The sequence below is a fragment of the Faecalibacillus sp. TM498 genome (assembly GCF_020589955.1).
GTDB classification, from domain to species: domain Bacteria; phylum Bacillota_I; class Bacilli_A; order Erysipelotrichales; family Coprobacillaceae; genus Faecalibacillus; species Faecalibacillus intestinalis.
In genome coordinates this window covers 1-50,119 of sequence record NZ_JAJDKB010000019.1, presented here as the reverse complement: position 1 = coordinate 50,119, position 50,119 = coordinate 1, and the positions used below count along the sequence as shown (strand labels likewise).

Sequence of the window (50,119 nt, the reverse complement as noted above, 5' to 3'; positions counted from 1 at the left end):
TCAAGCCTTATCATTAAGTTAATTATTTTTTGTCCAACAAAGTCGGTTCACTTCAGCTTTTCCTGTTTTTTATATAGAATTATTTTTTCTAATTTTGTAAGAGCTTTCAATGATGTGCAATAGTGTGTTAAAATAGCAATAAAGGTGGGATTGAAATGGATGATTTTTTAAGAGAAATACAAACATCTGTATTTAGAGAATGGATCAATAATCAAAAAAGAGATTATTATCATCTTCATCAAAGTGAAACAGATCCAGATGCAATTATTATAGAAAATGAATATTGTTATAGCTATGTAACCTTTAATCCACAATGTATTATTGAATTATGTGTAATGAATAAAAGAACAGATGAAATGGCTTTTTATCTCCATTTTCAATTCAAAACGCTTAAACATGCCATTTCTTTGTTTGAAGAAATGGATCAATGTATTAAAAAAATGATAGATCAACCGATCTGTCGACTTTTACTATGTTGTAGTGGTGGAATGACAACAGCCTTTTTTGCAGATAAAATAAAAAATGGTATTAAAGTATTAAATTTAAATATGGAAGTAGCCGCTACTTCTTATCAAAAAATATATAATGTTGCTCAAAATTATGATGTGATTTTACTTGCACCACAGGTATCTTATGTTAAATTACAAGTTGAAAAAGTCTTTAAAAACAAACTTGTTTTAAAGATACCAACACAAATTTTTGCTTCTTATAATGTGGGTGCATTGATTACTTTTATAGAAGAGTCTTTAAAACATAAAGAAAATAAATATAATGGTTATATTGAACCATTAGCTTCAATGATGGAAATAAAGACAAATAAAAATGTTTTAGCGGTATCTATTAACGCTAATGGTGAAAATAGTCATATTTCTTATCGTTTATATAATTCACATCAAGATATTGTCTTAGATAGTAATATTATTAAAAGTAATATTAAACTTCAAGATGTATTGGATGCTTTGGATACAGTTGTTTTACAAAATGAAATGATTGATGTGATTTCTATAGCTTTACCGGGTGTTATGGTTGAAGGAAATGTTTATTCAGGGATTATAGAAGGTGGTAATCATCAATTAAAAGAACGCTTAGAAAAAAGATATGAAAAAGAAATTTATTTAATTAATGATGTTAATGCCGCGGTTGTTGGTTATTATGCTTCACAAAATGGATATAAATCACTTGCTTTTTTATTTCAACCAATTGGACGTATGGCTGGAAGTGGGATTGTTGTAAATGGACAACTGGTAAGAGGAATGGATCATTTAGCAGGTGAAGTAGCATTATTACCTTTAAATCTTTCGGATGCTTATTTAACGCTAGCTAATACTCCAGAAGGTACTTTGGAGTTGGTGACTAAAAATATCATGAGTATTATTGCGATTGTGGCACCTGAAGCGATTGTTGTTTATAGTGATTTGATTTTAGATAGTCAAGATGTTAGTGATGAAATCAAAAAAGCATTAAATCAATATCCTTTAAAAGTGTATCCACAAATCATTAAAGTAGAAAATATCTTAGAATATATATTATTAGGAGCAATGATTTTAAGTGCAAAGGAGTAAGAAAATGAATATTATTTGGCATGGACATTCATGTTTTGAAATAACAGGAAAAGATGGAACAATTGTTTTTGATCCTTATCAAGCAAATTCAGTTCCAGGATTAAATTCTTTAAAATTGAAGGCAAATCTTGTGTTGTGTTCTCATGAACATGATGATCATAATGCAAGAAATTGTGTAGAAGTAGCACCAAAAGATTTTAAAGTGACATGTATTGAAACCTATCATGACCATCATCAAGGAAGTCATCGAGGTAAAAATACGATTCATATCGTTGATTTTGAAGATCTGAAAGTTGTTCATATGGGAGATATAGGTTGTATGATGGATGATATTTCAAAACTTAAAAACTGTGATGTCTTGATGATTCCGATCGGTGGCTATTATACAATTGATACCAAAGAAGCTTTAAAATATATTGAGCGTATTCAACCACGTATTGTCATACCAATGCATTATTGTAGTCATGAATTTGGTTATGATGTATTATCAACTAATGAAGGATTTATTCAAAAATCATCAAATATTGTTTATGTTGATGATTATTTAGAAGTTCATAAAGAAACAAAAGGACAAACGATTGTATTTAAAAAACCAAGGAATTAATTTTCCTTGGTTTTTGTTTTGACACCCCATGTCTAAAGACAGGGGATTCTTGTTGCCTGCCAGTATTGATGGCTGACCAGTTCATTTCTAATAGGATGGGTATTTACGATTTCATGACTTAGCTTATGATCTATATCTTTCATGATACGTTGTTCTTTGTTGTTGATTTTAACAACTGCCTTAGGCTTCTTAGCTTTTTGAAATCTTTTTCTAAGATTATTGTAGTGCCTTTTTATATATTTATTTTTTTATCGTTTCCATAAAACTTGATACTTCCTTCTGATTCTATTTTATAAAGAATTTTATATAATGTCTAATACTTATAATTTATGTTTTTAATGCTTTTTAGGCATTAAAATAAATATGATTATATTTCTTTAATTTTTTAGATAAACGTATTAAAATAGTTAGCAGTAGGGGGATAAAGAGATGAGATTAGAAAAAGTACTTAAAGAAATGCAAAAAAGACAATTAACACATTTAATTATTAATGATCCATCATCAATTGATTATTTAATCAATTATAAAAATAATCCAGGTGAAAGAATGTATTTACTTCTTTTATCAAGTGATGGACATCATAAATTATTTATGAACAATTTATTTTATTTAGATCATGAACTTGATATTGAACAAGTATGGTATAGTGATACAGATAATTATCTTCAACTACTTGCAGATGAATTTGATGGAGCATGTTCTATTGGAATCGATAAAAACTTTCCAGCAAGATTCTTAATTCCTTTAATGAATTTAGTAGATGAATGTCATTTTGAATTAGGATCTGAATGTGTTGATCGTGTGAGGATGATCAAAGATGAAAAAGAACAACAACTCATGATAGAAGCTTCAAAAATCAATGATTTAGTTGTCGATGAAGTCATTAATATTTGTGCTAAAGGTAATTTAACAGAAGAAGAAGTTTCTAAACAACTTGAAGAAATTTATCAAAAACATGGTTGTGTAGGAAATTCCTTTGAACCAATTGTTGCCTATGGTAAAAATGGTGCTGACAACCATCATAGTGGAGATGACAGCCGTTTAAAAGTGGGAGATAGTATTGTTATTGATATTGGGGGTTTATATAAAGGGTATTGTAGTGATATGACAAGAACTGTTTTCTATAAAGAAGTATCACCAAAACAAAAAACAGTTTATGAACTTGTTTTAAAAGCGCAAAAAGCAGCAGAAGCAATGATTAAACCAGGTGTTAGACTTTGTGATATTGATAAATGTGCTAGAGATATCATTGCTGAAGGTGGTTATACGGTTGAATTTAACCACCGTTTAGGACATTTCATTGGACGTGACGTTCATGAATGGTGTGATGTTTCACAAAACTTTGATTTAGAAGTTCAAGAAGGAATGACTTTCTCTATTGAACCAGGTGTTTATTTACAAGGTGAATTTGGAGTTCGAATCGAAGATCTTGTACTCGTTACAAAAGATGGATGTAAGGTTTTAAATAGTTATCCAAAAGATTTAAGAGTTATTGGTAATGACTAATTAAAAGCATAGGTTAGAAAATCTAATCTATGTTTTTTTAATACTCTAAAAATAAAGCAAGTGTTTTAGAGTGGTTTTGATGATACAAAGCACTACTTGCTCCTAAAAGACCAAGATTTAATTTATTAGATCATTTAAAACAACTTCATGTAGAATTTACTTTAGAAAATAAAGTTATCAAAATTAATTAAGATGGTATTGTTTATGAAAAACATAATCAATTAGAAATACTTTCTCATTTTGATACGATTGTTTTAGCTTTTGGTTCTAAAGCAAATCAAGATCTTTATCAAGAAATAAAAGGGGAACATGTTCATTTAATTGGCGATGCAAGTAAAGCGGGCGATGCTAAGAAGGCTATCTTTGAATCTACTCAACTTGCTTTAAAACTTTAGAAAGGGAAAACCCTTTCTTTTCTTTTTCAAATTATGAAAATAGCATCATCTTAAAAAAAATATGTTAGAATGTATTTTACGATTAGGGAGGAAGAAATATGTCACTAAAAGCAAAATATAATTTTTTACATTTATTTTATTGGTTTACTGGATGTTGTATTAATGGTTTCATTGCCGTTTTCTTACAATCAAAAGGTTTATCAAATACGGAAATTGGAATCGTAACAGGTGGTTCTTGTGTTGCTACAATTTTCCTATCACCATTTATGTCATCTTTAATTTCTAAAATTAAAGGCATGACAATCAAAAAATTAATGACATTTTTAATGTTAACAACAGTTTTGTTATATATTGCGATGGCTTTTTTACCAATACCAGCCTTTTTAGTTATGATTTTCTATGTCATCATGTATGCCTTAAATATGTCAACAGTACCTATGCTTACGATGATAGCAATGAATTATATCAATGAAGGAACATATGTTAACTTTGGACTTGCGCGTGGAATTGGTTCAGCTTCGTGGGCGACAAGTGCTTTGGTTTTTGGACAAGTCGTTTCATTTTTAGGAGCTAATATTTTATCAATTGCCTACTGTGTCTTTGCCTTAGTGACATTATTTATTTTATATCATTTACCTGAATCAAAGATTACAAAGACAAAAACAGAAGAAGTTCAAGAAGAAGGCTCTGTTGTTACTGTTATTAAAAAATATAAAATCTTCTTTTTCTTACTATTAGGTTTTTGCTTTATGTTTTCTGGAGCAACAGCGATCGGTACTTATTTAATTAATATTGTTAAAAGCTTAGGTGGAAATACGTCACTTTATGGGGTAGCTATGTTTGCTATGGCCTTTAGTGAATTACCAGTCATGATGACTGTACCAAAACTTATGAAGAAATTTAATAGTGTGACCCTTATTTTAGTGGCTTCTATTTTCTATATTTGTCGTAACTATACCATTGGTTTAGCACCAAATCTTATCGTTTTAATTATTGGAATGATGTTCCAAGGACTTTCTTATGGATTATTTACAGGGGTTATTACTTACTATGTGACTTATAATCTAGATACCCAAGATCAAATGTCAGGACAAACAATGATTGGTATTATGACATCAGGAATAGGGTCAACTTTAGGAAATGTTTTAGGTGGTATTTTACAAGATACTATAGGTTTAAATGCGTTATTCACTTTTGTTTATTTAATGACAGCTCTTGGTGCCGTTATTATCTTTATTTGTAAATTTGTAAGTGTAAAAGTCAAAAAATAACTTGCTTTTACTTAAAGACTTTGATACTATCAAGATGTTGAATGAGGGAGTAGTACACGTCTTAGGACGCGGTTTGTCAACATCATGGCGTAAGCCTGGCAAATCTTAAAGAACGAGACTCATGCATAAGTTTTTTTATGCATGGGCCTCTTTTATTTTAGGAAGAAAGGAATTTGGTATGAGTTTGTTTATTGAAATCTTTTTGATTGGGGTAGGTCTTTCAATGGATGCTTTTGCAGTATCTATTTGTAAAGGTTTATCAATGAAAAAGATAAAAAAGAGAGATGTTTTTATTATTGCACTATTTTTTGGAGGCTTTCAGGCTTTAATGCCTTTTATTGGATGGTTTTTAGGAAAAGGTTTTGAAAGTTATATTACGAGTATTGATCATTGGATTGCTTTTATTTTATTAGGTATTATTGGTGGTAAGATGCTTATTGATGGAATTAAAGCAGAAGATGATGAAGAAACAGGAGAATTTAAATTAGATTTAAAGGAATTATTTTTACTTGCGATTGCAACATCGATTGATGCTTTAGCTGTAGGGATTACGTTTGCTTTTTTAAATTATCCAATTGTGGAATGTATGAGTATTATTGGTTGTACAACTTTTATTATTTCTTTTATTGGTGTTTATATTGGTAAGATTTTTGGGTCAAAATATGAACATAAAGCAGAAATTGCTGGTGGGATTATTTTAATTGTAATTGGTTTAAAGATTTTATTAGAACATCTAGGAATATTTTAAAGGAGAGAAAGTTATGACAAATGTATTTGTATCATTATTAGTTCTTATTGTTGGTTTTATTTTATTAATGAAAGGAGCGGATTTCTTTGTAGAAGGAAGCTCTTCTATTGCCACAAGATTTCATATTCCTTCATTAATCATCGGTTTAACAATTGTGGCTATGGGAACAAGTTTACCTGAATGTGCTGTCAGTATTACAGCATCAATGGATGGAAATAATGCTTTAGCGGTGGCAAATGCCGTAGGTTCTAATATTTTTAATTTAATGGTTGTTTGTGGTATATCTGCTTTATTTGTACCGATTGCAGTGCAAGTAAATACGCTTAAAAGAGAATTTCCATTTTCTGTTTTATGTGCTATTTTATTAATGATCTTAGGTTATTTTGGGATGATCTTAGGACATATTGATGGAATTGTTCTTTTGATTTTATTTGTAGGATATATTGTTTACATGATTGTTTCGGCTAAAAAAGCCATGAATACATATCAAGAGGAAGAAGAAATTAAAGTTATTTCAATGGGATTAAGCTTGGTTTATATTGTTGGTGGAGCAATCGCTATTAAATTTGGTGGAGATTTTGTAGTAGATAGTGCTTCCAATATTGCTTTATCTTTAGGAATGTCACAAAACTTAGTCGGTCTTACCATTGTTGCTCTTGGAACTTCTTTACCAGAACTTGTTACTTCAATAGTAGCTGCTAAAAAAGGTGAAGTAGATATGGCTCTTGGAAATGTTATTGGTTCAAATGTTTTTAATATTTTATTTGTTTTAGGTATTGCAGCAACAATTAGTCCAATTACTTTTATCTTTGAAAATATTATTGATATTCTTATTTTAACAATTTTTTCTTTAATAGTTTTATATTTTGGATTTACGAAACATAAAATTGATCGTAAAGAAGGAATTATTATGCTTCTTCTTTATGTCGCTTACTTAGCCTATATCATTATACGTTAGAGAGCATTGCTCTCTTTTTTTTGTTGCTAAAAGAAAGAAAAACAATTAAAATAGAGTCATTGAAAAAGGGGTAGAAGCATGAAAAAAATAGTATTTTTAGATATAGATGGAACATTAGTTACACCAAATTATCCTTTATCAGCTCTTGTAAAAAAAGGAATTAAAAAAGCAAGAGAGAATGGACATTTGATTTTTTTATGTACCGGTAGAAATCGCGTAGGTATAGAAAATATAATGTCTGATGATTTTGATGGCTGTATTTGTTCAGCGGGTGGTTATCTTGAAATTAAAGGGGAAATGATTGAAACAACTTATTTAGATAAAGAAGAAGTTGAACAAGCAAGAAAAGTTTTTGAGCAAAATCATATACTTTATAATTTAGAATCAACTTATATGACTTTTGCTAGTGATGAATTACGTCATTATTTTGCTCATGCCTTGTTAGGTGATGAGGGTACTAATTCAGAGTTTAAAAGATTAAAAGAACAACAAAGGAAAGAATATCATATGATTGATATAAGCAAATATCAAGATCAAGGAATTCATAAACTTTGTTTTATTGCTTTTAATAGAGAAGATATTGAAAAAACAAAAATACTCTTACCAAATTACCATTTTATTGTTCATGAAATGTTTAGCCAACATTCTATCAATGGTGAAATCATCAAAAAAGGAATGGATAAGGGTCTTGCTATTAAAAAGATCGTTGAAACACTTCATATGAAAATGGAAGATACGATTGCTTTTGGTGACAGTATGAATGATTATGAAATGTTACAAGTTTGCAATTATGGTGTAGCAATGAAAAATGCATGCCAAGAGTTAAAAGCAAGTGCTGATAACATTTGTGAAAGTGTTGAAAATGATGGTGTGTATTATGAAATGGAAAGGTTAGGATTGTTTGAATGTTTGGATTAGGAACAATTGTTAATACTATAGCTGTTGTTGTAGGTGGTATTATTGGTTTGTTGTTAAAAAATGGTTTAAAAAATAGGTATCAAGAAACGATTATGCAAGGAATTGGTTTAGCAGTTTTGTTTGTCGGTATTTCAGGGGCGATGACAGGGATGTTAAAGATTTCTAAATCAATAATAGAGTCAACGGGTTCTTTAATTCTTGTTTTATCTTTATGTTTTGGAGCTTTAATAGGAGAATTTATTAATATTGAAAAAAGAATTGAACAGTTTGGTTTTTATTTAAAAAGTAAAGTAAAAAGCAATGATTCTAAATTTATTGAAGGTTTCGTTTCAACTTCACTTGTTATATGTGTAGGAGCCATGGCTATTGTTGGTTCTTTTCAAGATGGTTTACTACATGATCCAAGTATCTTGATTTCAAAAGCGGTCATGGACTTTGTTATTGTTATGGTCTTTGCTTCAACATTAGGTGTGGGAACTATTTTTTCCGCAATTCCTATCTTTGTTTATCAAGGATTACTGACGGTTTGTGCTTCTTTTCTAGCACCTTATTTTACGACGACGATGATTTCTAATATTTCTTTTGTGGGTTCGGTTTTAATATTTGCGGTAGGGACAAATTTATGTTTTCATACAAAAATTAAAGTAGGCAATCTTTTACCAGCAGTATTTATGCCCTTGTTATTAGCACTTTTTATGTAAGTGCTTTTTTGTTTGCTTGTCAATTGTCTAAAAATAATGTACGATAATAACGTTTGAAGAAGGGGGAAATTTATGTTAGACAAGTTTTTTAAGTTAAGTGAAAAAGGCACTACAGTAAAAACTGAAATTTTAGCAGGTGTGACAACATTCTTAGCAATGGCTTATATTTTAGCAGTCAATCCAGCAATGCTTGGTGAAACGGGAATGTCTGTTCAAGGGGTATTCCTTGCAACTGCTATTGCTTCTGCTGTAGCTACTATTATTATGGGACTTGTTGCAAACTATCCAGTGGCTTTATCTGCTGGTATGGGTGTGAATGCTTTATTTACTTATACAATTTGTTTTGGTATGGGCTTATCTTATAAAGGAGCCTTAGCCTGTGTTTTTGTCTCAGGTATTATTTTCTTAGTTATTTCTATTACAGGAATTAGAACAATGATTATTAATGCTATTCCTGCACAACTTAAATTAGCAATTGGGGCAGGTATTGGTTTCTTTATTGCCTTTATTGGTCTAAAAAATGCAGGTATTATTGTCGCAAATGAATCAACATTTGTCGGTCTTGGTAACTTACAAGAACCAACAGTTATTTTAGCAGTAGTTGGTATTTTAATTACTTTATTACTTTTAACTAAAAATGTTTCTGGAGCTGTTTTCTATGGTTTAGTTGTTACAGCTGTTGTGGGAATTTTTGCTGGAGTTTGTGGTGTTGAAGGAATGCCAGAAATTCCTACTGGAGTTATTTCATTTGACTTTGATTTTTCATTAGTAGGAGCATTTGCTTCAGGACTTGGAGAATTAACTTCACATCCACAATGTTATGTAGCCATCTTTTCATTATTATTTGTTGATTTCTTTGATACTGCAGGGACTTTAGTTGCTGTATGTAACAGAGCAAACTTAGTTGATGAAACTGGAAATCTAGAAAACGTAGATCGTGCTTTATTAGCTGATTCAATCGGTACAGTTATTGGTTCTATTGCTGGAACTTCAACTGTTACATCATTCGTTGAATCAACTTCAGGTGTTGAAGTAGGGGGAAGAACTGGTTTAACTGCGGTTACTACTGGGGTATGCTTCTTATTATCTGTTTTCTTTTCACCATTACTTTCATGTGTTACAAGTGCAGTGACAGCGCCTGCATTAATTATTGTTGGTATTTTAATGGCACAACAATTAAAAGGTATTGAATGGGATAATCTTGTTTATGCAGCAAGTGGATTCATGACAGTTATTTTTATGATCTTGGCTTATTCTATTTCAAATGGTATTGCTATTGGATTTATTACATATACCGTTTCTATGATTGGTGTTGGTAAAATTAAAGAAATTAAGCCAATCGTATGGATCTTAGATATCTGTTTTGTAATCTTCTTAGTGTTCTTACCTAAATAGTGAAGAAGTGAGTTTTACGCTTAGGCGTAAGACTTTTTTTTTATTTAAATGAAAAGGATGTTTGATACATCCTTTTCAATATGATAGGGTTAGAGTGTAAGCTTACATGCCTCCGGGACTGCGGAAAGTCATATGTGCTTGTGCTCTTGAAATTTCATAGTTGTCACTATGAACATCTCTGGATAAATCATGAAGTTCTTTTGTTTTTAAGTAAGTTTCTTTGTTTTCTTTACCTTTATTTTTTCTATCTTGGATGAATAAATAAAGATAAATTCCAATAATGATGATAATAATAAAAACTACTAAATAAATAAGCTTCATATAGATCACCTCTTATCTTTATTATATTATAACATTATTATGTGTAAATATTATGTACTTACAATTGAAAACACAAGATTTACACAAGTAAGTATTATAATTTATAAAAAAGGAGGGATTATGTATGTTTGATGTTCATCTTACGACAATTAAAGTGATTGATATTGAAAACAATAAAGTGGTGATTGATAGTACTTTTGGAGAAAAAGAATATGTTTTAGATAAGATTAAAAATGGAGTTAAATTTGAACTTCCTAAATACAAAAGTGCCTTACAATATCAAGAAAAAAACGATATATGTTATGTATTCACAAACAACCAAGGTAAAAAGCTATTTACTGCTTTAGATTCAAAATTAACCCAAGAATTATTAAAAATAATATCGTAATTTTAAGTAATAAAAAAGGAGCCAAACTTGGCTCCATTATTATTATGCTTTACATTCAGCGCTTCCTAATTCATTACCTTCATTGAAGTTACGTGCATTTTCCATTGTAACAACAGCGATTGCTTGTAAAGCTTCACGAGTAAAGAATGCTTGGTGACTTGTTAAAACAAGTTGAGGGAACATTTGTAAACGAGCTGTGATATCGTTTGTGATAGCAACATCACTTTTATCTGTATAAACGTTATTATCTTCACCTTCATATACGTCTAAAGCAACAGCATGGAATTTACCTTGTTTTAATGCTCTGATTAATGCTTCAGGATCAATGATAGGTCCTCTACTTGTATTAACTAACATAACTGTATCTTTCATTAAAGCGATTGTTTCATCATTAATTAAATGATAAGTTCCATTATCTCCCATAATTAATGGACAGTGTAAAGAAATTAAATCAGCTCTCTTTAATAATTCTTCTTTACTTACATAAGTTAATAAACCTTCATCAACTAATGCTTGGTTAGGATAAGCATCCCATCCTAAAACTGTCATACCATAACCTTTACAAATTCTAGCCATACATTGACCGATTTTTCCAGTACCCATGATACCAGCAACTTTATTATGTAGGTCTAAACCTAATAAACCACTTAAAGCAAAGTTGTTATCTTTAACTTTTGTATAAGCTTTGTGTAAACGACGGTTTGCTTCTTGTAGAATTGCCATTGCATGTTCAGCAACTGCATATGGTGAATAAGCAGGAACACGTAAAACTGTAATTCCACATTCTTTTGCAGCTTGTAAATCAACATTGTTGAATCCAGCACAACGTAATAAGATTAATTTAACACCACATTCATGTAATTTTTCAACAACTGGTCTTGAAGCGTTATCGTTAACGAAGATACATACAGCATCATAACCTTGAGCTAAACCAGCAGTTTCAGGTCCTAATTGAGAATCAAAATATTTGATATCTGAATTGTAAGTTCCTTGACCTTTATCTTTTACTAATTCACTAAAGAAAGTTCTATCATAATCTTTAGTTCCAAAGAATGCGATTTTTAAAACATCTACAGGTTTCTTTTCTTCAAAAGCACCATGTAATAATTCTTCAATTGCTTTTGCTGCAACTTCTTCGTCATCACCATCGATATCAAGTCTTAAAGTATCACCTTTTTTAGCACCTAATGCTAAGATTTGAAGAACGTTATCTCCATCAGCAACTTTTTCGTCTAAGTAAATTCTTACTTGGCTTTTGAAATTCACGCAACATTGAGCAAGCAATGCAGCAGGTCTTGCATGAATACCTAATGTGTTATTAACTACATAACTAATTTCTTTCATTTTAAATCTCCTCCATTTTGCAAGACCATTTTAGCACAAAAAATATGAGAATAAAGAAGAAATTGAGAAAAATTACAAAAGTAATGGAAATTTTATAAAATATCACTATAATAAGCTTGTCAAGAGGGGGAAAAATAATGCTAATTATTAATTTTATCTTAGGTTTATTACCTATTATCTGGTTAGTAATCGCTTTATGTGGTTTAAAATGGCCAGGATATAAGGCTGCTTTAGGTGCCTTAATTATTGCTGCTGTTGAAGCATTAACATATTTTGGATTCTCTATGTCAGATACATTAACTTCTATTTTAGAAGGTTTTGCATTTGCAATGTGGCCAATCGTTATTGTAATTATTGCAGCAGTCTTTACGTATAACTTATCTTTACGTACAGGATCAATCGATATGATTAAAAAATTACTTACAAGTGTATCCGCTGATAAACGTGTTTTAGTTTTATTAATTGGATGGTCATTTGGTGGTTTCATGGAAGCTATGGCTGGATTTGGTACAGCTGTTGCAATTCCAGCAAGTATGTTATGGGTTTTAGATTTTAATCCAATTCTAGCATGTCTTGTTTGTTTAGTTGCCAATGCAACACCAACACCATATGGGTCAATTGCTATTCCTACAGTAACACTTGCCACAAACTTAGGTTTAGAAAATAACTTAATCGCTTTTGCAACTTCTTGTGCTTTAAGTGTATTAATTATTTTAACACCATTTGTAATGGTTTATATTTTAGGAAAAAGTACAAAAGGAAAATCTTCTGCCTTTAAAGGCATTGTACCAGTTGTTTTAGTTTCAGGATTATCTTTCTTAATTCCAGAAATGGTTGTTTCATATTTTGTCGGTGCTGAACTTGCGGGGGTTGCAGCTTCAGTTATCTCATTAGTATGTACAATTTTAGCTAGTATGAAATTTACAAATCCAGACGCTATTCCTGATGAATATCGTTTAGAAGTAAAAAAAGGAAGTCCTTTAAAAGTAGGAAAAACTTTACAAGCATTATCACCGTTTGTTTTAATCTTTGTTGTTTTATTACTTACAAGTAATTTAGTACCACCAATTCATGATGCGTTATCATCATTTGCGACAAGTGTAAAAATTTCTACATACAAAAACGCAAGTATGACAACATTTACATGGATCAATACACCAGGTGTCTTAATTATTTTATGTGCAATTGTTGGTGGATTTATCCAAAAAGCAAAAGTATCAGAAATGGTTGCTGTCTTTATTGCAACATTAAAACAAATGATGTTTACAATTTTAACAATGTTATTTATTTTAGCAACAGCTCGTGTTATGCAATATTCAGGAATGATTGCTGCCGTTGCCGCTTTATTTTCAGTATTTGGACCTGTTTATCCATTCTTTGCCCCAATGTTAGGAGCATTAGGTACATTCGTTACAGGATCAGGTACAAGTTCAAGTGCTTTATTTGGATCAGTTCAAATGTCAACTGCTGCAAGTATTGGTGCTAATAAATATTGGCTTGTTGCCGCAAACAGCTTAGGTGTTGCTACTGGTAAAATGATGGCACCACAAAGTATTGCTATTGGATTAGTCGCTGTTGATGAAGCGGGTAGAGATGGAGAATTACTTAAAAAAGTATTACCATACGCTGCTTTATTCATTATTATTAGTGCACTCGTATGTTTCTTTGGACAATACGTATGGGCAATCTTTGGAATTGCTTAAATTAAAAATAAAAGATTTAGGAAGTGTCTGTAAAAAGATACTTCTTTTTCTTTAGGTAGATTTTAAATTATTATATGAAAAGAGAAATCACAGTAAATGATTTCTTTTTTAATTCATTGTAAAAAGTAAATATGTATTAATTTCATAGAAAATTCTCGATAAAAAGGAGATTTTATGAGATAATAGGTGCCAAGAAGGTGGAAAATATGAAAAAGGGAATTATGAGTAGTTTTATTATTTTAGGGGTTTTATTATCAGGATGTGGGAGTCAAAAAGAAGAACTTTATTCTTCATCAAATCCTGTTGATATTACAGTATGGACCTATTATAACGGAGATCAATTAAGTTCGTTTAATACGTTAGTTAAGAAATTTAATCGTACACAAGGGAAAGAAAATGGGATATATGTTGAAAGTGTTTCTTGTGGAACGGTAAATGATTTGGAAAAAAATCTTAAAGATTCTATTGAAAAGAAAGTAGGAGCAAGTGAGATTCCAGATATGTTTTCAGCCTATAATGACATTGCTTATACAATTGATCAAATGCATGGTATTGTTGATTTAAATAAATATTTTAGTGATGATGAACTTGATGAATATATTGAGGGATATGTTCAAGATGGGGATATTTTAAATAATGGAAAATTGAAAGTTTTTCCTGTTGCAAAATCAACAGAAATTTTAACAATCAATAAAACAGATTTTGATGTTTTTGCAAAAGCAACCAATGTAAGTTCTAAAGATTTATCAACAATTGAAGGACTTGTAGAAGTTTCACAAAAATATTATGAATGGACGGATAGTTTAACACCAAAACCAAATGATGGAAAAGCATTCTTTGGTCGTGATGCGATGGCAAACTATATTTTGGCGGGTTCTATGCAATTAGGACATGAAATCTTTAAAGTTAAAGATGGAAAAATGAAACTTGATTATAATGAAAAAGTGGCACGTAAATTATGGGATAATTATTATATTCCTTATATTAAAGGTTATTTTACTGCTTCTGGTGTCTTTAGAACAGATGACATTAAAACAGGAAATATTATTGGTTATGTTGGATCAAGTTCTTCAGCAACTTATTTTCCTAAAACTGTAACAAATAGTAATGATGAAACATATTCAATTAAAATGGAAACCTTACCATGTCCTCAATTTAAAGATAGTAAAAATTATGCGATTCAACAAGGTGCAGGAATGGCTGTAATGAAAACAACAAAAACAAGACAACAAGCTGCTGTAGAATTTTTAAAATGGTTAACAGATGCTAAACAAAACGTGCAATTTTCTAAAGAAACAGGATATCTTCCTGTTAAAAAAGAAGCCAATAAAGTAGAACCACTTGTTGATAATAATGACAATAAGGATACTCAAAAAGTTGTAGAAGTTTCAATTGACACAGTTAAAGAAAATACAATGTATTCTCCAAAAGCCTTTAAACAAGGAACAAAAGCAAGATATTACTTACAATCAATGATGTCAGATAAAGCAACTGAAGACCGTCAAGTTGTTGAAACTAATTTAAAAAATGGGCAAGATCTTGATCAAGCAACAGCCTCATTTACTAGTGATGAATACTTTGAACACTGGTATCAAGAAACAAAAATGCAATTACAAACATATGAAGATTAATAGGAGATTATCGTTATGAATAAGATAGGAAATTCTAAAACGGTATATCGGACGATTTTAAGGCCACTTTTAATAGTGCTTCTTGTTGAAATTGTCTTAATGACAGGGAGTTATTGGCTTTTGGGGATTAATGGCCAGCTTAATAAAAATGCTAGAGATATTTTGATACAACAAACAGAAAATAGAAAAAGTTATCTACAAAATGAAATGATTCAAAAGTGGTCTAATTTATCAACGATTTCACAAACAATCAATGAACGTACCCAACAACTTATTGATCAAGATGTCATTTCTTTACAAACATTGGATTCTTCAAGTAAAGCAAGTGCACCGCTCTTAAATGAAATTTCTAAGGAACTGATTTCAACGCTTTATAGTAAAGAAACAACAGGAATTTTTGTTATCTTAAATACACATGATTTAAGAGAAAATAAAGATAATAAACCAGGAATTTATATTCGAAATGATGACCCTAGTACGGTTTCTGTAAAAGAGTATGGAGATTTACTTTTAGAAAAAGCACCTGTGGAAGTTGTTCGTTCTCTTAATATTTCAACGGATACGCATTGGGAATCGACCTTTGATCTTTCAACAGAAGAAAACACTTTACTCTATAAACCTTTTGAAAAAGCATTTCATGATAAAATAAAGCTGGAAGCAAAGGAATATGGTTATTGGAATGAAAAAAGCTATCATTTAAAAAATAATGAGAATTCTGCAATCTCTTATTCGATGCCACTTATTTTACCAGATGGAACCGTTTATGGAGTGGTGGGTGTTGAACTTCTTACTTCTTATTTAGAAAATTTAATGCCGATCGATGAACTTAAAAATGATAATCAAGGAAGCTATGTCCTTTCTGTAGAAACGAATGCTCAACACAATTCTTTAGTTGTTTCCTCGGCATCATTAAAGCGTAAGCAATTAAAAAAATTCTATTTAACAGAAGATTATGATAAAAATAATTTTGTATTTTTAAATGGGAAAGAATACTATGCAGCAATTCAAAATTTAGATATTTATAATAGTAATGGTCCTTTTTCCAAACAACAATGGCAATTGATGTCACTTGTTGAACGAAATCAACTTTATTCATTCGCTAATCATTTTTTTTACCTACAAATTTCAATGATTATATTAGGAGGAATTGTTTCATTAATTGGAATCTTTTATGTGTCTAGAAAAATATCTGGATCAATCAGTCGTCTTTCTAAAGAAGTGGATAATTCAAGACTCGTAAAAGAAATACCAGAATTACACGCGACAGGTATTCAAGAAATTGATCAGTTTTCATCCGCAATTATTGATTTAAGTCAGGAAGTTTTGGAAACGTCGACAAAATTCTTAAACATTATGAATATGGCAAGTATTGATATTGGTGGTTATGAAATTAAAAAGGGAAGTAAAAATGTTTATGTCACAGACAATTTCTTCTTGTTGCTTGGTATTGATAAGGTCACTCTTCCTTTAACTTATGAACAATTTGAAGAATTATTTAAAGAAGTAGAAAGGGATTATCAAGTTGAAATTGAAAATGAAAACGAACGTATTTACTGTATAAAAAAATATGTAGGCTTACGTTATGTACGTTTGAAAATGAGAAAAGAAGCAGATCGTGAAATTGGTATTGCCGAAGATATTACGACAAGTTATTTAGAAAGACAACGTATTGAACATGAACGTGATTATGATGTTTTAACAGGATTGTATAATCGTTTTTCTTTCCAAAGACACATGGATTATCTATTTGAACACTCTGAACAACTAAAAAATGCTGCTTTGGTGATGATTGATTTAGATAACTTGAAAAAAATCAATGATGCCTTTGGACATGATTGGGGCGATAACTATATTCGCCAATGTGGAAAATGTTTCCAAGAAAATGTTCCTGAAAAAACAATTTGTGCGCGTGTTTCAGGAGATGAGTTCTATTTATTCTTATATGGTTTTGACAACCAAGAAGAAATACGACAAAGACTTATTTCAATGACATCAATTATGCAACATAGAACAGTTTTATTGCCTAATGGTAATAAAATGAATTTAAGTGCCTCTATTGGGATCTCTTGGTATCCTCAAGATAGTATTTATTTTGACTTTTTGAAAAAATATGCAGATTTTGCAATGTACCAAGTTAAGAAATCTACAAAGGGAAACCTTGCAGAATTTGATAAGGCCCTTTATGAAGATGAAAAACATGATCGACAAATGCATTTAGAGTTCTATCAATTAATTGAAAAGGAACAATTAACATATCATTTCCAACCGATTCTTTCCGCAAAAAATGGAGAAATTATTGCTTATGAAGCTTTAATGCGTAGTCAACTTGCTACTTTGAAAAATCCTGAAATGATTTTAAGAATTGCACGTGAGGAAAATAAACTTGAAGATGTAGAAAGAATTTGTATTTTTAAATCAACAGAAACTTTTGATCAATTAAGAAAGAATAAATTAGTTAAAGAAGATGCTTTATTATTTATTAATTCTATTGCATCGGTGTCTTTAAATGATGAAGACCGTGAACGCTTCCATCGCTATTTTAGTCATATTCAATCACAAATCGTCGTAGAAGTAACAGAAGAAGAAAATATGTCAGAAGAAGCTTTGATTCGTAAAAGAGAAACCAAAGGTTTTTCAGGAATGTTTGCATTGGATGATTATGGTAGTGGTTATAATACAGAAATTAATTTATTAAATTTAAGTCCAAAATACATAAAAATTGATCTTACTATTGTAAGAAATATTGATAAAGATTTTGATAAGCAACAACTTGTTTCAAATATTGTTGAGTATGCACATCAAAGAGAGGGTTATATTATTGCAGAGGGTATTGAAACGAAAGAAGAACTTCTTAAAGTCTTAGAGTTAGGGGTGGATTATTTACAAGGCTATTACTTATCTTGTCCTCAATTAAACCCTCAAGAAGTTTCTAATGAATCTATTAAAACAATTGAAAATTATTGGAAGAAAAGATGATGAAAAATCATCTTTTCTTTGTTATAATTGTTAGCGTTTGATAACATGAGGATAGAAATGAGCAGACATACAAGAAAATATCAATGTAAAAAAAGTACATTGTTAGAGTATCATGAAATTATTGAATGTATCATGGTGGCATTAGATGCTAAAATTCCTTATACGGCAGAACATTCAAAAAGAGTAAGTGATATGGCAGAAATTCTTTGTGGATTACTGGATTTAAATAGAAGTAAAACACGGATGATTCATATTGCTGCCCATTTGCATGATATTGGTAAAATAGGAATTGATGATGCGATTTTAAATAAAGAAGGAAAATTAGATGAACAAGAATGGAAAATGATGAAGACACACCCTCAAATAGATGCGAATATTCTTGATAAATCACATTTGTTAGTACCTTTTAGTAAAATTGTTTTACATCATCATGAACGATATGGCCTCAACGGGAAAGAAATTCCTTTAGGATTACGTATTATTGCTTTATGTGATTCAATTGATAAGATGACATAAAAAATTATCGAGATATATAGACAATTGGTTTTTGTTATCATGAAATAGAAAAAATCTAGGGAAAAGTAGTTTTCTCTTTTTTTTCGTTTTTATCAAGAAAATGACAAAAAAACATACAATGTCATGAGGTGGTTTTACATGTTAAAAAAAGGATTATGTTTATTAATAGGGATCATGATGCTTTTTTGTCAAATCAATGTTGTTCATGCAACAAATCTTGCAAGTGGGGCAGAAAGTGCAATTTTGATTGATGCAAATAGTCAACAAGTTTTATATCATAAAAATGAAACGAAAAGATTATATCCTGCATCTACGACAAAAATTATGACAATGATTTTATTATTTGAAGCTATTAAAGAAAAAAGGATTAATTGGAATGATACACTTAGTTGTTCAGCATATGCTGCAAGTATGGGAGGAAGTCAAGTTTATTTAGAAGAAAATGAAAAAATGAGTGTTAATGAACTTTTTAAATGTGTGGCGATTGCTTCTGCAAATGATGCATCTGTTTTAATTGGAGAAGGAATTGCTGGCAGTCATCAAGAGTTCGTTAAAATGATGAATGAAAAGGCTAAACAATTGAAACTGGTGAATACACATTTTAAAAATTGCACAGGACTTCATGACGTTGAACATTACACATGTGCTAAAGATTTAGCAACCATGGGAGCGTATTTAATTAAAATAGGTGGGAAAAAACTGTTTTCAGTAACATCGTTATATGATAGTTACATTCGTGAAAAAAATCATCAAAAATTTTGGCTTGTTAATACAAATAAACTTTTGAAACAATATCAAGGGGTCGATGGCTTAAAAACAGGTTATACCAAAGAAGCAGGGTATTGTATTGTAACAACGTGTAAAAAAGATAATTTACGTTTAATAGGTGTTTTAATGAATGAAGATAAGCCCCAAACACGGAATGAAGATATGAAAGGTTTATTGAATTATGGTTATTCTAAGTATCAACAAATAAAACTCTATTCTAAAGGAGAAGTGTTAGATACGTTAAAGATCAAAGATTTGGTTGATCAAGAAGTTAAAGTTATTACACCTAAAGATATTTATTATTTAAATGATAGAGCAAGTAAGGGAGAAGTGAAAACGAAAATCAAATATAATCAAATAGAACTTCCTGTTTTTAAAAATCAGGAAATAGGAGAATTAGTAGTGAAAAAACAAAATAAGACAATTGCAAGTTATTCTTTATATTTAGAAAAAGATGTCAAAAAAATGAATTTTTTAGATAAATTATTGAGAGTCTATAAATCGTTGATTTAGACTCTTTTTTTGTCATTATTTCTAGTTTTGTCGAATCTATTTTTTTTCTTTTTAAGATGAGCTAAGATGCATTTAAGGAGATGAAAAAATGGAAAATAAAATGGAACATGAAATTGAAAATGGACAACTGATTATTTCATTTTACGGAGAAATAGATGGTTATAATGTTGCGTATTATCGAAATAAATTAAATGTACTTCTAGCGATTAATGATGATGATGTCATTTTTGATTTTAAGCATACGACTTTTATCGATAGTGCAGGGGTAGGGTTGGTTTTAGGCAGGTATCAACAATTATCTAAAGAAGGAAGAAAATTATCACTTAGAAGATTGTCTAATACAGCTTATAAGGTTTTTGAGTTAAGTGGGTTATTTGAAATTATGGAATATTTAAAGGAGGCGCAAATATGACAAATGAAATGTCATTATCTTTTAGTGCAACTTTGGAAAATGAACCTTTTGTAAGAACATGTATTGCCTCTTTTGTGGTTTGTTTAAATCCTACGGTAGATGAAATTGTAGAAATTAAAACGATTGTAGGAGAGGCTGTTTCTAATGCCATCATTCATGGTTATAACGGTGATAAAGGCTGTCTTGTAAAGGTTAAAGCTTATATCGAAGATGATTTGCTTACAATCTATGTCATTGATAAAGGACAAGGTATTCAAGATATTGAAAAAGCAAGACAACCGATGTTTACTTCTAAAAAAGAATTAGAACATGCTGGAATGGGACTTAGTATTATTGAAGCATTATGTGATGAAATGACAATCGAATCTTCTTTAGAATTAGGAACTCAACTCATAATGAAAAAAAGAATTGTTCATGAATAAAGAAGCTGTTTTAAACAATATTCAATTAGCACAACAAGGGGATGAAACAGCTAAGGAATTAATTGTTAAAAATAATTTAGGTTTAGTTTGGTCGATTGTTCATCGCTTTAAGAATAATTATTATGATAAAGAAGATCTTTTTCAAATTGGTTGTATTGGATTAATGAAAGCTATCAATAATTTTGATGTTCATTATGGTGTTCAATTTTCAACGTATGCGGTGCCTATTATTATGGGAGAAATCAAACGCTATTTTAGGGATGATGGGACAATCAAGGTTTCTCGTTCACTTAAGGAATTAAATATCAAAATTAACAAAGCAAAAGAAAAATTAATTACACTTTATGGTTATGAACCGACGGTTCAAGAAATAGCAAAGGAACTGGAAGTAGATGTCATGGATGTTGTAGAAGCTATAGATGCTTCTTATTATCCAACTTCACTTTCTGAACCGATATATGAAAAAGATGGATCTACAATTTCAATGGAAGAAAGAATAGAAGATAAACATCATACAATGTGGTTTGAAAAAATTGCATTGAAATTAGAAATAGAAAAACTTGATGAAAAAGAAAGACTTATTTTATATATGAGATATCAGTTGGATTTCAATCAAGAAAAAGTGGCGCAAAGATTAAATATTTCTCAAGTACAAGTATCTAGATTAGAAAAGAAAATCATTACAAAATTAAGAAAACATTTGAATGAATCTCATTAAGTGATATAATTCATTCAGGTGATTTTATGAATGAAAGAAAAGAAAGTACGACTTCAATTATATTGGAATATGTAAGAGTCATTGTTTTAACAGTTATTGCAACTTTTATATTTTTACAGTTTGTGCAAATATCAAGAGTTAATGGTTCAAGTATGGAAAATACTTATTTTCAAAATAATATTGTTTTGATTGATAAAGTTTTTTATAAACATAGTCAACCTAAAAGAAATGATATTATTATTGTAGATTATGATGATGGTTTAGATGATACGCTTATTATTAAACGAGTTATTGCTGTTGGTGGGGATCATCTAGATATTAAAAATAATGAAGTGTATATTAATGGTAAAAAGATAAAAGAAAGTTACATTAAAGAGAATATGAATACAGAAGATCTTTCTATTGATATTCCTAAAGGAAAAGTGTTTGTCATGGGGGATAATCGTAATCATTCTTTAGATTCTAGAAAATTAGGCTATTTTGATTTTGATAATGATGTCATTGGTAAAGTCTTTTTTAAGATTCCTTTATAGGAGTCTTTTTTTTTGTATAGATATGTAATAAAAAAATATCTATATGATAAACAAGTCTTAATTGTATAATTTTAAGCAAAAAAATCGAAAAATAAATCATATTTTTACTGTTTTTATTTTGCTTGTGAAAAAAATTATGGTAAGATAATGTCAATCAATAAGGCGATTTATGGGGAATCTTATTGGTGGAAAGGATGATAAAATGTCATATAAATTTAAAATTACTAGAGGAAATGCAATTCTTAACTTTTCAGAAGAATACTGTCAATCACGTTGTGAGTTGATTGAAAGCGAATCTTTTGCGCGTGTACTTAAAGGGTATATACACGATATCAAAAGAAAGAAAACAACAGCTTATGAATACTTGAGAGAAGTTCAAAAAGAAAGTATTGATATTGTTGATGATTTAAGAACGGTTTTTAGATTATTACTCGTTATGGATCCTAAGGAATTAGCTTCAATTTATCCTAAATTTGCTCCATATTTTAGAGATATGGATGAATTTACACAAGTAATTGAAGATGTCTATTTATTCTGGCGTCGTTTACAACGTTATAGTGTGGTTTATAATGAAGAATCAAGAGGGGGATATCAAAACGTTCAATTCGCTGATGCACAAGTTAACTTTGAAGCGCTTGTTTTATCAGTATATCGATCAATTAAAAATAAATGTATTGGACAAAGTGAAAATGTTTTACGTCAAATTACTGCAGGTGTCAATGCAGGGTTACGTGTTTCAAATATGCGTTCATTTTTACCATATGAATATCGTTGTTTAGACAATATTCCATTTATTGAATCAGTTATTATTCATCCACCTTTTATTACATATTCAAAACGTAATAAAAGAGATGGTGTTTTCCCTGAAACAAAGAAAAACCCACTTGAAGATTTAAAATTTGATCCAGATCAATGGTTCTGTTATCCTGCGAAAGTAGGAGATCTATTATGTTTTGTTTATTTCAATGTCGCTTATATGGCACAAGGTGTTACTTTATGTAACTTATTCCAATTAGCAACTGAAGAAGAATATCGTAATAGAAAACCAGATATGATTTATGTTTATGGATATGAAGATGGTAAAAAACATCAATATTTCTATCAAGATGATGAAAATGATATGATGGTTGCTTTACTTTCAGCAAACGATGAATTTGATTATTTCGGTTACATGAAGAAAATGATGCTTACATTACACAATGTAAGAAAAATCAATAAAAAACAACTTCCAATCCATGGGGCAATGGTTCAAATCACTTTACAAAGTGGAGAAACAAAAAATATCGTTGTTATGGGTGATAGTGGAGCTGGTAAGTCTGAAACAATCGAACAAATTAAAGTTTATGGAGCAGCTTATATCAGAGATTTAATCACTGTTTATGATGACATGGGGTTATTATCATTAGACGAAAAAGGAACTGTTAAAACATCAGGTACAGAAATTGGGGCTTTCGTAAGACTTGATGATTTAGATGCAGGTTATAGTTTTAAAGAATTAGATAGGTCTGTTTTCATGAATCCTGATAAAGTCAATGCTCGTATCGTAATTCCAATTACAGAATATAAAGATGTAGTTGCTAAGCATGATGTTGATATGTTCTTGTATGCAAACAATTATGAAGAAGATGGAGATTCATTAAGTTTCTTTGATAATGTTGATGATGCTCTTAAAGTCTTCAGAGCTGGTAATCGTATGGCTAAAGGAACAACAACTGAATATGGTTTAGTAGGAAGCTACTTTGCAAATCCATTTGGACCTGTACAAAGACAAGATCAATGTGAACCATTATTACAAGATTATTTCCAACGTATGTTTGATCAAGGGGTTAAGGTTGGACAATTACGTACTCGTTTAGGAATTAAAGGTAATGAACATAATGGTCCTAAAGAAGCAGCTACTGAAATCTTAAAATATATTACAGGTGAAAAAGAATTAAAAATGTTAGAAGATGATGAATAATCATCTTCTTTTTTTATATTTTATACTATGGAAAAGAAAAAACGTTGGTTAATTAATTTTTTATATTATGGAATTATTTTTAGTATAGGATGTTTGATAGTTTATATTTTATTTAAAAAATGTCTGATTGTCGTTTTAAGTTATTTATCCGCTGTTTTATTAAAACCTTTTATTGACTTGATATTAGAAAAATTGCATATAAAAAATAAAGTTTTTTCAATAATTATGACAATCATCATTTTTATTCTTTTGTATACTTGTTTCTTTCTCTTTGTTTTCTTTTCATGTCTTTTTTTTATTAAAACACTTTCTTTTCTACCAAGCTTTATAGAAACGGTTTATCAAGAACTTCTTAGCCATCAATATCTCATTTCTTTTTTTACGCAATTTTATCAACAAATTCAAACTCTCATTCAAAATATTCTTTCAACAAGTATTCATTATGTATTATCGCTTGCGATGAATATGGTTCATTTTATTGCTTGTCTGTTTATTCATTTCTTTCTAACAATACTTTTTTTATTTCATCAATCACTTATTCAAAGAAAAAAAGAAAATCTTTATACGACCCTTATATCTTCTTTTACAGAGATGTTTATTATCATTATAAAAACATATAGTATTTTATTTGTTATCACATTTATAGGGCTTTTTTTAGGCTTTCAAGTGATAGGAATCAAACAAGCATTGAATCTTTCTTTTTTTATTGCCTTCTTTGACTTTTTTCCAGTATTAGGAATTGAGATGATTATGTTTCCTTGGATCATTACTCTTGCTTTATTAAATCAAATATCTCTATCATTAAAACTATTAATTCTTTATGGGATCATTGCTCTGATAAGGAATATTTTAGAACCACATCTTTTATCTAAAAAAATCAAAATACCAGCTCTCTATATGTTTGTTGCTATGTATCTGTTTATGAAATTGATAGGTATTTGGGGATTTATGGTTGCACCTTTTGTTTTGTTAGTTTTAAATAATTTTAGACAAAAAAGTAATTTTCAAGAGATTTACAAAATAATTAAAAAAAGTCTTTGAAATTTATATATGTTTTGTTATAATAGTCGTGCAACAATGTCTAGGATATGCGAATACTCAACGTATAGCTTGGATATTGCCAAGAAATTAACATATGGAGGATAAAAGAAATGTTAACAAAACAAGAAAAACAAGCTATCATGAAAGAATATGCTACTAAAGAAGGAGATACTGGTTCTCCAGAAGTACAAATCGCTGTATTAACTGCAGATATCAACAAATTAAATGGTCACTTCAAACAACATCCAAAAGATAAACACTCAAATAGAGGTTTATTAAAGAAAATTGGTAGAAGAAGAGATTTATTAAAATACTTAAAAAATAAAGATATCGAAAGATATGCTTCTTTAGTACAAAGATTAGGATTAAGAAGATAGTTAAAAAAGCGCTTAGGCGCTTTTTTTGTTAAAAGAATAAAAGGATAAAAAAACTCTATGAAATAGGAATCATAGAGTTTTCTTTTTATTCAACTGTAACTGATTTAGCTAGGTTACGTGGTTTATCAACATCACAACCTTTAAGACCAGCTGCATAGTAAGCAATCAGTTGTAAAGGTACAGCAACTAAAACAGATTGTAAGATTGGGTCAACGTCAGGTAAGATATATGTTTCTTTAACATTTCCTACTTCTTGTCCATCGATTGTAAATAAGATAACATTAGCACCACGAGCAATTGTTTCTTGAATGTTAGAAATTGTTTTAGCAGCAATATTTGGTTGTGTTGCTACAGCAATTACTAAACTTCCTTGTTCAATTAACGCAATTGGACCATGTTTTAACTCACCTGCAATATAGGCATCAGCATGGACATATGAAACTTCTTTTAATTTTAAAGCTCCTTCTAAAACAGTAGCATAATCTAAACTTCTACCAATATAATAAGCATCTTTTAAATCTTTTAAATAAGATGCATAATGTTCAAATGTTTTTTCATCTTTTAAGATGTTTTCAATATGTTGAGGTAATGAAGCAATACCTTCAATAATACGTTTATAATCTTCATTTTCATTTCCTAAAGCTTGAGAAATATACATACCAAGTAATAATAAGACAATTAATTGTGTTGTATAAGCTTTTGTTGAAGCAACAGCAATTTCAGGACCAGCACATGTATAAATTGTATGATCAGCTTCACGAGAAATAGATGATCCTAAAACGTTTGCAACTGCAATTGTTGTACATCCTTTTTCTTTAGCTAAACGTAAAGCAGCCATTGTATCAGCTGTTTCTCCTGATTGAGAAACAAAGACACACATTGTTTTTTCATCAACGATAGGATCACAATATCTAAATTCACTGGCAACTTGAGTAAAAGTAGGGATTCCTGTTAATCTTTCTAAAATGTTTGCCCCTGAAAGGCAAGCATGATAAGCTGTTCCACAAGCAACAAAGTAAGCTTTGTTGAAAGTTTTGAATTTATCATGGATGGCATCAAGCTCAGGTAAAACGATACGATCTGTTCCTTCAACACGTCCTCTTAAAGTTTCAGCAATAGCATAAGGCTGTTCATGAATTTCTTTTAACATGAATGTATCATAACCACCTTTTTGAGCAGCTTCATTATCATAAGGAATAGTAGTGATTTCTTTTTCGATAGGATTTCCGTATTGATCAAAGAAAGAAACATTTCCTTTATTTAAAATAGCGATTTCATAATCTTCTAAGAAATAAACATCTTTTGTATAATCTAAAATAGCTGGAATATCACTAGCAGCGACAGAAGCATCAGCTGTTTTTCCAATAACTAATGGACTGTCTTTTTTAGCGATAAAGACTTTATCAGGCTCAATTGTTGAAACAATACATAAAGCATAGCTTCCTTCAATTCTTGTAATAACTCTTTCTAATGCTTTTTGTAAATCTTTTTCTTTTTTATAATAATAATCCATCATATGAACAACAACTTCACTATCTGTTTCAGAATGAAATTGATATCCTTGTAAAATTAAGATTTCTTTAAGTTCTCTATAATTTTCAATAATTCCATTATGAACTAAAGAAATAGTCTCATCATTATTAGTATGAGGATGAGAGTTTAAATTTGATGGGATTCCATGAGTAGCCCATCTAGTATGACCAATCCCAACATGACCTAAAACATTTTCATCTTTTAATAAATCTTTTAAATTTTGAAGACGACCTTTAGCTTTTTTTGTAAATAAATGATTCCCTTCAATTGTTGTAATACCCGCTGAATCATATCCACGGTATTCTAGTTTTTCTAGCCCTTGAAGTAAGAATGGTAGGGCTTCTTTGTTTGCACTAATGGCAGTAATTCCACACATAAAAAATCCTCCTTTATATATTCATATGTGTGGTTATAAAAAAGAGGATACGAGATGAATTTGTTTTACAATCACTTGTAGTTTTTGTTCATCGTTTAGGTAGTATCATACCTCTAGACCATCCGCCGAATTTTTCGATAAGTCTAGTCCTCGTCAACTGCAATGCAGTCCTGGCGCTCTATTTTCAAATCTCATTTTATAACCGCATCTATTATATAGAGTACTTATTTATAAATCAACTACAAATTTTTTAAAAAAAGAAGAAAAAAAAGAAGAAAAAATGATTTTTTTAGGCGATATAATAATGGAGGTATTTTTATGGAAAATAAAAAAAGTGAGATGTCTGTAGAATATAATATGGACGAAATGAAAAAATCATTAAAAAATTTGAAAGAAACAGAATGCTATGATGTAGAAAAGTATACCTATTCTTTGTTGCATCAAACAAGACAATTAGAATATTTTTATTGTCAATTAGTTGAAGAAGAGAATCCAGAACCTGATCAAACTTATTATCATGTTTCTCGTCGACCTATGGTTCACCAAATGGCCTATTTTAATATTGGTAGAGGATTTCCTAAAGAATTGATGGATGGGCATTGGTGCTACGTTTTAAAAGATTTTGGATCGAAAATGCTCGTTATTCCCTGTACATCTATTAAAGAAGATTCGCCAGAAGCAACTGAATATGAATTAGATATTCGTGCAAAAATAAGAAAATATCCAATAAGGAGTCGTATGCAGTTGAGTGATATGCGTGTTGTTGATCTTCAAAGATTAGATATTAGAAAAAGATTTTGCAATGTAATTACAGATAAAAAAGAAATAGAAAATCACATAAAACATATTATTTTTGATGAAGATGATGAATATTAAAAGGTCTCACGAAGGAGACCTTTCTTTTATCTTATAAATTTAACAATCTCTTAGTATCTCTAGCGATAACTAATTCTTCGTTTGTTGGAATAACGTAAACTTTAACTTTACTATTTGGCGTAGAAATTAAACGATCACCTTTACCATTAACGTTTGCATCATCATCAATTTCAATACCTAAAGCTTCAGCTAATAAATTACAAATTTCTTTTCTTGCAAAGAATGAGTTTTCTCCAATACCTGCTGTAAAACAAATAGCATCAACTCCACCTAAAGCAATGAAGTAACGACCAATATAAGCAATAACTCTTCTAAAGAAAATATCCAAGGCAAGCTGCGCTCTTTCATTACCGTTGGCAGCAGCTTCTTGTACATCTCTAAAGTCACTTGATACACCAGAAACACCAAGTAATCCAGATTCTTTATTAAGCATCTTGATGACTTCTTTCATATCTAAACCAACTTCTTCGATTAAATAATCGATAACTGAAGGATCAACATCCCCAGAACGTGTTCCCATCATAATACCAGCAAGAGGTGTAAATCCCATAGATGTATTGATTGATTTACCATCTTTAACAGCAGTTAAAGAACCACCAGCTCCTAAGTGAGCAACGATAATACGTGAGTGTTCAGGGTTTCCCATCATTTCACGACAACGAGATGAAACATAGAAATGGCTTGTTCCATGAGCACCGTATTTACGTACTTTGTTTTCTACATAATATTTGTAAGGAATTGGATAAATATAACTTTTTGGTTCTAATGTTTGATGGAAAGCTGTATCAAATACAGCAACAGCACCAGCATTAGGAATAGCTTCTTTAAAAGCATAGTATCCAGTTAAATGAGCAGGATTGTGTAAAGGGGCTAATGATTTTAATTCATCAATTTTAGAAACAACATCTTCATCAATAATGACTGATTGATCAAAATAAGCACCACCTTGGACAACACGATGTCCAACACCTTTGATTTCATCTAGGTCCTTAACGATTTCTTTTTTGATTAAAGTGTCTAATAAAAGTTGAACAGCAACTTTATGGTTTTCGATTGGTAAAGTTGTGACATCTTTTTCTCCATTATACTTAATAGTAAAAATAGAATCTTCTAAACCAATTCTTTCAATAACACCAGAAGTAATAACAGTTTCATCATCCATTTCAAATAATTGGAATTTTAAAGATGAACTTCCAGCGTTTACGGAAATAATTTTTGACATAACATTCAAGTCCTCCTTATTAATACTTTTCCATTATAACACCGACAAGGAAGAAAAAACTATAAAAAGATTGAAAAAAAGAAGAGATTGATTTATAGTAAGGCTTGCCAGGGGCGCAAAATGCTGAGAAAGGTGAAAACCTTGTCCCTTATAATCTGAACTAGGTAATGCTAGCGTAGAGAGTGCAAAATAGTTTATTTGCCTTTTTGCGTATGTAAAAAGGCTTTTATTTTGCCTCATTTAAAGGAGGATGACTATGGAAATTAAATTAACTACGAAGAATATGGCTTATATGGCAATGTTTGCGGCAATGCAAGTTGTTTTAGAATATTGCACAAAATTTTATGAGATGCCAAAAGGTGGTAACTGTGCTTTTTCACTTGTTGCAATTATTTTATGTGGCTATTTGATGAATTGGGGTTACAGTTTGATTGTTTCACTTGTTTGTTTAGGTCTACATTTTGCTTTAGGACTTGCAACATTTTATGGTCCTTTATCGGTAATCTTTGATTATTTATTACCAATGGTTTTAATTGGACTTACACCACTTATTCCTTTATTAAAGGTGGGTAAGTATGAATTACCTGTTGGAATTATCGTAATGGGTGGTTTAAAAACAATTTGTCATTTGATTTCAGGATGGTATGCTTTCCAAACACCATTAAAAGCAAATTTGGTATATAACCTTCCATATAATATCGCGACAATTATTGCTTGCTTTATTTTATTTGTTCTTTTATATCCAAGACTTAAAAAAGCAGTTCATTTATAAGACTCGTTTCGAGTCTTTTTTTTCTTTGAAAGAAAGATGAATTTGTGTATAATGTAAATGTTAATAAGGAGTCGTTTGTTGTGGAAGATATTGTAGGAAAGAAAATCTTAATACATGGATATAAACATAATGGTAAAATACATAGATGTTGGTCAAAGGGACTTGTTTTACAAGAAACGGATGATCATTACATTGTTATTAATAATCGGACATTGGTGACAGAATCAGATGGCAGAATGTGGCATACACGTGAACCTGCTATTTGGTATATGCCCAAACATAAATGGTACAATGTAATTTGTATGATTAGAAAAACAGGAGTGTATTATTATAGTAATATTGCTTCACCAACTTTATATGATGGAGAGGCTTTAAAATATATTGATTATGATTTAGATTTAAAAGTATTTCCAGATGGAAACTATCGTATTTTAGATCAAGAAGAATATCGTCAACATGCTCGCGAAATGGGCTATAGTGATGAATTAGACAAAATTTTAAAGAAACAACTAGATGTTTTGATTGATTTAGCGGTAAAAAAGGGAGGACCATTTGATCAGAATTTTACTAAGAAATGGTATGGTTTTTATCAAGATTTAAAAGAGGGTTATTATGGAAAAAGTGATTACTATAAATAATAGAGATGAAACATTAGCTTTTGGTGAATATTTAGGAAAATTACTAAAACCGCATATGTTATTGACACTTAATGGTGATTTGGGTGCAGGCAAAACAACCTTTACTAAAGGAATAGGAAAGGGTTTAGGAATTAAAAGAATTATTAATTCACCAACTTTTACAATTTTAAAACAATATCAAGGAAATTATCAATTATCTCATTTTGATGCTTATCGCTTAGAAGGACAAAGTGAAGATTTAGGCTTTGAAGAAATTTTTGATAGTGATGATATTTGTGTGGTTGAATGGCCAGAATTTTTAGAAGATATTTTACCTCAAGAACGTTTAGCAATGACGATAAAAAGAATCGATGATGATCATAGAGAATTTATTTTAAAACCAATTGGTAAAAAATACGAAGAACTTGTAAAGGAGATTGAATATGAAAACAATTGTCATGGATAGTGCTAATAAGTATTTAGTAGTAGCTTTATATGAAAATCAAAAATGTTTAGCTTCTTTACAAGAAGAAGGAAATCGAAAGCAATCTGAGTATGCAATCGTTTATTTACAAAAATTATTACAAGAAAATCATTTAAAAATGAGCGATTTTGATGAAATGGTCATTACTATTGGACCGGGTTCTTATACCGGTGTACGTGTTGCTTTAACGATTGCGAAAACATTAAATGCAACGATGAATATTAAGGTAAAAACTGTTTCTTCTTTAAAGGCAATGGCAGGAATGAAAAAGGCTATTTCTATTTTAGATGCAAGAAGCCATAAATTATTTCTAGGAATTTACAATGAAGGAAAGGTTATTGTTGATGATTGTTTAATAAATATTGATGAATTTGAAAATTATCAAAAACAATATACTGATTATGAAATTGTTGGTGATACACATTTAGTAGGAATACCTGAAAAAGAAGTGGATCTTGCCAATCATATTTATACACTTTCTACTTTAGAAAAAGAAATAGAAAATGTTGATGGTCTTGTTCCAAGATATATTAAGGAAGTTGAGGCTAAAAAAATATGTCAATAAGAGAAATGAAAGTTGATGATTTAAAAAGAATTGTAGAATTAGAAAAAGATCTTTTTTTATCACCATGGAATGAAGTAGATTTTATACATGAATTAAAAGAAAACCCTATGGCGGGTTATTATATTCTTGAAAAAGAAAATCAAATTATTGGATACATAGGATTATGGTTTTTAGGTGATCAATGTCAAATTACAACAATTGCGACGGATCGACATTTTCAAGGACAAGGGTATGCAAGCCAACTGATGGAATACGCTCTTGAAAAAAGTGAAGAATTACATTATCAAAATGTTAATTTAGAAGTACGTGTTTCAAATGTCAAAGCAATTGCTTTATATCAAAAATTTGGGTTTAAAAATGTTGCTGTTAGAAAAAGATACTATAGCAATGGTGAAGATGCGTATTTAATGATCAAGGAATTGGAGGGATAGAGATGTCATTATTACTAGCAATTGAATCAAGTTGTGATGAAATGGCGATGGCTGTCTTAAAAGATCAAAGAGAATTTTTAAGTAGTGTCGTGGCAAGTCAAATCGACATACATGCAATGTATGGTGGTGTTGTCCCTGAAATTGCCAGCCGTAAGCATGTTGAATGTGTATCTGTTGTTTTAAAAGAAACGTTAAAACAAGCAAATATAAAAATGGAAGACCTTGATGCTATTTGTGTAACAAAAGGTCCAGGACTTGTTGGCTCTTTACATATTGGTTTACAAGTCGCTAAAACACTTTCTTTGGCTTATGATAAACCATTAATTGGGGTTCACCATATTGCAGGGCATATTTATGCAAATAATTATGAAAAAGATATTGTTTATCCAGCACTATGTCTTGTAGTCAGTGGTGGGCATACAGAGCTTGTTTTGATGAAACATCCTTATTCTTTTGAAGTGATTGGTGAAACTTTAGATGATGCTGTTGGAGAAGCATATGATAAAGTGGGAAGAGTTTTAAATCTTCCTTATCCTGGAGGACCGGTTTTAGATAAAATGGCTCATTTAGGAAAGGCAAGTTATCATTTACCTAAACCATTAGATGATGATAGTTATAATTTTAGTTTTAGTGGTTTAAAATCAGCAGTAATCAATTTAGCACATAATCATAGGCAAAAAGGTTTAGAAATCAATCAAAATGATTTAGCAACGTCTTTTCAAAATGTTGTTGTTGATGTTTTGGTCGATAAAACGATTCGAGCGGCTAAAGAATATGGTGTTAAAGAAATTATGTTAGCTGGTGGGGTTTCTGCTAATAGGGGTTTAAGAGAAAAGATGAAAGAGCAAGTTGCCATGTTAGAAGACGTACAATTGTCTCTTCCACCAATGAAATGTTGTACAGATAATGCAATGATGATTGCTTTAGCAGGAAAAGTTATGTATGATAATAATAAGTTTAGTGATTTATCGCTTGGCATTAAACCACATCTTGATTTAGAATTAGAATCAATAGGAGGGGATTAGTGTGGAGAAAAAAATATCAAAAGCGACAATGTCCCGTTTTCCTGTTTATTTAAAAGCGCTTAGAAAAATGCAACATGAAGGAAAAGAAACATGTTTATCGAGTGAATTGTTTGAAATTACAGGAATACAAGATACAACAATTAGGCGTGATTTTACATATTTATCAAAAACGGATAATTTTGGTAGACGTGGAAGAGGCTATGATGTTAAACATCTTATAGATGGTTTAAGTGAAGTTTTAGGTTTACGATTAGATGAACCTATTATTTTAATTGGGGTTGGCAATTTAGGAAGTGCCATTTTAAAATATAATCGTTGGCAATATACAGTAGGTAAGATTGTTTGTGGTTATGATATGGATAAAAATAAAGAAGGGGAAAGATTTGGTGTGAAAATTTGTCATATTGACAAGTTGGAAGAAACTTTTCCAAGTGATTGTAAAATTGCTATTTTGGCGATTTCAGAAAATGTTCAAGAAACAGTGGATCGTTTAATGAAATTAGGCATTAAAGGAATTGTAGATTTTACGCATAGTCATTTTATGGTTCAAGAAGGCGTTGAAGTCCAAACAGTAGATGTTGTGGTAGCTATTCAAGAATTAGTAATTAAAATGAAATCAAATGATCAAGAATAGGGAGAGAAAAATGTTTGAATTTATTACAGTAAGAGAATTATATGAATTATATATCAATGATAGAGACCAATTAGATGGTATTGAATATGTTGAATTACAAGGATGGATCCGTACAAATAGAAATAGTGGGAAAGTCGGATTTTTAGCTTTAAATGATGGAACATATTTTAAAAATGTACAAGTTGTTTATTTAGATGAAATTATTGATAATTATGAAGAAGCTTCTCATATTTCTACAGGAAGTGCTGTTAAAGTAACTGGTAAATTAAAATTAACACCAGATGGAAAACAACCTTTTGAAATTGAAGCAACACATTTAGTGGTTGAAGGAACTTGTGATGAAGATTTCCCATTACAAAAGAAAAGACATTCTTTTGAATACATGAGAGAAATTCCTCACTTAAGACCAAGAGCAAATACTTTTTATGCAATCTTTAGATTAAGATCCGTTTTATCAATGGCTATTCATGAATTCTTCCAAAACCAAGGATTCGTTTATGTCCATACACCAATCATTACTTCAAATGATGGTGAAGGTGCTGGAGAAATGTTTAGAGCAACAACAATCGATAATACAGAATTTGATAAAGATTTCTTTGGAAAAGAAGCTTATCTTACAGTTACAGGACAATTACATGTTGAAGCTTTTGCTTTAACATATCGTGATGTTTATACATTTGGACCTGCCTTTAGAGCGGAAAATTCAAATACTTCAAGACATGCTAGTGAATTCTGGATGATTGAACCTGAAATTGCTTTTGCTGACTTAGAAGATGATATGGATTTAATTGAAGATATGGTTAAATACTGTATTGATTATGTCTTAGATAATGCACCAGAAGAAATGAAATTCTTTGAAAGCATGATTGATAAAGAATGTATCAAACGTATCAAAGCAGTTAGAGATAGTGATTTTAAACGTATGACTTATACAGAAGCAATCGATTATTTATTAAAAGCAGATGTTAAATTTGAAAATAAAGTAGAATGGGGTATGGATTTAAATTCAGAACACGAACGTTATATCTGTGAAAAAATTGTTGGTGGACCAGTATTTTTAACAGATTACCCTAAAGAAATCAAAGCATTCTATATGCGTTTAAATGATGATGGTAAAACAGTAGCTGCTTGTGATTTACTTGTTCCAGGAATTGGTGAACTTGTTGGTGGATCACAACGTGAAGAAAGATATGATGTCTTAGAAAAAATTATGGATGAAAAAGGAATGGCCAAAGAAGGATTACAATGGTACATGGATCTACGTCGTTTTGGTGGATGTAAACATGCTGGATTTGGTTTAGGATTCGATCGTTTCTTAATGTATTTAACAGGTATGCAAAATATTAGAGATGTTGAACCATTCCCAAGAACTCCAAGAAATTTAAAATTCTAAAAGCCTATTCGTTAGGCTTTTTTTTGTGTATAATATGTGGGAGGTGACACACATGAATGAATATGATTTAATGAATCTCTATTTTAATTTTATTTTTAAAGACGGTAATAAGTCATTTAGGGATGTGTATGCAAGTTACGAACAACTTGGAGAATTTAAAAATTGGTTAACAAAACAAAATATAAAATTTCCATTTGTACATCAAATTCAAAAAAATGAATGTGAGTTACTTTTTAGAAGTAAAAACTTTGAAACCTATGATACGGCTTTTAAAACAAGTTATGCACATGATTTTCATAAATATATAGCAAAGGAAAAAGAAAAATATCAAGTCATTTTATTATCGGAAATCGATCAGCAATTCTTGGAAAATTTTGATAATAGTTATAATCATGATTTGATGCGCGTTTTTTGTATAAAAAAGGCATTGAAAGAAGATATCTCTTTATATGGACCTTTTCATCTGTTTTTAAATGCTCTTTATCAAATAGATCGTTGGCCTGGTGTTTTTATATTTAAAGGAGAGCAAAGTGTTTTTTATCCTGTAAAAAACATAGAGGAAGTAAAAGAATGTTTTAGACTAATAGAAACAAATAAGATTTTTGAAAAGAAATGTCAAACAAATGAAGATCAATATTTTATACAACTAAGTGATCTTCATTTAGGAACAAAGAAAACAGACAATGGACTTATTGTATTACAGGATAGTCTAGATGAACTTTATCATATGCTTCCTCATGATCATCAACTTAAATTTTTGATTACGGGTGATCTAATGAATTCGCCTAATCGTAAAAATATGTATGCAGCCTCTCATTTTATGAATCGTTTAAAAAGGAAATATCATAGTGATGTAACGTTTGTTTTAGGAAATCATGACGTCATTGTTTATGGCTTGAATCTTTTAAAAAAACAAAAGACAAAAGTGGTAGCTTATTTGCTAGGAGAAAATATTAAAGTTTATCCGGATGTTAAAATGATTGTGATCAAAATAGATTCTACTTCTCAAGGAAATCTAGCAAGGGGAATGGTCGGGCAAAGACTTTTACAAGAAATTGAAGATGAGTTATTATCTATTAATCATTTAGAGGATTATACTTTGATTGCTATGATGCATCATCATTTAATGCCACTTAGAAAAGATGATTTTTTGAAAATAAAATGGAATGAAAAACTATTCATGGGGAAAATTGCTGACTCGACAAAAGCCCTTGTGGATGCTCAAGATGTAATGTATTGGTTAGAAAAACATCATGTACGTTATATTTTCCATGGACACAAGCATATTCCTTGTGTTGTAAAAAAAGGAAATACATATATTATGGCAGGAGGTTCTTCTTGTGGAGGAGGTACCAGAGAAAGAAAAAGCAGTTATTTAAGTTATAATTTATTGAAATATAATCGTAAAGATCAAGCGTTTAAGTATTGTTTTGTATTCTATGATGATCTTACAAAACAAGAAAGACATCGTGTAAAAATAAAATTATTTATGGAGGATCAAAATGAAGTTAGTAGATAAGATGAAAGATGAAAATTTAGGACTTGCAATCCTATATAACTTTACAAAAGGGTATGGGCATGTTCCAATGAGTGTTTATGATGTAGTTTTACCATTTCTTTATCATGATGGTTTTAGAAATCATTTATTTGAAGGGGTTGAAGTAGAAGAAGCCCTTACTAAATGTGTTCAAGAGGATGCTTCTTTTATTCAAAATATATTAGATACAATTGAAAAAGATAAAGAAATGACATCAAGAGCATTAGGGATTTGTCTTTTAAATAAATATTTAAGTTTTGAATTTGAAGATAATGAAATGAAAGGGATTTATCATGAAAGCTCTATTTTAGATATTAATGAAGCAATCAATTTAGGAAAATTCTTTTCAGGAAAATCTTATGAAGATATTTTAAATATTTTAAAAAAAAAGAGTTCTAGCGTTGTCTTTTTAGATAGTGTTTGTTTAGGAGATGATGTTGATCTTTCTAAGTTGAATCAATTTGGACAAGTAACGATTTATAAACAAAGTAATCCAGAAGAAGTCATTGAACGTATTAAAGAAGCAGATATCATTATTACGAATAAATGTTTACTTACCGAAGAAGTCTTACAATATGCTTCTAAAGTAAAACTTATTTGTATTACAGCAACAGGTGTCAATAATGTTGATTTAGATTATTGTCATCGTCGTGGTATTACGGTATGCAATGTGGCAGGGTATTCTTCTTTAAGTGTTGCGCAACATACTTTTGCTTTAGCTTTAGAACTTTTACATAAAAATAGTTATTATCATAATTATGTTCAAAGTGGTCAATATAGTGAAAGTGGTATGTTTAGTCATATTGGACCTCGTTTTTATGAATTACATGAAAAAACATGGGGGATTATTGGTATGGGAAATATTGGACGTACGGTTGCTAAAATTGCTGAAGCTTTTGGTTGCCAAGTTCAGTATTATTCAACAAGTGGAAAAAATACGAAGCAAGATTATCTCTCAGTTGATTTAGAAACATTATTAAAAACAAGTGATATTGTTTCTATTCATTGTCCTTTAAATGAACAAACTAAAGGATTAATTGGTGAAGAATCATTTAAGTTAATGAAAAAAGAAGCGATTTTAATTAATGTAGGACGTGGTGGTATTGTTGATGAAGAAGCACTGGTTGAAGCTTTACAAAATAATGAAATTGCCGGGGCAGGACTCGATGTTTTTGAAAGAGAACCACTTGCAAAAGGAAGTCCTTTACTACAAATTAATGATGCTTCAAAACTTTTAATGACACCTCATATTGCATGGGCAACAGTAGAAGCAAGAAATCGTTTGTTTGATTTAGTCGTTGACAATATTCAAGGTTTTTTAAAGGGTGATTTAAAGAATGTATGTTAATGCATTCTTTTTTTGCATTTTAAAATGAATTATGTTATACTCGAAAAACTTGAGGAGAAAATGAATGAATAAATTTGAAAAATTAGGATTAAGTGAAGAATTATTAAAATCAATCAATGAATTAGGTTTTGAAAAACCAACACCTATTCAAGAAAATATTATCCCTGTTATTTTGGAAGGTTATGATGTCATTGGACAAGCACAAACAGGAACAGGAAAAACTTTGGCGTTTTCAAGTATTTTACTTACAAATTTAAAAGAAAGAAAAAAGAAACCACAAGCGTATATTTTATCACCAACAAGAGAACTTACCATGCAAATTCATGAAGAATTAAAAAAACTTGGAAAATACAGTTCTTTACGTTTTGCTTGTGTTTATGGTGGAAGTGGTATTGAAAAACAAATTAAATCGATTAAAAAAGGTGTTGATATTGTCGTAGGAACACCAGGAAGAATGATGGATTTAATGAGACGTAAAGTACTTCAACTAGATGAAGTTTCTTACGTGGTTTTAGATGAAGCTGATGAAATGTTGAATATGGGATTTGTAGAAGATATTGAAACGATTATTTCTAAGACAAATCCAGAACATACAACGATGTTGTTTTCTGCAACGATGCCAGAAGGTATTAAAAAAATTGCGAAAAATTATATGAAACCAGATTATAAGCATATTCAAGTTAAACAAAAAACAGTGACAGCTAATACAGTTAAACAATATTATTTTGAAGTTAAACAAAAAGACCGTTTTGAAACATTATGTCGTATTATTGATAGTGAAACTGTACAATCAGGAATTATTTTCTGTCGTACTAAAAGAAGCGTTGATGAAGTAACGGAACAAATGCAAAAGGCCAATTATAATGTAGAAGCGATGCATGGTGATTTAAATCAAGATCATCGTATGAGAACTTTAAAGAAATTCAAAGAGGGAACAATTCATTATTTAATTGCAACAGATGTTGCCGCTAGAGGAATTGATGTAGAAAATATTAGTCATGTTATCAACTATGAATTACCTCAAGAAGTAGATCTTTATGTACATCGTATTGGACGTACAGGACGTGCGAATCGTGAAGGAAAAGCCTATACAATTGTTGTAGGAAAAGAAGAACGCTATTTAAAAGAGATTGAAAGAAAAACAAAATCTCATATTGAAAAATTAGAAGTACCAACATTAACACAAATTCACCAACATAAAGTAACAGAATTAATGTATAAATTAGAAGATATGATTTTACATGGAGAACATAAACCAATGAAAGATTTGGTAAATCAAATTGAAAATCATATGTTAAAAGATGTAACGGCAGCTTTAATAGAATTATCTTTAAATCAAGAAATTGGTTTTCCTTATACAAAAGAAAAACTTGAATCTTCATCAAAACGTAAAAAAGGTGCAAGTGAAGGTTATACACGTTTATTTTTAACGGTAGGATCTATGGATAAAGTAAAGAAAAAAGATATTATTCATTTCTTGGTCTCAAAGGCAAATATTAGAGAAAGTGATATTCAAGGAATTGATATTAAAAGAAAGTTTACGTTTGTAAATATTAATGATAAAGCTGTAAAAAAAGTAATGAGACATTGTCAAAAAGAAAAATTAAATGGACGAAAAGTAGAAATAGAGCAAGCAAATAGCCGTTAGGCTGTTTCTTGTTCTATTTTTTTAAAAAAAATTAAAGGCGATAAAATCAACATAATTAATAAAATTTTATGAAAGCGGTATCAATTTATACTTGAATGTAAGGGCTATCATGTGTATAATTATATTAGTTGATTAATTAGGAGGATTGATTGAAATGAAACAATATGTTTACTCATTCAAAGAAGGAAATAAAGATATGAGAGTCATCCTTGGAGGTAAAGGTGCAAACTTAGCTGAAATGACAAGCATTGGTTTACCTGTTCCACAAGGATTTACTGTATCAACAGAAGCTTGTACTGCTTATTATGAAGATGGAAAACAAATTTCGCCTGAAATTTGTGCGCAAATTGATAATAAATTAGCTGAATTAGAAGCTGAAACTGGAAAAAAATTAGGAGATCCAACAAATCCATTGTTAGTATCTGTTCGTTCTGGAGCAAGAGAATCAATGCCAGGTATGATGGATACTGTTTTAAACTTAGGTTTAAATGATGAAGTAGCTACTGGGTTTACTAAAATTACAAATAATGAAAGATTCGTATATGATAGTTATAGAAGATTCATTCAAATGTTCGCAGATGTTGTTATGGGATTCCCAAAAAGCTCATTTGAAAGAAAATTTGATGATATCAAAGAAGAAAAAGGGGTTGAATTTGATACAGATTTAACTGCTGAAGATTTAAAAGAAGTTGTTGCTATTTATAAAGAAGAATACAAAAAACATGCGGGAGTTGAATTCCCACAAGATCCAAAAGTTCAATTAATGGAAGCAATCAAAGCTGTATTCCGTTCATGGAACAATGATCGTGCAATCACTTACAGACGTTTAAATGATATTCCTGGTTCATGGGGAACTGCTGTAAACGTTCAACAAATGGTTTATGGTAATACAGGAGATACTTCTGGTACAGGTGTTGCCTTCACTCGTAACCCTGCAACTGGTGAAAAGAAATTATTCGGTGAATACTTAATGAATGCACAAGGTGAAGACGTTGTTGCTGGTATTCGTACACCACAACCAATTGCGACATTAAATGATGTTATGCCAGAATGTTATGAACAATTCTGTAAAGTATGTGACATTCTAGAAGAACATTATAGAGATATGCAAGATATGGAATTTACTATTGAAAATGGTAAATTATTCATGTTACAAACTCGTAATGGTAAAAGAACTGCACAAGCCGCTTTAAAAATTGCGGTTGATTTAGTAAATGAAGGAATGATTACTAAAGAACAAGCATTATTAAAAGTAGAACCAAGACAATTAGATCAATTATTACATCCAAACTTTGAAGAAACTTCATTGAAATGTGCTCAAGTTGTAGCTACAGGATTAGCTGCTTCTCCAGGTGCTGCAACAGGACGTATTTATTTCACTGCAGAAGATGTTATTGAAGCTCATAAAAATGGTGTTCAAGATATCTTATTAGTTCGTCTTGAAACTTCACCAGAAGATATCGAAGGTATGAATATTGCTCATGGTATCTTAACTATCCGTGGTGGTATGACATCACATGCAGCTGTAGTTGCTCGTGGTATGGGTACTTGCTGTGTATGTGGATGCGGAAGCTTAAGAGTTGATGAAGAAGCTAAAGTATTAATGACACCAGATGGTAAAAAATATCATGAAGGTGACTATATGTCATTAGATGGAAGTACAGGTAATGTTTACGGTGAAAGAATTAAAACTGTAGAACCTGAAATCAGTGGTGACTTTGAAACATTTATGTCATGGGCTGATGATGTACGTACATTAAAAGTTAGAACAAATGCTGATACTCCAAGAGATGCTTTACAAGCTCGTAAATTTGGGGCAGAAGGTATTGGTTTATGTAGAACAGAACATATGTTCTTCGAAGAAGAAAGAATTTTCAACTTCAGACGTATGATTACTGCTGAAACAGTAGAAGCAAGAAAAGAAGCGCTAGAAAAAATCTTACCATATCAAAGATCTGACTTTAAAGAATTATTTAAAGCAATGGAAATCTATCCAGTAACAATTCGTTTCTTGGATCCACCTTTACATGAATTCTTACCACATACAGATGAAGAAATCAGACCTTTAGCTGAAAGTTTAGGTATGACATTTGATGCGTTAAAAGCACGTGTTGAATCATTAAAAGAATTCAACCCAATGATGGGTCATCGTGGATGCCGTTTAGCAGTAACTTATCCAGAAATTGCTGAAATGCAAACAAGAGCTGTTATTGAAGCTGCAATTGCTGTTAATAAAGAAGGACAAAACGTTGTTCCAGAAATTATGATTCCATTAGTTGGAGATATTAAAGAATTAAAATATGTTAAAGATGTCGTATGTAAAACTGCTGATGCAATTATCGAAGAAGCAGGTGTTGAATTACCATATAAAGTTGGTACAATGATTGAAATTCCTCGTGCTGCATTAACTGCAGATGAAATCGCAAAAGAAGCTGAATTCTTCTCATTTGGTACAAATGACTTAACTCAAATGACTTATGGATTCTCTCGTGATGATGCTGCTAAATTCTTAAATGAATATTATACTAAGAACATCTTTGAATCTGATCCATTTGCTCACATTGATGAAAATGGTGTTGGACAATTAATGCAAATTGCTATTAATAAAGCTAAACCAGTTCGTCCAGATATTAAATTAGGTATCTGTGGTGAACATGGTGGAGATCCTAGAACTGTTGAATTCTGTCATAGAATAGGTTTAACTTATGTTTCATGTTCTCCATACCGTGTACCATTAGCACGTTTAGCTGCTGCTCAAGCTGCTGTTAAAGAAAAAATGGGTAAATAGTTTATAAGGAGGGTAGTGAAAACTACTCTCTTTTTATTTGTGTGAAATTCAATTATTGAAGTTCTCTTTTTTTAGTGAAATAATAAAAATTAGGAGATGATAAAATGACGTATGAAGAAATGATAGAAGATGAAACTTTTATTGAGGAAATGCAAACACGTATCATGTCTGATCAAGAAATGGATACTATGTATATTCCTGATGTTGAATATATGAATATTGATGGAATCAGTCGTATTTTACAAATATTAGTACCTCGTAAAAGGGTAATGGAAAATGAAAAATATCCACTAATTGTCTATGTTCAAGGGTCTGCTTGGCATAAACAAAATGTTTATCAACATGTAGGACAACTTAATTATTTATGTAAACAAGGTTTTGTTGTAGCTATTGTACAATATCGTGAAAGTGATTTAGCGCCTTTTCCAGCACAAATAGAGGATACCAAAACAGCAATTCGTTTTTTAAGAAAACATCATGAAGAATATTTTATTGATGAACAAAATGTTTTTTTATTTGGTGATTCATCAGGTGGACATGTAGCTTTAGTAAGTGGACTTACAAGTAAATTACCATTATTTAACGGTAATTTATATTCTGAATATTCTAATGAAGTACGTGCTATTATTGATTTTTATGGTGTGGTTGATATTACGATGGAAGATGGTTTCCCAACAACAGAAAATCATCAACAACCCGATAGTCCAGAGGGATATTTAATTGGAAGAAAAAATGTTTTAGAACATTTAGATATCGCTCGCCAAACAAGTCCAATGACATATTTAGATGGTGATATTCCACCTATTTTAATTGCTCATGGAACAAAGGATCGTTTAGTTGCGTTTAAACAAAGTGTTAAACTTTATAAGGCTTTAAAAGATAAAAATAAAGAAGTTATTTTTTATCGTATGAAAGGGGCAGATCATGGTGGACCTATGTTTTTTTGTGAAGAAATGCTTGATGAAGTAATTAAATTTATAAAAAAGAGCGTAGCTCATGATTAATAAATAGGAATATGGTAAAACATTAGTACAAAATGAAGCGTTAAGTGTAACTTTTTTCTTTTGATAAAAGAGAATCAATTGTAATGCCTGCTGGGTTACCACATGCAGTCTATGGAAAAGAACAATTTAAAATGTTATTAGTTGTTGTCTTTTAATGATTGCTATGATGAAATATCATCATAGCTTTTTTTTATGTTAAGATTGGTCTATAATAATTATAAAGGTGAGTATTATGGAAAAAATAATGTTGAATTTAAATAGTTTGGCAACGATGTTATGTACATGTGATTTATATGCGTATGATGAAGCTGCTTTAACAAATGACGAATGGTTGGAAGTCGAAAAAAATTTAAAAGTTCATGGGTTAAATGGTCCAAGCAGTCTTTTTGGGTTAAATAGTGATGAATTAATGGACATATTAGATATTTCTGAATATAGTGCATATAAAATTGTGCGACGAATGAAATCGATACAGTTTTTTTTAAAAAAATTGCATGAATATGAACAACAAGGAATTCGTATTATTACTAAATATGATGAAGAGTATCCTCAAAATCTAATCAAGAAAATGAAAAAGAGTGCACCCCTTTGCTTATTTATTGCAGGAACATTACCGGTGAAATTTGAAGGCATTTCTATTACGGGATTGCAAACAGTTTCTAAAAAAGAAAAAGGATATGTTAAACGACTTGTTGATAAGATCAATAATGAAGATAAATGGTTGATTTCTAATGATTGTAAAGGAATTGATCAAGAAGCCTTTCATTATGGATTGCATCATCATAGTCAAATAATTTGCTTTGTTTGTGAAAATATGCTAAATAAAATACAGGAATATAAAAAGAGTATTAGAATGGGGAAGGTTGTTTTTTTAAGTGCTGTTGATCCTGCTAAAAGATTTACTGTTACTCATGCTATTGATAGAAATAGTTATGTATGTGCTTTGTCAATGTTTCAAATTGTTGTTTCAAGTAAAATAAATAGTGGTGCTACTTGGTTTACAATCATGCATAATATGCATCATAATTGGACTGTTTCATTGGTTCTTGATAATGATTGTTTTGGAAATCAAAGACTACTAGAAATGAAAACAGTACCAATTTATATAAAAAATATTGTTTCAGATACAAGTTTTGAGATGATTTATGAACTTAATAAAAAAGAAAATATAGAAGAAGTTAATATTGATCAAATGTCAATATTTGAATTTATAGGAGATACGAATGAATCAAGAATATAAAATATATAAAATTACATACTTTTTGATGGCTGTGAATGTTATTGCATATCTGTATACTTCGTTAAAATATGGTTTATCAATGTCTGCTATGCAAGGGATACAAGTTGGAGGTTTTAATCCTTTGTATGTTTATTACTATCATGAATATTACCGATTGATTACAGCTAATTTTATTCACTTTGGTTTAATGCATATTTTTTGTAATGTTTATTCTTTATATAATTTAGGAATGTTAATGGAAAAAATATTAAAAGAGAAAAAATATATTATCGTTATTGTAGTTTCGATGATTTCTACAACATTATTTTCTTATTTGTTATTTTTATTATTTAATATTGGTACAAATAGTGTGATGGGTGGTATTTCCGGTGTTATTTTTGGACTTATTGGTTCGCTTTTAGCACTATCTGTTTTATATGGTGATGTGTATAGCTATTTGTTTAAACAAATTGTTTCTAGTGTTGTATTGATGCTTTTTATTTCGGTGGCTGTTCCTTCGATTTCTTTAGTGGGTCATTTGGGCGGAATGATTGGTGGATTTGTTGCAACGTTTGTTTTAGAAAATATAGATTCAAAAAAGAAAGAAAGAATAATAAATTAGGGGGATATAATGAATTTACAAGAAAAATACAATGAATATAAACAAAGGCAAGAGGCCAAAAAGTTTTTTAATCAAAATAATGATTATCATTTATCAATAAGTGATTATATAAAAATGTTTGTTGTTGGTACAGTAATTGCTATTTTTTCAACAATTGCTTTTGATTTTATTAGTTTACAAATAGGGTGGAGCTTTTCATATTTTGATATTTTAACAGGTTATTTTACAGGTTTTATTGTTTTAAAAATAGCACGTTATGGAAGCGAAAAAGTTGGGATCATTTCAGTGATATGCTATCTACTTGGAACGCTGTTTACACCAATATTGACATATTATGCTTTTTGGGGTCAATCTCTTACTTTGATGATAGCTATTCAATTAGCAATAGGACAGTTTAGCAATCTTTTTTCTTTAGTTTTTATAGCTATTGGAGCAATGACAGCGTATATAACAAGTAAAAATTAGTAGGACTATAAGGTCCTATTTTTTATTTTTGATAGAAATAGTAAGCGAATTCATGAATTCGTGTAGTCAAAATGTTTGGAAAGTAGTATAATAATAGAAGCAAAAGGAGGAATTTTTTAATTATGGCTAAGAAATATTTGTCAATGGATGGGAACCAAGCTGCTGCTCATGTTGCATATGCATTTTCTGAAGTAGCAAGTATCTATCCAATCACACCTTCATCTCCAATGGCTGAACATGCTGAAGCATGGGCTGCAAATGGAATGAAGAATATCTTTGGGTCTCCTGTGAATGTTATTGAAATGCAATCAGAAGCAGGTGCTGCAGGTGCAGTTCATGGGGCTTTACAAGGTGGTGCTCTAGCAACTACATTTACTGCATCTCAAGGATTGTTATTAATGATCCCAAACCTTTATAAAATTGTTGGTGAAAATTTACCAGGTGTATTCCATGTTGCTGCACGTGCTTTAGCAACTCGTTCACTTAATATCTTTGGGGATCATCAAGACGTGTATGCTTGTCGTCAAACAGGTATTCCAATGATTTGTTCACACTCAGTACAAGAAGTAATGGATTTAGGAGGAGTTGCTCACTTAACAGCAATTAAAGGGTCTGTTCCAGTAATGCACTTCTTTGATGGATTTAGAACATCTCATGAAATTCAAAAAGTAGAAGTTATGGATTATGATGTATTAGAAAGCTTATTAGATAAAGAAGCTTTAGCTAAATTTAAAGCAAATGCATTAAACCCTCATACAAACCCAATTGAACGTGGGGGAGCTGAAAACGATGATATCTACTTCCAAGGTAGAGAAGCTCAAAATAAACATATCGATGCAGTTGTAGAAATCGCTGCTGATTACATGAAAAAAATCTCAGAAGTAACAGGTAGAGAATATGCACCATTTACTTATTATGGTGATCCAAATGCTGATAGAGTTATTATCGCTATGGGTTCTGTTACTGAAACAATTAAAGATACAATTGATGAAATGGCTAAATCTGGAGAAAAAGTTGGTTTAGTTAAAGTTCATTTATATCGTCCATTCTCAGCAAAATACTTATTAAAAGTATTACCTGCTTCAGCTAAGAAAATTGCGGTATTAGATCGTACAAAAGAACCAGGATCTGCTGGTGAACCATTATACTTAGATGTATGCAGTGTTGTAAAAGATGCGGATGTTTTAATTGGTGGACGTTATGGTATGGGTTCTAAAGATACAAACCCTGCTCAAATTAAAGCTGTTTATGATCATTTGAATTCTGATAATCCATTCAATAGTTTTACTATTGGTATTGTTGATGATGTTACTCATTTATCATTACCAACTGAAGAATTTAATGTAACAGGTGACTATACAGAATGTCTATTCTATGGTTTAGGATCAGATGGTACTGTATCAGCTAATAAATCATCTATTAAAATTATTGGTGATCATACAGATTTATATTCTCAAGCTTACTTTGCTTATGATAGTAAAAAAGCAGGTGGAACAACTCGTTCTAACTTAAGATTTGGGGCTTCACCAATTCGTGCTACATATTATGTAAATAATGCAGACTTTATCTCATGCTCATTAGATAATTATGTATTAAAATATGATATGTTGAAAAACTTAAAGAAAAATGGTTCATTCTTATTAAATACAGAATTCTCTAAAGAAGAAGTTGCTGACTATTTACCAAATAGAGTGAAAAAACAATTAGCTACAAAGAATGCTAAATTCTATATTATTAATGCTAATAAGATTGCTATGGAAATTGGGATGGGACGCCGTACAAATACTATTTTACAATCTGCCTTCTTTGCATTAAACCCACAAATTTTACCAATTGATAAAGCTGTTGAATATATGAAAGAAATGGCTAAAAAATCTTATAGTAAAAAAGGTGATGCCATTGTTCAATTAAACTACAAAGCAATTGATGCTGGTAAAGATGCAATTGAAGAAGTAACAGTTGATCCAAAATGGGCTGATTTAGAAATCCAAGAAACTAAGAAATTAACAGGTGATGATCATTTTGATAATTTCGTTTCTGTGATCAACGCATTAGATGGTAATGATTTACCAGTTTCAGCATTCATGGATAAATTAGATGGTTCTATGAAATCTGGAATGGCTTATATGGAAAAACGTGGAATTGCGACTATGGTCCCTCAATGGAATAAAGATGACTGTATCCAATGTAATAACTGTGTTATGGTTTGTCCTCATGCTACAATTCGTGCGTTCTTAATGACTGATGAAGAAATCGCTAATGCACCAGAAGATATCTCTAATGATGTTTTAAAACCTATGGGTAAAGGTGTTGACGGATTATCTTATAGAATTCAAGTTTCACCAGATAACTGTGTTGGATGCGGTTTATGTGTTGAACAATGTTTAGGAAATAAAAAAGGTGAAGCTTTAAAAATGGTTAATGTTCATGAAGAATTAGAACATGCTCCATTAGCTGATTATATCTATAAAGAAGTAGAATATCGTGATGATAAATATCCTACAACTACTGTAAAAGGTGTTGGATTCAAGAGACCATACTTTGAAGTATCTGGTGCTTGTCCAGGATGTGGAGAAACTCCATATTATAGATTAGCAACTCAATTATTTGGATCAGATATGATGATTGCAAATGCTACAGGATGTAGTTCAATTTATTCTGGTTCTACACCATCTACACCATTTACAACTGATAAAAATGGTCAAGGTCCAGCATGGTGTAACTCATTATTTGAAGATAATGCTGAATTTGGTTATGGTATGAAATTAGCTCAAAACTATAATGAAGCTCATATGATTCAAGTAATGGAAGAAGCTAAAGATGCTTGTGAACCCGAATTAAAAGAAACTATTGAAAAATACTTATCTGTAAAAGGACAAAGAAGCGAAGAAAAAGCAATTGTTCCAGAATTATTAAAATTAGTTGAAGCATCTTCAAATGATGCAATTAAAGAAGTTTTAGATAATAAAGGTAACTTAGTTTCTAAATCTCAATGGATTGTTGGTGGAGATGGATGGGCTTATGACATCGGTTATGGTGGATTAGATCATGTTATCGCTAATAATGAAAATGTTAATATTTTAGTATTGGATACTGAAGTATATTCAAATACAGGTGGACAATCTTCTAAATCATCTCAAGCTGGTTCAATCGCTAAATTTACTGCTGGTGGTAAAACAGGAGCTAAGAAAGATTTAGCACAAATCGCTATGGCTTACGGTCATGTTTATGTTGCACAAATTGCTATGGGTGCAAATCCTGCACAAACAATTAAAGCAATGAAAGAAGCTGAAAGTTATGATGGACCATCATTAATTATTGCTTATGCTCCATGTCAAGCACATGGTATTAAAGGTGGTTTAGCAAATCATCAAGCTGAACAAAAACGTGCAATTGATTGTGGATATTTCAACTTATTAAGATATGATCCAAGATTAGAAGAACAAGGAAAGAATCCATTACAATTAGATTCTAAGACTCCAAACTTTGATGGATTTAAAGATTACTTATTAGGTGAAAACAGATTCTCACAATTATTAAAAGTAAATCCAGAACATGCAGAACAATTAATGGCTAAATGTCAAGCTGATGCACAAAAACGTCGTGCTCGTCTAGAAAAAATGGCTCAATAATTAAAATGAAATCCATTTGGTTAATTCCAAATGGATTTTTTTGTAGTTATTAAATATAAAATAATCGATTTTTAAAAATAATAAATTCATTCTTTAGTATCTAAAATACTCTATAAACACCAAATCATAAAAAAACAATAAAAAAAGACCAATGGGAAAAACGTTGATATAAAGGCAGAAAAAGAGTGAAAAAGAGAAAAAAATAAAAAAAGGACAAGAAAAAGCTTTACAAAAGGGAGAGAGGATG

Annotated in this window: 44 protein-coding genes and 1 riboswitch; of the genes, 40 read left to right on the top strand and 4 right to left on the bottom strand. The window is 30.4% G+C overall.

Features of this window, described 5'->3' with window-relative positions; genetic code table 11:
• Positions 1-155 precede the first annotated feature (155 nt).
• The 9 genes from LJD32_RS07650 to LJD32_RS07610 all read left to right on the top strand — a co-directional run bounded on the left by LJD32_RS07650 (position 156) and on the right by LJD32_RS07610 (position 10,058).
• Positions 156-1,562 (top strand): ROK family protein, encoded by a 1,407-nt coding sequence (locus LJD32_RS07650; protein ID WP_227392062.1) that lies wholly within the window; start codon positions 156-158, stop codon positions 1,560-1,562.
• Positions 1,563-1,566: 4 nt separating this feature from the next.
• Positions 1,567-2,166, top strand: coding sequence for an MBL fold metallo-hydrolase (locus LJD32_RS07645; protein ID WP_227392061.1), 600 nt, complete (start codon positions 1,567-1,569; stop codon positions 2,164-2,166).
• 429 nt (positions 2,167-2,595) lie between these two features.
• Positions 2,596-3,672 carry a M24 family metallopeptidase gene (locus tag LJD32_RS07640; RefSeq protein ID WP_227392060.1) on the top strand — a complete coding sequence of 359 codons (1,077 nt, stop codon included), beginning with the start codon at positions 2,596-2,598 and terminating at the stop codon, positions 3,670-3,672.
• 493 nt (positions 3,673-4,165) lie between these two features.
• A complete protein-coding gene (locus LJD32_RS07635) occupies positions 4,166-5,338 on the top strand; it encodes an MFS transporter (protein ID WP_032090334.1) in 1,173 nt (390 codons plus the stop codon).
• Positions 5,339-5,516: 178 nt separating this feature from the next.
• Positions 5,517-6,086, top strand: a complete 570-nt coding sequence (locus LJD32_RS07630; RefSeq protein ID WP_032090543.1) for a manganese efflux pump MntP family protein — start codon at positions 5,517-5,519, stop codon at positions 6,084-6,086.
• Positions 6,087-6,099: 13 nt separating this feature from the next.
• Positions 6,100-7,044 (top strand): calcium/sodium antiporter, encoded by a 945-nt coding sequence (locus LJD32_RS07625; RefSeq protein WP_227392059.1) that lies wholly within the window; start codon positions 6,100-6,102, stop codon positions 7,042-7,044.
• Between the two features lie 78 nt (positions 7,045-7,122).
• On the top strand, positions 7,123-7,962 hold the full coding sequence (locus LJD32_RS07620) for an HAD family hydrolase (RefSeq protein ID WP_227392058.1): 840 nt from the start codon (positions 7,123-7,125) through the stop codon (positions 7,960-7,962).
• A complete protein-coding gene (locus tag LJD32_RS07615; RefSeq protein WP_032090331.1) occupies positions 7,950-8,663 on the top strand; it encodes a DUF554 domain-containing protein in 714 nt (237 codons plus the stop codon). The genes LJD32_RS07620 and LJD32_RS07615 overlap by 13 nt, the downstream gene beginning before the upstream one ends.
• A 72-nt stretch (positions 8,664-8,735) precedes the next feature.
• Entirely contained in the window at positions 8,736-10,058 is a 1,323-nt protein-coding gene (locus LJD32_RS07610) for an NCS2 family permease (RefSeq protein WP_175301066.1), read from the top strand.
• A gap of 102 nt (positions 10,059-10,160) precedes the next feature.
• Here the strand turns inward: LJD32_RS07610 and LJD32_RS07605 are convergent, their stop codons facing one another.
• Positions 10,161-10,379, bottom strand: coding sequence for a hypothetical protein (locus LJD32_RS07605; protein WP_107030335.1), 219 nt, complete (start codon positions 10,377-10,379; stop codon positions 10,161-10,163).
• A gap of 124 nt (positions 10,380-10,503) precedes the next feature.
• On the opposite strand from LJD32_RS07605, the gene LJD32_RS07600 reads away from it, so the two are divergent.
• On the top strand, positions 10,504-10,767 hold the full coding sequence (locus tag LJD32_RS07600) for a hypothetical protein (protein ID WP_032090323.1): 264 nt from the start codon (positions 10,504-10,506) through the stop codon (positions 10,765-10,767).
• A gap of 42 nt (positions 10,768-10,809) precedes the next feature.
• Here the strand turns inward: LJD32_RS07600 and LJD32_RS07595 are convergent, their stop codons facing one another.
• Positions 10,810-12,111 carry a fused HPr family phosphocarrier protein/2-hydroxyacid dehydrogenase gene (locus LJD32_RS07595; RefSeq protein ID WP_032090322.1) on the bottom strand — a complete coding sequence of 434 codons (1,302 nt, stop codon included), beginning with the start codon at positions 12,109-12,111 and terminating at the stop codon, positions 10,810-10,812.
• Positions 12,112-12,248: 137 nt separating this feature from the next.
• Here LJD32_RS07595 and LJD32_RS07590 point away from each other — a divergent pair, with 137 nt between their 5' ends.
• The 12 genes from LJD32_RS07590 (at position 12,249) to rpsO (ending at position 25,681) form a co-directional block, all read left to right on the top strand.
• A complete protein-coding gene (locus LJD32_RS07590) occupies positions 12,249-13,814 on the top strand; it encodes an L-lactate permease (protein WP_227359282.1) in 1,566 nt (521 codons plus the stop codon).
• A gap of 206 nt (positions 13,815-14,020) precedes the next feature.
• On the top strand, positions 14,021-15,445 hold the full coding sequence (locus LJD32_RS07585) for an extracellular solute-binding protein (RefSeq protein ID WP_147579650.1): 1,425 nt from the start codon (positions 14,021-14,023) through the stop codon (positions 15,443-15,445).
• 15 nt (positions 15,446-15,460) lie between these two features.
• Complete coding sequence (locus tag LJD32_RS07580) at positions 15,461-18,421, top strand: EAL domain-containing protein (RefSeq protein ID WP_227392057.1); 2,961 nt, start codon at positions 15,461-15,463, stop codon at positions 18,419-18,421.
• Positions 18,422-18,478: 57 nt separating this feature from the next.
• Entirely contained in the window at positions 18,479-18,937 is a 459-nt protein-coding gene (locus LJD32_RS07575; RefSeq protein WP_227392056.1) for an HD-GYP domain-containing protein, read from the top strand.
• Between the two features lie 138 nt (positions 18,938-19,075).
• The gene (locus LJD32_RS07570) at positions 19,076-20,218 is read left to right on the top strand and encodes a D-alanyl-D-alanine carboxypeptidase family protein (RefSeq protein WP_022000918.1); all 1,143 of its coding nucleotides are present in this window, start codon (positions 19,076-19,078) and stop codon (positions 20,216-20,218) included.
• An 88-nt stretch (positions 20,219-20,306) separates the two neighbouring features.
• Positions 20,307-20,630, top strand: a complete 324-nt coding sequence (locus LJD32_RS07565) for an STAS domain-containing protein (protein ID WP_022000917.1) — start codon at positions 20,307-20,309, stop codon at positions 20,628-20,630.
• The gene (gene spoIIAB / locus LJD32_RS07560) at positions 20,627-21,052 is read left to right on the top strand and encodes an anti-sigma F factor (RefSeq protein ID WP_032090319.1); all 426 of its coding nucleotides are present in this window, start codon (positions 20,627-20,629) and stop codon (positions 21,050-21,052) included. Before LJD32_RS07565 ends, spoIIAB begins: the two co-directional genes overlap by 4 nt.
• Positions 21,045-21,770 carry a SigB/SigF/SigG family RNA polymerase sigma factor gene (locus tag LJD32_RS07555; protein ID WP_022000915.1) on the top strand — a complete coding sequence of 242 codons (726 nt, stop codon included), beginning with the start codon at positions 21,045-21,047 and terminating at the stop codon, positions 21,768-21,770. Before spoIIAB ends, LJD32_RS07555 begins: the two co-directional genes overlap by 8 nt.
• A 26-nt stretch (positions 21,771-21,796) precedes the next feature.
• On the top strand, positions 21,797-22,303 hold the full coding sequence (gene lepB / locus LJD32_RS07550; RefSeq protein ID WP_117481333.1) for a signal peptidase I: 507 nt from the start codon (positions 21,797-21,799) through the stop codon (positions 22,301-22,303).
• Positions 22,304-22,505: 202 nt separating this feature from the next.
• Entirely contained in the window at positions 22,506-24,263 is a 1,758-nt protein-coding gene (locus LJD32_RS07545) for a phosphoenolpyruvate carboxykinase (RefSeq protein WP_147579657.1), read from the top strand.
• A gap of 27 nt (positions 24,264-24,290) precedes the next feature.
• Positions 24,291-25,304, top strand: coding sequence for an AI-2E family transporter (locus LJD32_RS07540; RefSeq protein WP_227392054.1), 1,014 nt, complete (start codon positions 24,291-24,293; stop codon positions 25,302-25,304).
• Between the two features lie 110 nt (positions 25,305-25,414).
• Positions 25,415-25,681 carry a 30S ribosomal protein S15 gene (rpsO, locus tag LJD32_RS07535; protein WP_022000911.1) on the top strand — a complete coding sequence of 89 codons (267 nt, stop codon included), beginning with the start codon at positions 25,415-25,417 and terminating at the stop codon, positions 25,679-25,681.
• An 85-nt stretch (positions 25,682-25,766) separates the two neighbouring features.
• Here the strand turns inward: rpsO and glmS are convergent, their stop codons facing one another.
• Positions 25,767-27,590, bottom strand: a complete 1,824-nt coding sequence (glmS, locus tag LJD32_RS07530; protein WP_032090317.1) for a glutamine--fructose-6-phosphate transaminase (isomerizing) — start codon at positions 27,588-27,590, stop codon at positions 25,767-25,769.
• Between the two features lie 318 nt (positions 27,591-27,908).
• Between glmS and LJD32_RS07525 the strand changes: the two genes are divergently transcribed.
• On the top strand, positions 27,909-28,466 hold the full coding sequence (locus LJD32_RS07525) for a hypothetical protein (protein WP_227351855.1): 558 nt from the start codon (positions 27,909-27,911) through the stop codon (positions 28,464-28,466).
• 31 nt (positions 28,467-28,497) lie between these two features.
• Here LJD32_RS07525 and LJD32_RS07520 read toward each other — a convergent pair whose 3' ends face one another.
• Positions 28,498-29,688 (bottom strand): acetate/propionate family kinase, encoded by a 1,191-nt coding sequence (locus LJD32_RS07520; RefSeq protein WP_032090316.1) that lies wholly within the window; start codon positions 29,686-29,688, stop codon positions 28,498-28,500.
• 99 nt (positions 29,689-29,787) lie between these two features.
• Positions 29,788-29,888: riboswitch (TPP riboswitch) on the top strand.
• A 56-nt stretch (positions 29,889-29,944) separates the two neighbouring features.
• Between LJD32_RS07520 and LJD32_RS07515 the strand changes: the two genes are divergently transcribed.
• From LJD32_RS07515 to nifJ, 17 genes are all read left to right on the top strand, one after another.
• Positions 29,945-30,460: an energy-coupled thiamine transporter ThiT gene (locus LJD32_RS07515; protein WP_227392053.1), complete on the top strand. Its 516-nt coding sequence runs from the start codon at positions 29,945-29,947 to the stop codon at positions 30,458-30,460.
• Positions 30,461-30,540: 80 nt separating this feature from the next.
• Positions 30,541-31,098, top strand: a complete 558-nt coding sequence (locus tag LJD32_RS07510; RefSeq protein WP_175301095.1) for a DUF402 domain-containing protein — start codon at positions 30,541-30,543, stop codon at positions 31,096-31,098.
• Complete coding sequence (gene tsaE, locus LJD32_RS07505; protein ID WP_022000905.1) at positions 31,073-31,543, top strand: tRNA (adenosine(37)-N6)-threonylcarbamoyltransferase complex ATPase subunit type 1 TsaE; 471 nt, start codon at positions 31,073-31,075, stop codon at positions 31,541-31,543. The genes LJD32_RS07510 and tsaE overlap by 26 nt, the downstream gene beginning before the upstream one ends.
• A complete protein-coding gene (gene tsaB, locus LJD32_RS07500) occupies positions 31,521-32,126 on the top strand; it encodes a tRNA (adenosine(37)-N6)-threonylcarbamoyltransferase complex dimerization subunit type 1 TsaB (protein WP_227392052.1) in 606 nt (201 codons plus the stop codon). Before tsaE ends, tsaB begins: the two co-directional genes overlap by 23 nt.
• Complete coding sequence (rimI, locus tag LJD32_RS07495; protein ID WP_227392051.1) at positions 32,117-32,557, top strand: ribosomal protein S18-alanine N-acetyltransferase; 441 nt, start codon at positions 32,117-32,119, stop codon at positions 32,555-32,557. The genes tsaB and rimI overlap by 10 nt, the downstream gene beginning before the upstream one ends.
• A gap of 2 nt (positions 32,558-32,559) precedes the next feature.
• On the top strand, positions 32,560-33,582 hold the full coding sequence (tsaD, locus tag LJD32_RS07490) for a tRNA (adenosine(37)-N6)-threonylcarbamoyltransferase complex transferase subunit TsaD (protein ID WP_032090310.1): 1,023 nt from the start codon (positions 32,560-32,562) through the stop codon (positions 33,580-33,582).
• 1 nt (position 33,583) lies between these two features.
• Positions 33,584-34,216 carry a redox-sensing transcriptional repressor Rex gene (locus LJD32_RS07485; protein WP_032090309.1) on the top strand — a complete coding sequence of 211 codons (633 nt, stop codon included), beginning with the start codon at positions 33,584-33,586 and terminating at the stop codon, positions 34,214-34,216.
• Positions 34,217-34,226: 10 nt separating this feature from the next.
• Entirely contained in the window at positions 34,227-35,609 is a 1,383-nt protein-coding gene (asnS, locus tag LJD32_RS07480) for an asparagine--tRNA ligase (protein ID WP_119363513.1), read from the top strand.
• A gap of 52 nt (positions 35,610-35,661) precedes the next feature.
• Positions 35,662-37,128 (top strand): metallophosphoesterase family protein, encoded by a 1,467-nt coding sequence (locus tag LJD32_RS07475; RefSeq protein ID WP_227392050.1) that lies wholly within the window; start codon positions 35,662-35,664, stop codon positions 37,126-37,128.
• Positions 37,112-38,494, top strand: coding sequence for a D-2-hydroxyacid dehydrogenase (locus tag LJD32_RS07470; RefSeq protein WP_227392049.1), 1,383 nt, complete (start codon positions 37,112-37,114; stop codon positions 38,492-38,494). Before LJD32_RS07475 ends, LJD32_RS07470 begins: the two co-directional genes overlap by 17 nt.
• A gap of 64 nt (positions 38,495-38,558) precedes the next feature.
• Positions 38,559-40,142, top strand: a complete 1,584-nt coding sequence (locus tag LJD32_RS07465) for a DEAD/DEAH box helicase (RefSeq protein WP_147579665.1) — start codon at positions 38,559-38,561, stop codon at positions 40,140-40,142.
• 154 nt (positions 40,143-40,296) lie between these two features.
• Positions 40,297-42,930 carry a pyruvate, phosphate dikinase gene (gene ppdK, locus LJD32_RS07460; RefSeq protein WP_022000896.1) on the top strand — a complete coding sequence of 878 codons (2,634 nt, stop codon included), beginning with the start codon at positions 40,297-40,299 and terminating at the stop codon, positions 42,928-42,930.
• Between the two features lie 104 nt (positions 42,931-43,034).
• A complete protein-coding gene (locus LJD32_RS07455; RefSeq protein WP_227392048.1) occupies positions 43,035-43,934 on the top strand; it encodes an alpha/beta hydrolase fold domain-containing protein in 900 nt (299 codons plus the stop codon).
• A gap of 232 nt (positions 43,935-44,166) precedes the next feature.
• Entirely contained in the window at positions 44,167-45,174 is a 1,008-nt protein-coding gene (locus LJD32_RS07450) for a DNA-processing protein DprA (protein ID WP_032090304.1), read from the top strand.
• A complete protein-coding gene (locus LJD32_RS07445) occupies positions 45,158-45,775 on the top strand; it encodes a rhomboid family intramembrane serine protease (protein ID WP_032090303.1) in 618 nt (205 codons plus the stop codon). Before LJD32_RS07450 ends, LJD32_RS07445 begins: the two co-directional genes overlap by 17 nt.
• Before the next feature lie 9 nt (positions 45,776-45,784).
• Positions 45,785-46,240: a hypothetical protein gene (locus LJD32_RS07440; RefSeq protein WP_032090302.1), complete on the top strand. Its 456-nt coding sequence runs from the start codon at positions 45,785-45,787 to the stop codon at positions 46,238-46,240.
• 122 nt (positions 46,241-46,362) lie between these two features.
• Positions 46,363-49,872: a pyruvate:ferredoxin (flavodoxin) oxidoreductase gene (gene nifJ / locus LJD32_RS07435; protein WP_175301100.1), complete on the top strand. Its 3,510-nt coding sequence runs from the start codon at positions 46,363-46,365 to the stop codon at positions 49,870-49,872.
• The last annotated feature ends 247 nt before the right edge of the window (positions 49,873-50,119 follow it).

What these genes read in the sequence shown, in the direction of transcription:
- LJD32_RS07590 (WP_227359282.1), top strand. Translation starts at nt 12,249, where the DNA reads ATGCTAATTATTAATTTTATCTTAGGTTTATTACCTATTATCTGGTTA.
- LJD32_RS07605 (WP_107030335.1), bottom strand. Translation starts at nt 10,379, where the DNA reads ATGAAGCTTATTTATTTAGTAGTTTTTATTATTATCATCATTATTGGA.
- LJD32_RS07645 (WP_227392061.1), top strand. Translation starts at nt 1,567, where the DNA reads ATGAATATTATTTGGCATGGACATTCATGTTTTGAAATAACAGGAAAA.
- LJD32_RS07545 (WP_147579657.1), top strand. Translation starts at nt 22,506, where the DNA reads ATGTCATATAAATTTAAAATTACTAGAGGAAATGCAATTCTTAACTTT.
- LJD32_RS07445 (WP_032090303.1), top strand. Translation starts at nt 45,158, where the DNA reads ATGAATCAAGAATATAAAATATATAAAATTACATACTTTTTGATGGCT.
- LJD32_RS07600 (WP_032090323.1), top strand. Translation starts at nt 10,504, where the DNA reads ATGTTTGATGTTCATCTTACGACAATTAAAGTGATTGATATTGAAAAC.
- tsaE (WP_022000905.1), top strand. Translation starts at nt 31,073, where the DNA reads ATGGAAAAAGTGATTACTATAAATAATAGAGATGAAACATTAGCTTTT.
- rpsO (WP_022000911.1), top strand. Translation starts at nt 25,415, where the DNA reads ATGTTAACAAAACAAGAAAAACAAGCTATCATGAAAGAATATGCTACT.
- LJD32_RS07650 (WP_227392062.1), top strand. Translation starts at nt 156, where the DNA reads ATGGATGATTTTTTAAGAGAAATACAAACATCTGTATTTAGAGAATGG.
- LJD32_RS07540 (WP_227392054.1), top strand. Translation starts at nt 24,291, where the DNA reads ATGGAAAAGAAAAAACGTTGGTTAATTAATTTTTTATATTATGGAATT.
- LJD32_RS07455 (WP_227392048.1), top strand. Translation starts at nt 43,035, where the DNA reads ATGACGTATGAAGAAATGATAGAAGATGAAACTTTTATTGAGGAAATG.
- LJD32_RS07640 (WP_227392060.1), top strand. Translation starts at nt 2,596, where the DNA reads ATGAGATTAGAAAAAGTACTTAAAGAAATGCAAAAAAGACAATTAACA.
- spoIIAB (WP_032090319.1), top strand. Translation starts at nt 20,627, where the DNA reads ATGACAAATGAAATGTCATTATCTTTTAGTGCAACTTTGGAAAATGAA.
- LJD32_RS07450 (WP_032090304.1), top strand. Translation starts at nt 44,167, where the DNA reads ATGGAAAAAATAATGTTGAATTTAAATAGTTTGGCAACGATGTTATGT.
- tsaD (WP_032090310.1), top strand. Translation starts at nt 32,560, where the DNA reads ATGTCATTATTACTAGCAATTGAATCAAGTTGTGATGAAATGGCGATG.
- LJD32_RS07620 (WP_227392058.1), top strand. Translation starts at nt 7,123, where the DNA reads ATGAAAAAAATAGTATTTTTAGATATAGATGGAACATTAGTTACACCA.
- LJD32_RS07625 (WP_227392059.1), top strand. Translation starts at nt 6,100, where the DNA reads ATGACAAATGTATTTGTATCATTATTAGTTCTTATTGTTGGTTTTATT.
- ppdK (WP_022000896.1), top strand. Translation starts at nt 40,297, where the DNA reads ATGAAACAATATGTTTACTCATTCAAAGAAGGAAATAAAGATATGAGA.
- LJD32_RS07440 (WP_032090302.1), top strand. Translation starts at nt 45,785, where the DNA reads ATGAATTTACAAGAAAAATACAATGAATATAAACAAAGGCAAGAGGCC.
- LJD32_RS07475 (WP_227392050.1), top strand. Translation starts at nt 35,662, where the DNA reads ATGAATGAATATGATTTAATGAATCTCTATTTTAATTTTATTTTTAAA.
- nifJ (WP_175301100.1), top strand. Translation starts at nt 46,363, where the DNA reads ATGGCTAAGAAATATTTGTCAATGGATGGGAACCAAGCTGCTGCTCAT.
- LJD32_RS07465 (WP_147579665.1), top strand. Translation starts at nt 38,559, where the DNA reads ATGAATAAATTTGAAAAATTAGGATTAAGTGAAGAATTATTAAAATCA.
- LJD32_RS07615 (WP_032090331.1), top strand. Translation starts at nt 7,950, where the DNA reads ATGTTTGGATTAGGAACAATTGTTAATACTATAGCTGTTGTTGTAGGT.
- LJD32_RS07470 (WP_227392049.1), top strand. Translation starts at nt 37,112, where the DNA reads ATGAAGTTAGTAGATAAGATGAAAGATGAAAATTTAGGACTTGCAATC.
- glmS (WP_032090317.1), bottom strand. Translation starts at nt 27,590, where the DNA reads ATGTGTGGAATTACTGCCATTAGTGCAAACAAAGAAGCCCTACCATTC.
- LJD32_RS07565 (WP_022000917.1), top strand. Translation starts at nt 20,307, where the DNA reads ATGGAAAATAAAATGGAACATGAAATTGAAAATGGACAACTGATTATT.
- rimI (WP_227392051.1), top strand. Translation starts at nt 32,117, where the DNA reads ATGTCAATAAGAGAAATGAAAGTTGATGATTTAAAAAGAATTGTAGAA.
- LJD32_RS07635 (WP_032090334.1), top strand. Translation starts at nt 4,166, where the DNA reads ATGTCACTAAAAGCAAAATATAATTTTTTACATTTATTTTATTGGTTT.
- LJD32_RS07555 (WP_022000915.1), top strand. Translation starts at nt 21,045, where the DNA reads ATGAATAAAGAAGCTGTTTTAAACAATATTCAATTAGCACAACAAGGG.
- asnS (WP_119363513.1), top strand. Translation starts at nt 34,227, where the DNA reads ATGTTTGAATTTATTACAGTAAGAGAATTATATGAATTATATATCAAT.
- LJD32_RS07595 (WP_032090322.1), bottom strand. Translation starts at nt 12,111, where the DNA reads ATGAAAGAAATTAGTTATGTAGTTAATAACACATTAGGTATTCATGCA.
- LJD32_RS07570 (WP_022000918.1), top strand. Translation starts at nt 19,076, where the DNA reads ATGTTAAAAAAAGGATTATGTTTATTAATAGGGATCATGATGCTTTTT.
- LJD32_RS07520 (WP_032090316.1), bottom strand. Translation starts at nt 29,688, where the DNA reads ATGTCAAAAATTATTTCCGTAAACGCTGGAAGTTCATCTTTAAAATTC.
- LJD32_RS07515 (WP_227392053.1), top strand. Translation starts at nt 29,945, where the DNA reads ATGGAAATTAAATTAACTACGAAGAATATGGCTTATATGGCAATGTTT.
- LJD32_RS07585 (WP_147579650.1), top strand. Translation starts at nt 14,021, where the DNA reads ATGAAAAAGGGAATTATGAGTAGTTTTATTATTTTAGGGGTTTTATTA.
- LJD32_RS07610 (WP_175301066.1), top strand. Translation starts at nt 8,736, where the DNA reads ATGTTAGACAAGTTTTTTAAGTTAAGTGAAAAAGGCACTACAGTAAAA.
- LJD32_RS07575 (WP_227392056.1), top strand. Translation starts at nt 18,479, where the DNA reads ATGAGCAGACATACAAGAAAATATCAATGTAAAAAAAGTACATTGTTA.
- LJD32_RS07580 (WP_227392057.1), top strand. Translation starts at nt 15,461, where the DNA reads ATGAATAAGATAGGAAATTCTAAAACGGTATATCGGACGATTTTAAGG.
- LJD32_RS07630 (WP_032090543.1), top strand. Translation starts at nt 5,517, where the DNA reads ATGAGTTTGTTTATTGAAATCTTTTTGATTGGGGTAGGTCTTTCAATG.
- LJD32_RS07525 (WP_227351855.1), top strand. Translation starts at nt 27,909, where the DNA reads ATGGAAAATAAAAAAAGTGAGATGTCTGTAGAATATAATATGGACGAA.
- tsaB (WP_227392052.1), top strand. Translation starts at nt 31,521, where the DNA reads ATGAAAACAATTGTCATGGATAGTGCTAATAAGTATTTAGTAGTAGCT.
- lepB (WP_117481333.1), top strand. Translation starts at nt 21,797, where the DNA reads ATGAATGAAAGAAAAGAAAGTACGACTTCAATTATATTGGAATATGTA.